Annotated in this window: 49 protein-coding genes, 1 rRNA gene and 3 riboswitches (1 of these 53 only partly in view); of the genes, 20 read left to right on the top strand and 30 right to left on the bottom strand. The window is 72.9% G+C overall.

Annotated elements, in window-relative coordinates; genetic code table 11:
* A protein-coding gene (locus tag ACZ7BZ_RS28730) for a peptide-N4-asparagine amidase (RefSeq protein ID WP_470360865.1) crosses the window boundary here: on the top strand, positions 1-1,289 show its 3' portion. The gene continues 403 nt to the left of window position 1, outside the view; only the last 1,289 of its 1,692 coding nucleotides appear in the window; its start codon lies beyond the left edge, outside the window; it ends in the stop codon at positions 1,287-1,289.
* 385 nt (positions 1,290-1,674) lie between these two features.
* Here ACZ7BZ_RS28730 and ACZ7BZ_RS28725 read toward each other — a convergent pair whose 3' ends face one another.
* Positions 1,675-2,346 carry a response regulator transcription factor gene (locus ACZ7BZ_RS28725; protein ID WP_470360864.1) on the bottom strand — a complete coding sequence of 224 codons (672 nt, stop codon included), beginning with the start codon at positions 2,344-2,346 and terminating at the stop codon, positions 1,675-1,677.
* 90 nt (positions 2,347-2,436) lie between these two features.
* On the opposite strand from ACZ7BZ_RS28725, the gene ACZ7BZ_RS28720 reads away from it, so the two are divergent.
* Positions 2,437-4,104, top strand: a complete 1,668-nt coding sequence (locus ACZ7BZ_RS28720; RefSeq protein WP_470360863.1) for a purple acid phosphatase family protein — start codon at positions 2,437-2,439, stop codon at positions 4,102-4,104.
* 74 nt (positions 4,105-4,178) lie between these two features.
* Here ACZ7BZ_RS28720 and ACZ7BZ_RS28715 read toward each other — a convergent pair whose 3' ends face one another.
* Together ACZ7BZ_RS28715 and ACZ7BZ_RS28710 are read right to left on the bottom strand one after the other, a co-directional pair.
* The gene (locus ACZ7BZ_RS28715) at positions 4,179-4,661 is read right to left on the bottom strand and encodes a hypothetical protein (protein WP_470360862.1); all 483 of its coding nucleotides are present in this window, start codon (positions 4,659-4,661) and stop codon (positions 4,179-4,181) included.
* A 99-nt stretch (positions 4,662-4,760) separates the two neighbouring features.
* Positions 4,761-5,945, bottom strand: coding sequence for a sensor histidine kinase (locus ACZ7BZ_RS28710; protein WP_470360861.1), 1,185 nt, complete (start codon positions 5,943-5,945; stop codon positions 4,761-4,763).
* 390 nt (positions 5,946-6,335) lie between these two features.
* Between ACZ7BZ_RS28710 and ACZ7BZ_RS28705 the strand changes: the two genes are divergently transcribed.
* Both ACZ7BZ_RS28705 and ACZ7BZ_RS28700 read left to right on the top strand, forming a co-directional pair.
* A complete protein-coding gene (locus ACZ7BZ_RS28705) occupies positions 6,336-6,767 on the top strand; it encodes a hypothetical protein (RefSeq protein WP_470360860.1) in 432 nt (143 codons plus the stop codon).
* Between the two features lie 175 nt (positions 6,768-6,942).
* Positions 6,943-7,689 carry a (2Fe-2S)-binding protein gene (locus ACZ7BZ_RS28700; protein WP_470360859.1) on the top strand — a complete coding sequence of 249 codons (747 nt, stop codon included), beginning with the start codon at positions 6,943-6,945 and terminating at the stop codon, positions 7,687-7,689.
* A gap of 134 nt (positions 7,690-7,823) precedes the next feature.
* Here the strand turns inward: ACZ7BZ_RS28700 and ACZ7BZ_RS28695 are convergent, their stop codons facing one another.
* The 5 genes from ACZ7BZ_RS28695 to ACZ7BZ_RS28675 form a co-directional block, all read right to left on the bottom strand.
* Positions 7,824-8,876, bottom strand: coding sequence for an ABC transporter permease (locus tag ACZ7BZ_RS28695; protein ID WP_470360858.1), 1,053 nt, complete (start codon positions 8,874-8,876; stop codon positions 7,824-7,826).
* A gap of 345 nt (positions 8,877-9,221) precedes the next feature.
* Entirely contained in the window at positions 9,222-10,805 is a 1,584-nt protein-coding gene (locus tag ACZ7BZ_RS28690) for an alpha-amylase family glycosyl hydrolase (protein ID WP_470360857.1), read from the bottom strand.
* Between the two features lie 295 nt (positions 10,806-11,100).
* Entirely contained in the window at positions 11,101-11,727 is a 627-nt protein-coding gene (locus ACZ7BZ_RS28685; protein ID WP_470360856.1) for a bifunctional 4-hydroxy-2-oxoglutarate aldolase/2-dehydro-3-deoxy-phosphogluconate aldolase, read from the bottom strand.
* Positions 11,724-13,334, bottom strand: coding sequence for an N-acyl-D-amino-acid deacylase family protein (locus tag ACZ7BZ_RS28680; protein ID WP_470360855.1), 1,611 nt, complete (start codon positions 13,332-13,334; stop codon positions 11,724-11,726). Before ACZ7BZ_RS28680 ends, ACZ7BZ_RS28685 begins: the two co-directional genes overlap by 4 nt.
* Before the next feature lie 5 nt (positions 13,335-13,339).
* Positions 13,340-14,641: an alanine racemase gene (locus tag ACZ7BZ_RS28675; RefSeq protein ID WP_470360854.1), complete on the bottom strand. Its 1,302-nt coding sequence runs from the start codon at positions 14,639-14,641 to the stop codon at positions 13,340-13,342.
* A 190-nt stretch (positions 14,642-14,831) separates the two neighbouring features.
* On the opposite strand from ACZ7BZ_RS28675, the gene ACZ7BZ_RS28670 reads away from it, so the two are divergent.
* The 4 genes from ACZ7BZ_RS28670 to ACZ7BZ_RS28655 all read left to right on the top strand — a co-directional run bounded on the left by ACZ7BZ_RS28670 (position 14,832) and on the right by ACZ7BZ_RS28655 (position 18,035).
* Positions 14,832-15,995, top strand: a complete 1,164-nt coding sequence (locus ACZ7BZ_RS28670; protein WP_470360853.1) for a sugar kinase — start codon at positions 14,832-14,834, stop codon at positions 15,993-15,995.
* Complete coding sequence (locus ACZ7BZ_RS28665; RefSeq protein ID WP_470360852.1) at positions 15,992-16,741, top strand: IclR family transcriptional regulator; 750 nt, start codon at positions 15,992-15,994, stop codon at positions 16,739-16,741. The genes ACZ7BZ_RS28670 and ACZ7BZ_RS28665 overlap by 4 nt, the downstream gene beginning before the upstream one ends.
* A gap of 44 nt (positions 16,742-16,785) precedes the next feature.
* On the top strand, positions 16,786-17,196 hold the full coding sequence (locus tag ACZ7BZ_RS28660) for a RidA family protein (protein WP_470360851.1): 411 nt from the start codon (positions 16,786-16,788) through the stop codon (positions 17,194-17,196).
* A 119-nt stretch (positions 17,197-17,315) separates the two neighbouring features.
* The gene (locus tag ACZ7BZ_RS28655) at positions 17,316-18,035 is read left to right on the top strand and encodes a DUF2470 domain-containing protein (protein WP_470360850.1); all 720 of its coding nucleotides are present in this window, start codon (positions 17,316-17,318) and stop codon (positions 18,033-18,035) included.
* 292 nt (positions 18,036-18,327) lie between these two features.
* Here the strand turns inward: ACZ7BZ_RS28655 and ACZ7BZ_RS28650 are convergent, their stop codons facing one another.
* Positions 18,328-19,332, bottom strand: a complete 1,005-nt coding sequence (locus ACZ7BZ_RS28650; RefSeq protein ID WP_470360849.1) for a M23 family metallopeptidase — start codon at positions 19,330-19,332, stop codon at positions 18,328-18,330.
* A 2-nt stretch (positions 19,333-19,334) separates the two neighbouring features.
* Positions 19,335-19,520, bottom strand: a riboswitch (cyclic di-AMP (ydaO/yuaA leader).
* Positions 19,521-19,832: 312 nt separating this feature from the next.
* Between ACZ7BZ_RS28650 and ACZ7BZ_RS28645 the strand changes: the two genes are divergently transcribed.
* Positions 19,833-21,374: an MFS transporter gene (locus tag ACZ7BZ_RS28645; protein WP_470360848.1), complete on the top strand. Its 1,542-nt coding sequence runs from the start codon at positions 19,833-19,835 to the stop codon at positions 21,372-21,374.
* 7 nt (positions 21,375-21,381) lie between these two features.
* Here ACZ7BZ_RS28645 and purB read toward each other — a convergent pair whose 3' ends face one another.
* The 4 genes from purB to ACZ7BZ_RS28625 all read right to left on the bottom strand — a co-directional run bounded on the left by purB (position 21,382) and on the right by ACZ7BZ_RS28625 (position 24,751).
* On the bottom strand, positions 21,382-22,821 hold the full coding sequence (gene purB / locus ACZ7BZ_RS28640; protein ID WP_465748349.1) for an adenylosuccinate lyase: 1,440 nt from the start codon (positions 22,819-22,821) through the stop codon (positions 21,382-21,384).
* A 208-nt stretch (positions 22,822-23,029) separates the two neighbouring features.
* Positions 23,030-23,488 carry a MarR family winged helix-turn-helix transcriptional regulator gene (locus tag ACZ7BZ_RS28635; protein ID WP_380456877.1) on the bottom strand — a complete coding sequence of 153 codons (459 nt, stop codon included), beginning with the start codon at positions 23,486-23,488 and terminating at the stop codon, positions 23,030-23,032.
* Between the two features lie 94 nt (positions 23,489-23,582).
* Entirely contained in the window at positions 23,583-23,999 is a 417-nt protein-coding gene (locus tag ACZ7BZ_RS28630; RefSeq protein WP_465748352.1) for a DUF3037 domain-containing protein, read from the bottom strand.
* Positions 23,996-24,751: a HipA family kinase gene (locus ACZ7BZ_RS28625; RefSeq protein ID WP_470360847.1), complete on the bottom strand. Its 756-nt coding sequence runs from the start codon at positions 24,749-24,751 to the stop codon at positions 23,996-23,998. Before ACZ7BZ_RS28625 ends, ACZ7BZ_RS28630 begins: the two co-directional genes overlap by 4 nt.
* 180 nt (positions 24,752-24,931) lie before the next feature.
* Between ACZ7BZ_RS28625 and ACZ7BZ_RS28620 the strand changes: the two genes are divergently transcribed.
* Entirely contained in the window at positions 24,932-26,290 is a 1,359-nt protein-coding gene (locus ACZ7BZ_RS28620; RefSeq protein ID WP_380456871.1) for an NAD(P)/FAD-dependent oxidoreductase, read from the top strand.
* 85 nt (positions 26,291-26,375) lie between these two features.
* Here the strand turns inward: ACZ7BZ_RS28620 and ACZ7BZ_RS28615 are convergent, their stop codons facing one another.
* Together ACZ7BZ_RS28615 and ACZ7BZ_RS28610 are read right to left on the bottom strand one after the other, a co-directional pair.
* Positions 26,376-27,569 carry a GDSL-type esterase/lipase family protein gene (locus ACZ7BZ_RS28615; RefSeq protein ID WP_470360846.1) on the bottom strand — a complete coding sequence of 398 codons (1,194 nt, stop codon included), beginning with the start codon at positions 27,567-27,569 and terminating at the stop codon, positions 26,376-26,378.
* Between the two features lie 156 nt (positions 27,570-27,725).
* A complete protein-coding gene (locus tag ACZ7BZ_RS28610) occupies positions 27,726-29,063 on the bottom strand; it encodes an aminotransferase class I/II-fold pyridoxal phosphate-dependent enzyme (protein WP_470360845.1) in 1,338 nt (445 codons plus the stop codon).
* 34 nt (positions 29,064-29,097) lie between these two features.
* Here ACZ7BZ_RS28610 and ACZ7BZ_RS28605 point away from each other — a divergent pair, with 34 nt between their 5' ends.
* The 6 genes from ACZ7BZ_RS28605 to ACZ7BZ_RS28580 all read left to right on the top strand — a co-directional run bounded on the left by ACZ7BZ_RS28605 (position 29,098) and on the right by ACZ7BZ_RS28580 (position 34,770).
* On the top strand, positions 29,098-29,826 hold the full coding sequence (locus ACZ7BZ_RS28605) for a pyridoxamine 5'-phosphate oxidase family protein (RefSeq protein ID WP_470360844.1): 729 nt from the start codon (positions 29,098-29,100) through the stop codon (positions 29,824-29,826).
* Positions 29,827-29,838: 12 nt separating this feature from the next.
* The gene (locus ACZ7BZ_RS28600; RefSeq protein ID WP_470360843.1) at positions 29,839-30,498 is read left to right on the top strand and encodes an FMN-binding negative transcriptional regulator; all 660 of its coding nucleotides are present in this window, start codon (positions 29,839-29,841) and stop codon (positions 30,496-30,498) included.
* A 114-nt stretch (positions 30,499-30,612) separates the two neighbouring features.
* Complete coding sequence (locus tag ACZ7BZ_RS28595; protein ID WP_470360842.1) at positions 30,613-32,025, top strand: sugar porter family MFS transporter; 1,413 nt, start codon at positions 30,613-30,615, stop codon at positions 32,023-32,025.
* 57 nt (positions 32,026-32,082) lie between these two features.
* Entirely contained in the window at positions 32,083-32,784 is a 702-nt protein-coding gene (locus ACZ7BZ_RS28590; RefSeq protein ID WP_470360841.1) for a dienelactone hydrolase family protein, read from the top strand.
* A 62-nt stretch (positions 32,785-32,846) separates the two neighbouring features.
* On the top strand, positions 32,847-34,130 hold the full coding sequence (locus tag ACZ7BZ_RS28585; protein ID WP_470360840.1) for an MFS transporter: 1,284 nt from the start codon (positions 32,847-32,849) through the stop codon (positions 34,128-34,130).
* 100 nt (positions 34,131-34,230) lie between these two features.
* Positions 34,231-34,770: an HAD domain-containing protein gene (locus tag ACZ7BZ_RS28580; RefSeq protein WP_470360839.1), complete on the top strand. Its 540-nt coding sequence runs from the start codon at positions 34,231-34,233 to the stop codon at positions 34,768-34,770.
* Here ACZ7BZ_RS28580 and ACZ7BZ_RS28575 read toward each other — a convergent pair.
* Both ACZ7BZ_RS28575 and ACZ7BZ_RS28570 read right to left on the bottom strand, forming a co-directional pair.
* Complete coding sequence (locus ACZ7BZ_RS28575) at positions 34,748-35,563, bottom strand: CPBP family intramembrane glutamic endopeptidase (protein ID WP_470360838.1); 816 nt, start codon at positions 35,561-35,563, stop codon at positions 34,748-34,750. The two genes, ACZ7BZ_RS28580 and ACZ7BZ_RS28575, sit on opposite strands and share 23 nt — an antisense overlap.
* A gap of 69 nt (positions 35,564-35,632) precedes the next feature.
* Positions 35,633-37,138 (bottom strand): glutamate-cysteine ligase family protein, encoded by a 1,506-nt coding sequence (locus ACZ7BZ_RS28570; protein ID WP_470360837.1) that lies wholly within the window; start codon positions 37,136-37,138, stop codon positions 35,633-35,635.
* 376 nt (positions 37,139-37,514) lie between these two features.
* On the opposite strand from ACZ7BZ_RS28570, the gene ACZ7BZ_RS28565 reads away from it, so the two are divergent.
* Positions 37,515-38,087 carry a hypothetical protein gene (locus tag ACZ7BZ_RS28565; protein ID WP_470360836.1) on the top strand — a complete coding sequence of 191 codons (573 nt, stop codon included), beginning with the start codon at positions 37,515-37,517 and terminating at the stop codon, positions 38,085-38,087.
* Between the two features lie 415 nt (positions 38,088-38,502).
* The gene (locus ACZ7BZ_RS28560; RefSeq protein ID WP_380456847.1) at positions 38,503-38,694 is read left to right on the top strand and encodes a DUF5999 family protein; all 192 of its coding nucleotides are present in this window, start codon (positions 38,503-38,505) and stop codon (positions 38,692-38,694) included.
* 129 nt (positions 38,695-38,823) lie between these two features.
* On the opposite strand, the gene gcvP is transcribed toward ACZ7BZ_RS28560, so the two are convergent.
* A complete protein-coding gene (gcvP, locus tag ACZ7BZ_RS28555; RefSeq protein WP_470360835.1) occupies positions 38,824-41,724 on the bottom strand; it encodes an aminomethyl-transferring glycine dehydrogenase in 2,901 nt (966 codons plus the stop codon).
* Between the two features lie 104 nt (positions 41,725-41,828).
* Positions 41,829-41,960, bottom strand: a riboswitch (glycine riboswitch).
* 1 nt (position 41,961) lies between these two features.
* A riboswitch (glycine riboswitch) is annotated at positions 41,962-42,065 on the bottom strand.
* Between the two features lie 223 nt (positions 42,066-42,288).
* Here gcvP and ACZ7BZ_RS28550 point away from each other — a divergent pair.
* Together ACZ7BZ_RS28550 and ACZ7BZ_RS28545 are read left to right on the top strand one after the other, a co-directional pair.
* Positions 42,289-43,356 (top strand): PRC and DUF2382 domain-containing protein, encoded by a 1,068-nt coding sequence (locus ACZ7BZ_RS28550; protein WP_470360834.1) that lies wholly within the window; start codon positions 42,289-42,291, stop codon positions 43,354-43,356.
* 210 nt (positions 43,357-43,566) lie between these two features.
* Positions 43,567-45,060 carry an MFS transporter gene (locus ACZ7BZ_RS28545; RefSeq protein WP_470360833.1) on the top strand — a complete coding sequence of 498 codons (1,494 nt, stop codon included), beginning with the start codon at positions 43,567-43,569 and terminating at the stop codon, positions 45,058-45,060.
* Positions 45,061-45,209: 149 nt separating this feature from the next.
* On the opposite strand, the gene ACZ7BZ_RS28540 is transcribed toward ACZ7BZ_RS28545, so the two are convergent.
* The 12 genes from ACZ7BZ_RS28540 to rrf all read right to left on the bottom strand — a co-directional run.
* A complete protein-coding gene (locus ACZ7BZ_RS28540) occupies positions 45,210-46,595 on the bottom strand; it encodes a DNA polymerase IV (protein WP_470360832.1) in 1,386 nt (461 codons plus the stop codon).
* A 72-nt stretch (positions 46,596-46,667) separates the two neighbouring features.
* Positions 46,668-47,390 carry a SanA/YdcF family protein gene (locus tag ACZ7BZ_RS28535; protein ID WP_470360831.1) on the bottom strand — a complete coding sequence of 241 codons (723 nt, stop codon included), beginning with the start codon at positions 47,388-47,390 and terminating at the stop codon, positions 46,668-46,670.
* Positions 47,391-47,491: 101 nt separating this feature from the next.
* The gene (locus ACZ7BZ_RS28530) at positions 47,492-48,136 is read right to left on the bottom strand and encodes a MerR family transcriptional regulator (protein ID WP_465748386.1); all 645 of its coding nucleotides are present in this window, start codon (positions 48,134-48,136) and stop codon (positions 47,492-47,494) included.
* 224 nt (positions 48,137-48,360) lie between these two features.
* Positions 48,361-48,837, bottom strand: coding sequence for a bifunctional nuclease family protein (locus ACZ7BZ_RS28525; protein ID WP_270141796.1), 477 nt, complete (start codon positions 48,835-48,837; stop codon positions 48,361-48,363).
* A gap of 97 nt (positions 48,838-48,934) precedes the next feature.
* Positions 48,935-49,627 (bottom strand): transcriptional regulator FtsR, encoded by a 693-nt coding sequence (ftsR, locus tag ACZ7BZ_RS28520; protein WP_465748407.1) that lies wholly within the window; start codon positions 49,625-49,627, stop codon positions 48,935-48,937.
* Between the two features lie 182 nt (positions 49,628-49,809).
* Positions 49,810-50,352: an FHA domain-containing protein gene (locus ACZ7BZ_RS28515; protein WP_465748388.1), complete on the bottom strand. Its 543-nt coding sequence runs from the start codon at positions 50,350-50,352 to the stop codon at positions 49,810-49,812.
* A gap of 562 nt (positions 50,353-50,914) precedes the next feature.
* Positions 50,915-51,862: a DUF881 domain-containing protein gene (locus ACZ7BZ_RS28510; RefSeq protein ID WP_470360917.1), complete on the bottom strand. Its 948-nt coding sequence runs from the start codon at positions 51,860-51,862 to the stop codon at positions 50,915-50,917.
* A gap of 133 nt (positions 51,863-51,995) precedes the next feature.
* On the bottom strand, positions 51,996-52,328 hold the full coding sequence (locus tag ACZ7BZ_RS28505; protein ID WP_030062488.1) for a small basic family protein: 333 nt from the start codon (positions 52,326-52,328) through the stop codon (positions 51,996-51,998).
* Positions 52,325-53,398: a DUF881 domain-containing protein gene (locus tag ACZ7BZ_RS28500; RefSeq protein WP_470360830.1), complete on the bottom strand. Its 1,074-nt coding sequence runs from the start codon at positions 53,396-53,398 to the stop codon at positions 52,325-52,327. Before ACZ7BZ_RS28500 ends, ACZ7BZ_RS28505 begins: the two co-directional genes overlap by 4 nt.
* Positions 53,399-53,572: 174 nt before the next feature.
* Positions 53,573-56,068, bottom strand: a complete 2,496-nt coding sequence (locus ACZ7BZ_RS28495) for a sugar phosphate nucleotidyltransferase (RefSeq protein WP_470360829.1) — start codon at positions 56,066-56,068, stop codon at positions 53,573-53,575.
* A 123-nt stretch (positions 56,069-56,191) separates the two neighbouring features.
* Positions 56,192-56,812 (bottom strand): CDP-alcohol phosphatidyltransferase family protein, encoded by a 621-nt coding sequence (locus tag ACZ7BZ_RS28490; protein WP_470360828.1) that lies wholly within the window; start codon positions 56,810-56,812, stop codon positions 56,192-56,194.
* Between the two features lie 98 nt (positions 56,813-56,910).
* A 5S ribosomal RNA gene (gene rrf / locus ACZ7BZ_RS28485) occupies positions 56,911-56,997 on the bottom strand; the annotation flags it as partial.

Here is a 56,997-nt window from a genome sequence, read left to right as displayed (position 1 = left end):
CCACCCCGGAACCGTCCCCGGACGGCATCAAGTGGAACGTCGAACGCGATCTCACCCGCTACGCCCCGCTGTTCGCGGCCGGGCCGCAGCCGTTCTCGCTCGACCTCGCCAATGTCACCGACGCCACCTACACCGGTGTCTACAAGCTCTCGGCGAGCCTGACCTTCTACACCGCGGACGACCGCTGGCCAGCCGCCCACGGCGCCGACCAGGTCCTCACCACCGGGCCGTTCGCGCTCACCCAGGCCGCTCCGGGCACCGCCCAGGACGTCACCTTCCCGCAGAACCTGCAGCGCCTGACCGCCGAGGTCTACGCCCGCGGCGGCGGCGCCTGCGAGGAGTTCGCGTACGCCTCCGCACCGGACGCCTTCGTCGCCGCCAACCCGTCGATCGGCGCCTGCGGCAAGGGCCCGTTCCGCGAGCTGCGGCTCACCGTGGACGGAAAGGTGGCCGGCGCGGTCTGGCCGTACCCGGTGATCTACACCGGTGGCTGGGACCCGCTGCTGTGGCGGCCCGTCCCGGGCGTCTTCGCCTTCGACCTGCCCGCCTACCGGCTCGACCTCACCCCGTACGTCGGCCTGCTGGTCGACGGGCGCCCGCACCGCGTCGGCATCACGGTCAACGCCGCCGAGGCGCAGAGCAACGACCAATGGACCGGCCAGGTCAACCTGTTCGCCGAGGTCGACCACGGAACCGACCACACCTCCGGACAGCTCGTCGAATACCGGGTCGCCCCCGAGGCCACCGTCGCGACCGAGCTCGCCGACCACGGTGGCGGCAGCGGCGACTGGACCGTCACCGCCGCCCGGCACGACCTCGCCCGCGGCTGGGTGCAGACCTCGCACGGCCGGATCACCACCGAGGTCCGCGACGACCTCGCGTTCAGCTCCGCCCAGCAGCTGCGCGACGCCGGCAACGACGTGACGCTGCACAACGACGCCGACCTCACCCGCACCACCAGCACCTGGGGCGGCGGTCCACACCGCACCACCACCGTGCACGAGGGCGAACCGCTGGACGTCACGTACAAGGTGACCCACGACGCGGCCGGGAACACCGACCAGAACACCGCGATGGACCTCGGCTACCACCGCGAGGCCACCGCCGCGACCGGCGGCCACGTCACCGAGCGCTCCACCGTGGACCACACCCTGCGCCCCACCGCCACCCGTCACGACGGCGACCGCACCGTGCGCACCGGCAGCAGCACCGAGGACTACCGCAGCACCGGGCCGGACGGGCCGTACCACCGGACGCTGAGCTTCGTCGACGGGTGGCCCGCGCCGTAGGTCCCGCCTCCCGGCCGCGATTCCCGGGCCCGCCTCCCGGTCTGGACTTGCGAGATTTGCCCGTTTTCGGGCTGTTCACCCCTGGTGCACACGCCGTGGGAGGAGCATGATGGGAGATGGACCTGCGAGGCAGCTGAAGGAAGTTCGACCGCAGGAGGCAGTGGCGACAGGTCGAGACGGATCAGGGTCTGCCGCTGGCAACTACCTCGGTCGACGATCGAACTACCGGCCGGAGGACGTGACGTCCGGAGGCCACCCCCGCCTCGTAGGTTCCGCGCGTCCACGGAGCATCCCCTCGACTCCGTGGACGCGCTCCTTCCCGACCCCGCCCCGCCCCCGCCCCCGCCCCCGCTTCAGTCCCGGCGCGGGGGGCAGAGGCGGGGCGCTACTGCGGCACCCGGTACCCCATTTCCCAGGCGTGCACCGCGATCCCGACCCGGTTCGGCACCCCCAACTTGCGCTGGATGCTGGCCACGTGGGTCTTCACCGTGCCCGGGGAGATGAACAGTTCGGCCGCGATGTCGGCGTTGGTCCGGCCCGCCGCGACGTGCCCGGCGATCTCCACCTCCCGCTCGGTCAATGCCACCACCGGAGCCGCCGGGCGCGCGGGCCGGCGCGGCGCCGTCACGTGCTTCAGCAGCCGCACCGTGACCGACGGGCTGATCAGGCTCTCGCCGTCCGCCGCCGCCCGCACCGCCTCGGCCAGCAGGAACGGGCCGGAACGCTTCAGCAGGAAGCCGGACGCGCCGTGCTGCAGCGCCGGGTAGACGTACTCGTCCAGGTCGAAGGTGGTCAGCACCACCACCCGCACCGAACCGGACAGCCGCCTGGTCACCTCCAGCCCGTCCAGCCGCGGCATCCGGATGTCCACCAGCGCGACGTCCGGCCGCAGTTCGGCCGCCAGCTCCAGCGCGGCGAGCCCGTCGACGGCCTCGCCCACCACCTCGATGTCCGGCTGTGCGTCGAGGATCCGCCGCACGCCGCGCCGTACCGCCTCCTGGTCGTCCGCGATCAACACCCGGATCACCCGCGGACACTCACCGTTCGTACTCGTCACACCGGGCAGTGTCCCGCACCCCCCGGCGGACGGGAAAGTTCACGCCGCCGATCCGGCCCGGTTCACCTCCGCGCGGTGAAGCTGGCGGCCATGAACGCTTCCAGTGGACGCACCGCCGCTGACACCCCGGCCAGCACCACCGCCGACACCCCGGCCAGCGCCTCCGCCGCCTCGTCCGCCGGCCCCTCGGCCCGTCCCTCCGTCAGCCGGCGCGGGCTCCTGGCCGGGGCGACCGGCCTGAGCCTCGGCGGCGCCGTATCCCTCTCCGGCATCGCGGCCACCCCCGCCGCCGCCTCCCCGCTGCTGTGGGAACGGCCGGAGCGCACCGGCGCCCCGCGGGTCGGCGGACTGCACCTGCAGTTCGGCTCGGACGCCTCGCGCGAGGTCACGGTCTCCTGGCACACCACCTCGTCCGTCTCCAACCCCCGGGTGATGTACGGGACTTCGCACGGCGGCTTCGGCCGGACCGTGCAGGCCGAGACCCGCACCTACCGGGACGCCAACTCCGGCACCGAGGTCCAGGTGCACCACGCCCGGATCGGCGGCCTGTGGCCGGACACGGACTACGTCTACGCCGCCGTGCACGACGGCGCCACCCCCGAGCTGGGCACCGTGCGCACCGCCCCGCGCGGCCGGGCCTCGTTCACCTTCACCAGCTTCGGCGACCAGGGCACCCCCACCCTCGGCAGGCAGACCGCCAACGGCTACGTCAACGACAACCTCGGCAGCCCCGCCGCGGGCGACACCACCGCCGGCGTCGAGCGGGTCGCCCCGCTGTTCCACCTGCTCAACGGCGACCTCTGCTACGCCAACCTCTCCACCGACCGGGTCCGCACCTGGTCCGACTGGTTCGAGAACAACACCCGCTCGGCCCGCCACCGCCCCTGGATGCCCGCGGCCGGCAACCACGAGAACGAGAAGGGCAACGGCCCCATCGGCTACGGCGCCTACCAGACCTACTTCGACCTCCCGGACTCCGACGCGGACGACGAACTGGGCGGCCTCTGGTACGCGTTCACCGCCGGCTCGGTGCGCGTCATCAGCCTCAACAACGACGACGTCGCCTACCAGGACGGCGGCAACAGCTACGTGCACGGCTACTCCGGCGGTGCCCAGCAGCGCTGGCTGGAACGGGAGTTGATCGCCGCCAACGCGGACCCGGGGATCGACTGGATCGTGGTCTGCATGCACCAGGTGGTCATCTCCACCGCCGACAAGTTCAACGGCGCCGACCTCGGCATCCGCGAGAGGTGGGTGCCCCTGTTCGACGAGTACGGCGTCGACCTGGTGGTCTGCGGCCACGAGCACCACTACGAGCGCTCCCACCCGATCCGCGGCCAGCAGTCCACCGACACCCGCACCCCGATCCCGGTCGCCACCGGCACCGAGACCATCGACACCACCAAGGGCACCGTGCACATGGTGATCGGCGGCGGCGGCACCTCCGCCCCCTCCAACCACCTCTTCTTCACCCCGCCCAAGGCCCGGGTGATCACCGGCGTCGGCCCTGTCGACGAATCCACCGGCAAGCGGCCGCCGATCTACGTGATCGAGGAGGCCCCCTGGTCCGCCTTCCGCGACGCCGACAACCCGTACGGCTTCGCCTCCTTCGACGTCCACCCGGGCGAGCGCGGCGGCGCCACCACCATCGACGTCACGTATTACTCCGTCAGCGGCCCGTACGGCGACCTCGCCCCGGTGGACCGCTTCACCCTCACCCGCCCGCGCGGTACCCGCGGCGGCGGCCGGGAGCGCTGACCCGCGCCCCGTCGGCGGGAGCGCGGATGTGCGCCCCCACCGACGGACCCGGGCGTGCGCCCCCGTCAGCGGGCTCAGACGTACGCCCACCCGTGGTGGAGGAGGAGCCCGATGGGGCCCGCCGCGAGCAGCGCGGCGAGTACCGTCCCCGCCGAGCCTCGGTTGCGCCGGGCGGTGAGCACCAACATGACGCCGGACGGGCAGGCGAAGACGAAGACCGGCAACGCGATCAGGAGGTACGGGACCGAGAACAGCACCTCGATGCCGAGCTGCAGCCAGCCGACAGTGAGGCAGGCGCGCCGGAAGCCCGGCTCACGCGGTACGACCAGGGGCAGCACGGTCATCCCGAGGAGTCCGCCGAACAGGACCCAGTACCACCCGGTCTCACCCCGCCCGAGAACGGCCCACGGCAGCCACGCGACGCCGGCCAGCGCGACGAGTACGCACCCGCTGGGCCTGACCCGCCCCCGCACGGGCTCGGCACGCCGTACACCCCGCCGGTCGGCGAACGCGGCCTCCACCGGATAGCCGGGCGGCACCGACTGCGACTCACTCATCCGCTACCCCCGATCACGATTTGAACGCATTCAATGACTTGAACGCGTTCAACTTAGCGCTCCCGCCGTTCCGGCGAAAGCCCGGGGAACGGGACGCCGCTACCGCCCCGGCAAGGTGCAGCACACCTGCCAGCCCGACCGGCCGAGCGGGCCCGAGGACAGGGTGCCGCCGTGGGCGGCGGCACGGGCCGCCAGGCCGGCCAGGCCGGTACCGCCCGCGCCGGGGCGGCGGCGCAGCCGCGGCCTGCGGGTGGCCGGCCCGCCAGCATCACCGACGGTCACCCGTACCGTCCGGCCGTCCGGCTCCAGGGCCACCCGGACCGTCACCTCGGTGGCCTGCGGGGCGTGGCGGCGGACATTGGTCAGAGCCTCCAGGACGACGGCGTACACGGTGGCCTGGGCCTCGGCGGCGAGCAGCCCGACAGCCTCCGGGGCGAGGTCGAGGGTGGCGCGCGGACCACCCTTCGTGCCGAAGCGGGCCACCAGCTCCGGCAGGTCGGCCAAGCCGCGGCGGCGGGTGGTTCCGGCCGTCTCCTGGTCCTCGCGCAGCGCGCCGACCATTTCGTCCATCGAGTCGAGCGCGCGCAGTCCGGCCTCCTCCAGCCGGCGCAACAGGGCCGCGGTCTCCTCCACTTCCTGGCCCGGGAGTTGGCCGGCCTGGGCCTCCAGCACGATGCCGGTGATCTCGTGGGCGACGGAGTCGTGCAGGCCGCGGGCGACCTCGAGCCGCTGCTCGCGCCTGGCCCGGGCGACCGCCCGCTCCCGCCGGGCGTCCAGGACCCGCAGGTAGAGGCCCGCCCCGGCCGCACCGATCACCGGCAGCAGCGAGAACAGCACGCCGATCACCGGACCGGCCGGGCCGCCGTGCGGCGTCCGGAGGGCGAACCGCAGCGGCAGCGCCACGGCCGCGAGCCCGACCAGGCCGCCGACCGGCCCGGCCCAGCGGTCCGGCAGCCGGCGGACCGCCCGGAACAGCACCCCGAGCAGCGCGAGCCATTCGAACGGCAGCCAGAACGCGGGCAGCCGGTAGGGCCCGGAGTAGCAGAGGTCGACCAGCAGCGAGACGGCGGCCACCGCGCCGGCGGCGGCGGTGAGGGCGAGCCGCCCGAGCGGCCAGGCCAGCAGCGCCACCGCTGCGGCGAGCGCGGCCGTCAGGGCGAGCAGCAGGGCCGCGCCGTGCTCCCCCCGGTGTGCGAGCGCGACGGGCGTGAGCAGCAGCAGGGCGGTGCCGACGGCGGTCAGGCGCCGGGGCCGGTCGGGGCGGGGAAGGGGGTCGGTGCGCACCCCGCCGAGCCTACGGGCCGCTCTCCCGGGGGAGGCCGGGCTCCTCCGTCGGGGGGAGGCAACTCCCCTCCCCAGCGGGAGGTTCGCCCGGTCCGCCCGGGCCAGACTCGATGACGTCGGAGCGACCGGCCGGGGGGACAGCCCACCGCCGCGCCCGTCGGAACGGCCGGCCGGGGAACGGGCCCCCGCCCATCGGAACAACCGCTCATCTGACAGCCCACCCCGCCGGAACAACCGCCCACCCAGGAGGCCGAACCGCCATGACCCGCCGCCGTCCCGCCGCTGCCGCTGCCGCTGCCGCTGCCGCACTCTGCGCTCCTGGCGGCGACGGTCGCCACCGCCACCCCGGCGACCGCCGCGGCACCGGCCACCACCGACGGCTTCGGCCCGGTGGTCCTGCACGGGAGCGCCGGGACCGTCCTCACCGCCGTCTTCGACGGCTTCACCGGCGACCCGGTCCAGCTCACGGTCGACGCCCGCGCCGGCCGCAACTCCGGCCTCGGCACCACCCGCGGCCACTTCCACGTCCGCCATGTGCACACCGACGGCCGGCTGGTCGCGGACTTCGAGGGGGACATCACCTGCCTGGCCGTCGGCGGCCGGGAGGCGATCGCCACCGGCGTGGTCACCGGGGGCGAGGCTCCGTGGTTCCCGGGCCGGCCGGTGGTCGGCCAGAAGGTCGCGCTGTCGGTCGAGGACGACGGCCGGCGCGGGGACCGGGTCGGCTGGGTCTGGGGCTTCTTCGGCGCACCGGTCTCGGACTGCCAGGGCACGGTACCGTTCCTCCGCACGACCAGTGGCGACTTCACCGTGCACGGCTGACCACCGCCCGACCAGGGCCTTCCGGGTGTCCTACCGGCCGGGGCGTCACCACCCGCCCGTTCCCCGGCTCCCTGGAGGCCCCGATGCTCCCCGCCCATCATGCCACCTCCCGCCCGACCGCATCCCGGTCGGCCAGAGCCGGCGCGGGGTTCAACGACCTTACCGGGGAGGGCCGTTGAACCCCGCGCCCGATCAGATCCGGCTGCCCCGGCCCGACTACGGCCGACTCGCCGCCGTCGGCCCGTACTTCGCCCTCGACAGCAACGCCACCGGCACCCCGCCGCCCGGCTTCCGTCCGCTCCCGGAGCTGTACGGCACTGGGCCGGACGCGCCGCTCGCGGCCCGGCTCCGGGTGGTGGCGCAGCGGCTGGGCACGGCCGAACTCCGGGTCGCCGCCTCGATCCTGCACCTCGGACTGGCCGCCCGGTTCTGGTCGGTCGGCATCGGCTCGGCCGTCCTGCTGGGGACGGTGCCGACCCTGGAGCAGGCCTGGGTGCGGATCCCGGACCAGGGGCCGATCGATCTCTGGACGCCGCCGGAGCCGGTCCGCCCCGACGCCGGGGAGCTCGTCGACCGGCTCCACGAGGCCGTCCTGATCGGCCTGCTGGAGCCCCTGGCAGCAGCAGTGCGCGCCGCCGTTCCGCTCTCGGCGCGCCTGCTGCGCGGCAACGAGGCCTCCTCGCTGGCCGGGACGCTGCGGGTGCTGGACGCCCACGTGCCGGGCAGGGCAACCGAGTTGGTCTCCGGACTGCTGGACCGTCCGCCGCTGGCGGGCTCCGGCACCCTGCTCTCCGGCCCGCGCGGGACCGCGTTCCGGCGGACCAGCTGCTGCCTCTACTACCGGACCGGACCGGGCGCGGGGCTCTGCGGGGACTGCTGCTTCACCCGGCCGCCCGCCCACCGGAATCGGAGCCGAAACTAGGACAGCGCCTCGGCCGGGCGGGCCCTGGACGCACGGGCCCGCGCCCGGCTTGTCCAGGGCCGGGCGCGGGCCGTCGATCCCCACCCGGTGCCGATGCCCTCGCACCGGGTGAAGTCCTTTCCGGCGTACGGTCCTCAGACCGCGACCGCCTCCTCCATCTCCTCCTCGGCCTCCACGGGCGTCTCCACCGCCCGGCGGCCGCGGCCCTCGTACATCGCCGCGGCGACCAGGGCCGCCCCGCCCAACAGCAGCCAGACCACCAGGGTCAGCACGTGCCCGCCGAGACCGGCGCCGCCGTCGAAGTACAGGATGCTGCGCGCACCCTCCAGGAAGCCGGCGCCGGTCCAGAAGCCGTGCAGCGCCCCGAAGAAGTCGTTCTGCAGCTCGGGTCGGTAGATGCCGCCGGAGGTGGTGAAGTTGAGCATCACGAACAGCACCATCAGGGTGAGGGTGGTCCACTTCTTCAGGAAGCTGTGCAGGCCGATGCCGATCAGCACGATGCCCGCGGAGTAGAGCCAGCCGAGCGCCCAGATCGCGGCGCGGTCGTGGTCGACGACGTGGAAGAGCGGTCCGGCGGTGGCGATCCCGATCACGCTGACCACCAGTGAGACGGCCAGGCCGACCAGGGACCGGATCCGCATGCTCAGCCCGGCTCCGGCGGCGCCGATCACCGCGACGCTGGCGTAGGAGCCGATGCTCAGCGCGACCAGCAGGAAGAACAGGCCCTGACCGGTCGGGTCGCCCTTGGCGGGGGTGGTGAGGTCGGTGACGTGCAGCGGGACGCCCTGCCGGTCGGTGACATTGGTGAACACCGCCGTGGCGGCGACCACCGAGGTGTCCGAGTTGCCCTTGGCCACGATCAGTTCGGGGTTCCTGGCATCCGGGACGAAGGCCCCGACCAGGACGCGGTCGCGCAGCAGCTGCTCGGCGGCGGGGCGGTCGGCGACGGTCCGGACGTCCAGCGCGTCGCCGGCCTTGCCCTGGATGGTCTGCGCCAGGCCCTGGGCCTGGGGGCCGGAGCCGACGACGGCGACCTTGAGGTGGTTGGGTTCCGGCTGGTGGAAGGCGCCCTGGTAGGCGAGCGCCATGCCGAGGCACATCAGCAGCGGGGTGAGCAGGTGGACGGCGAGGTGCTTGAGCGAGTGCCCCGGGGTGGGCGCTGCGGTGGGGGTCTGGGGGGTGCTCATGGCGTTCGTACCGTCCTCCGGCGTTCTCTTCCGGCTCTTCCGACCGAGGTGACACATACCACCAATCAAGGTGGTAAATGCAACCATCTATGGATGTAGCTTACAACCATCTGGTCGGAATCGGAAGCCCGGCCACCACGAGCGGCGCCCCGGCCCAGCCCGGCCCCAGCCCGGCCCCGCCCTACCGCAGGCTCAGCCCGGCCCCAGCCCGGCCCCGCCCTACCGCAGGCTCAGCCCGGCCCCAGCCCGATCCCGCCCTACCGCAGGCTCAGCCCGGCCCCAGCCCGGCCCCGCCCTACCGCAGGCTCAGCCCGGCCCCAGCCCGATCCCGCCCCGACCGCGGTCTCAGTCCAGCTCGAACACGCCGTACGAGAAGCCGTCCGCCCGCAGCTCACCGTCCACCACCCGCACGCCCTGCACCTCCAGCGGCCGCACGACGCCCCCGTCCGCCAGCCGGAGCGCCCCCGGCTCCCGCCGCGGGTTCACCGCCACCAGGTACCGCCCGGCGCGGGTGTACACCAGCGGGTACCCGGCGTGCCGCACCTCCACCCCGCCCGATGTCCCCAGCCCGGGGTGGGCGCGCCGCAGCGCGATCAGCCGCCGCACGGTGTGCAGCAACGAGGTCGGGTCGGCGCGCTGGGAGAGCACGTCCGGGCGCCGCGGGTCCGGGTCCAGCGGCAGGTAGTACAGCTCGGGGGCGGCGGTGGAGAACCCGGCCGACGGGCCCGGCGTCCACTGCATCGGGGTCCGCGAGCCCGCCCGGTTGAAACGCGGCCCCAGCACGCTGCCCTCGACGTCCGGCAGCCCGGGCAGGAAGCGCATGCCGATCTCGTCGCCGTAGTACACCGCGGGCAGGGTCGGCCAGGTGAGCAGGAAGGCGAAGGCGGCGGCGAGTTGCTCGCCGGAGCGCGGGCCGGTGGCGAGCCGGGAGAAGTCGTGGTTGGCGGTGGGCAGCACGATGTGCCCGTTGCCCTCGGTGAGTTCGGCGGCGGAGCGCCAGGCGTCCAGGAAGGTCTGCGGGGTGCCACGCCCCTCGGCCTCGAAGTAGCAGGGGCCCTGCTGCCAGAACTCCTCCACCGTCCCGCCGTCGTTGTTCCACAGCGAGCGCAGGGGAAGGCCGTGGTCGTCCCCGCCGAAGTGCAGGAAGAAGTCCGCGTGGAACCCGGCCGCGACGGCGGCGGCCGGCTCGCCCCACTCGGCGAACAGCGCGGCCTCGGGGTGGGTGCGGTCCAGCCAGTCGCGCAGTTCGGTCCAGAGCTTGGCGGTCTCCACCCGGCCGGGGTCGTCCTTGACCAACGAGTACGCCATGTCGACCCGGAAGCCGGCCACACCGAGGCCCAGCCAGTGCACCATGATGTCGCGCAGCGCCGCCCGGTTGGCACGCGGGCCCTCGGCGTCCACCGGCTGGCGCCATGGCTCCGCCGAATTGCCGCGCGCATAGCCGAAGTTGAGGGCGGGCTGACAGTCGAAGAAGTTCGGCCGGTACCAGCCCGACCGGCTCCCGGGTGAGGCGACGAAGCCGTCCACCGGGCGGTCCGACCAGATGTAGCGCTGGTCGGACGGGTCCTCGGCGGAGGCCAGGAACCAGGGGTGGCGGTCGGAGGTGTGCCCGGCGACCAGGTCCAGCAGGATCCGGATGCCCTTGCGGCGGGCGGCCTCGACCAGCGCGACCAGGTCCTCGGTGCGGCCGTAGCGCGGGGCCGGAGTGACGTAGTCGGTGATGTCGTACCCGGCGTCGCGGAACGGCGAGGCGAAGCAGGGGTTGAGCCAGACCGTGTCCACCCCCAGCCAGGAGAGGTGGTCGAGGTGCTCGGTGATGCCGGCGAAGTCGCCGATGCCGTCGCCGTCGGAGTCCGCGAAGGACTGCGGGTAGATCTGGTAGAGCACGGCGTCGGCCAGCCAGTCGGGGCCGGGGCGGGTCGAGGTCATGGGATGGATCCTCCTGCCGGGTCCGGGGGCCGCGCGGGCCGAGAGCCGAGGGGCCGGGGGTGAGCCGGGTGCCACCGATTCTCGTCCAATCCCGGCCGTCCCGACAGCCCGCCTCACACCTTCACGGAACCACCGCCGTACCCACGCGCCGCACCACCGGACCCCGCCGTGCCGCCCCGACCAGCCGCCCCGACCAGCCGCCCCGACCCGCCGCGCCACCCGACCCGCCGCGCCATCCCGACCCGCCGGAAGGGGCCCTGCCGCGCCCCCTCACGACGCCACGGCCACGCCTCCGTTACGGCACCCCCGCCGCGCACGCCCGGGTGAACACCCGCGCCCGCCGGGTGATCTCCGCCCAGTCCCCCGCCTCCACCACCGCCGGCGGCACCACGTCCGTCCCCGCGCACACCGCGAGCGCCCCCTGCGCCAGGAACTCGGCCGCGTTGCCCGCGTTGACCCCGCCGGATGCCACCAACGGCACGTCCGGGTACGGGCCGCGCAGGTCCTTGAAGTAGCCGGGGCCGAACGACCGGGCCGGGAAGATCTTGACGGCGGCCGCGCCCAGGTCGACCGCCCGGGCCACCTCGGTCGGGGTGAGCGCCCCCAGCACCACCGGCACCCCGCGGGACCGGCCGGCCGCCGCGACCTCCGGCCGGCAGCCCGGGGTGACCAGGAAGGAGGCCCCGGAGTCGATCCCCCGCTCGGCCTGCTCGGCGGTCAGCACCGTCCCGACGCCGACCCGCCAGCCGGCCGCCGAAGCCCGTACAAGATGGTCCGTCACATCCGGCGTGGTGTAGGTGAATTCGGTGAAGCGGATGCCGCCCTCCGCGAGCGCTGCGCACAGCGCGGCGGCGTCCGGGATCCGGGGCGCGCGGACCACCGCGATCACCGGGTCGTTCCACAGCTCGGACAGATCGTTCATGGGGCCAGGGTCCCTCGGTCGGTGCGGCGCAGGGCACGCCCGGGGCGGGCGCCGGTGGTGCGTCCCTGCCGGACGACGGCGGTGCCGTTGACGTACACGTACTCGATCCCCTCGGCGGGCAGCCGGGGTTGCTCGAAGGTGGCGGCGTCCCGGACCCGTTCGGGATCGAGGAGCACCAGGTCGGCGTGGTACCCGGAGGCGACCCGGCCGCGCCGGTCCAGTCCCAGCCGGGCGGCGGGCCGACCGGTCATCCGGGCGACGGCCTGCTCCAGCGTGAGCACCCCCAACTCCCGGCCGTAGTGTCCGAGGTAGCGCGGGAAGGCGCCCCAGGCGCGCGGGTGCGGCCGGGCCCCGACGAGCAGTCCGTCACTGCCGACGGTGTGGGCACGGTGGCGCATCACCGCCCGGACGTTCTCCTCGTGGCCGACGTGCTGGAGGATGGTGGTGGCCAACTCGTCCCGGAGCAGCAGGTCGAGGAACACCTGCGTCCCGCCGGTCCCCCGCTCGACGGCGAGTTCGGCGACCGTCCGGCCGACCGTCTCCGCGAGCCCCGCCGAGCGGACGCCGGAGATCTGGACGGTCGCCCAGTCGGCGACCACGCCGTGGCAGCCGTCGCTGCCCTGCTCCTCCATCGCGTACCGGATCCGCTCCCGGGCAGCCGGGTCGGCGAGCCGCGCCAGTGTCGCGCCCGGCCCGCCCTCGGTGGCCCAACTCGGCAGCAGGGCGGCCAGGGTGGTGGATCCGGGTAGGTAGGGGTAGCTGTCCAGGGTGAGGTCGACGCCGTCCGCGAGCGCCCGGTCGACCAGTTCCAGCAGCTCGCCGGCCCGGCCGCGGTTGACGTCGAAGTTCATCGTGGCGTGGGTCAGGTGCAGCGCGCAGCCGGACCGCCGGGCGATCTCCACCATCTCCGCATATCCCTCCAACGCACCTTTCCCGTAGGAGCGTTGGTGCGGTGCGTGGAAGCCACCGTAGGCCGCCACCACGGTGCACAGCTCGACCAGTTCGGCGGTGTCCGCGTACATCCCGGGGGTGTAGCTGAGGCCGCTGGACATCCCGACCGCCCCGTCCAGCAGGCTCCGCGCCAACACCTGCCGCATCCGGTCGAGTTCGGCCGGGCCGGGCGGGCGGTTGTCCCAGCCCATGGCGAGCATCCGCAGCGAGCCGTGCGGGACCAGGTAGCAGGCGTTCACGGCGACCCGGGTGCGGTCGATCCGGTCGAGATAGCCGGCGACGTCGCGCCAGTCCCAGTCGAAGTCCGCCGGATCGCCGTTCCAGCCCGTCAGTTGGCGGCGCAGCGCGGGCAGGGTGGTGTCGTCCACCGGGGCGTAGGACAGGCCGTCCTGGCCGAGCACCTCGCAGGTGACGCCCTGGGTGACCTTGGCCGGGTGCTCGGGTTCGAGCAGCAGGGCGAGGTCGGAGTGGGCGTGCATGTCGATGAAGCCGGGGGCGAGCACCAGCCCGTCGGCGTCCACCTCCGTGGCCCCGCCGAGGCCCGTACCGATCTCGGTGATCAGCCCGTCGGCGATCCGCACGTCCGCCCGGTAGCGTTCGGCGCCGGTCCCGTCGACGATCGTCGCCGCCTTGAAGACGGTTGCTCTCTCCCCCACCGCCATCAGAAGAACGTCCTGACCAGCCCGGTGACCTTCGGCTCGGCCGCGTCCGCCGAGTCCAGCACCGGAATCGCCGTCCACCTGTCGAAGGCCGTGCACGGGTGCGAGACGCCGAGCCGCAGCACCGCACCGAGCGGTGCGAGGTCGCCCGCGTCGCGGAGGAAGGCGTGCTGGTCGTTGAGTGCGGTGATCCGGGCCGCCGTGCCGGTCAACGCCGCTCCCCCGCGAACCAGTTGCGGCTCGGGCAGGCCCTCGTCGAACGGCAGGTCGCGCTTTCCCGCGTCCAGCAGCGCCAGCTGGGGCTCCGGCCGGGAGGCCACCCGGGCCCAACCGTGCAGCGCGCCGCGGAACGGGGCTTCCCCGGCGCCCCGGGCGAGCGGCGAGATGCCCCGGTAGAACCCGTCGTCGTGGGCGATGTACGCGCCCGAGCGCAGCACCACCAGCGCCTCCGGCAGCGCGGCCAACTCCTCGACCACCAGGTCGAAGTAGGCGCTGCCGCCGGCCGACACCACCGGCGGCGCGTCGTCCGGGTAGGCCGTGGCGAGCCGCCCGTGCAGCTCGCCGAGCGCCTTGAGGTAGCCGCGTACGGTGGCCAGTCCCTCGGCGGTGGCGTCGTGCGCGAGGGCTCCCTCGTACCCGCCGACCCCGGCGAGCCGCAGGGTGGGGGCGCGCAGGACGGCGGCGGCGATCTCGACGGCCGCGTCCACGCCGCGCGCGCCGGTCCGCCCGCCCGGGCCGCCGAGTTCGATCAGCACCTCGACCGGCCGTTCGGCCCCGGCGGCGCGCAGCGCCGCGTCCATCTGCCGTACGCCGTCGGCGGAGTCGGTCCAGCAGAGGAAGGCGAAGCCCGGGTCGGCGGCCAGTTCGGCGGCGAGCCAGGCCAGTCCGGCCGGGTCGAGCAGGGTGTTGGCGAGCAGGATCCGCTGGACGCCGAAGGCCCGGGCGACCCGCACCTGCGGCAGGTTGGCGAGGGTGATGCCATGGCTGCCGGCGGTGAGCTGGGCCTGCCAGAGTTCGGGCGCCATGGTGGTCTTGCCGTGCGGGGTGAGCGCGACGCCCGCCTCGGCGCACCAGCGGGCCATGGTGCGGATGTTGTGGTCGAGCGCGGCGGCGTCGAGGGTGAGCAGCGGGGTGCCGAGGGAGGAGAGGGTGGGCCCGGTGGCGAGCCAGTCGCGGACGGTGTGCCCCCAGCTCTCCGGCGGGGCGGCTTTGAACCGCCAGTCGAGGGTCTCGTCGGCCAGCGCGGCCACCGCCCCCTCGGCGATCCCCGGCCCGGCCGTCCTGCTCGCGAACGTCTGCTTCACCCTGTCCTCCATTCGTGCAAGTTGCAACATGTGCAACGAGGGTTGCACATGCTGCCAGCACGGTTCTAGCATCGGTGCCGGATCACGGTCAACGGAGTCGAACCCACGGCCAGGGGTCGAACCCACCGTCAGGAGTCGAACCCGCCCTCAGAGGTCGACACACCGCCGCCGCAGACGAGGAGCCCAGCAGATGCCGCCACAGGACACCCCGGGGCCGACCCTCCCCTGTCCTCCCCCGACGGCCGTCTGCCTGGGCGAGTCGATGGCCGTCCTGCTGCCCGACCGCCCGGGACCGCTGGAGGCCGTGGACACCTTCCGGCTGTCCGTCGGCGGCGCGGAGTCCAATGTGGCCGGGGCGTTGGCCGGCCTCGGCGTGCCGACCGCCTGGATCAGCCGGGTCGGCGACGACGGCTTCGGCCGCCGCCTGCTCGCCGAGGTCGCCGCCCGCGGCGTGGACGTCTCCGGGGTCACCGTCGACCCGCACCGCCCGACCGGCCTGTATCTGAAGGAGGTCGGCGGCGCCACCGGCCACCGGCACGACCTCGGCCCCGGCCGCAGCCGACTGCACTACCACCGGCGCGGCTCCGCGGCGGCCGCGCTCTCCCCCGCCCTGCTCACCGACCCGGCCGCCGCCCGACTGCTGGCGGGCGCCCGGCTGCTCCACCTGTCCGGCATCACCGCCGCGCTCTCCGACGACTGCCTCGCCCTGCTGCGCGCCCTGCTCGCCGACCGCCGCCCCGGGCGGCTGGTCAGCTTCGATCTCAACTGGCGCCCCGCGCTCTGGCGGGACCGCGACCCGGCGGTGCTGCCTCCGTTGCTGGACGCCGCCGACCTGCTGCTGCTCGGCGCCGACGAGGCCCAGGCCGCCTTCGGCACCGACGAGCCGGCCGCCCTGCGCCGCCGCTTCCCGTCCCCCGCCACCGTGGTGGTCAAGGACGCCGCCCGGCTGGTCACCGCGCTGGAGCGGGACGGTACGGCCGTCGCCGAGCCGGCCCTGGCCGTCGAGGTGGTGGAGGCCACCGGCGCGGGCGACGCCTTCGCCGCCGGCTACCTGGCCGGCACCCTGCACGGCCTGGACCAGCGCCGCCGGCTGAGACTCGGCCACCTGGCCGCGGCCTGCGCCCTGACCGCCCACGGCGACCAGGCCGAACTGCCGCCCACCCCGGTGGTGACCGCCCTGCTCGACGCCTCCCCCGCCGACTGGGCCGCCACCCGGGTCACCGCCGACGACATCGCCTCCCCGGCGCTGCCCGCTCCCCCGGCGCCGCCCGCTTCCCGCGTCCGGCCCGCCTCCCCCGGCCCGGGCAGAATGAGCAGCGACCCCAGCCACCCGACCGGAGCCCGAGCCCGATGAGCCAGACCGTCACCCGCGCCCTGCGCATCCTCGCCCAGCTCGGCGAGGGCGAGCGCTCCCTCGACCAGCTGGCCGAGGTCCTCGGCGTGCACAAGACCACCGTGCTGCGGCTGCTCCAGAGCCTGGAGGAGGAGCGCTTCGTCTACCGTGACGCGGCCTACCGCTACCACCTCGGCGCGGGCCTGTTCGCCCTCTCCGGCCTCGCCCTGGAGCAGCGCGGCCTCCGCCGGATCGCCGCCCCGCACCTCGCCGAGCTGAACTCCGCCACCGGCCAGACCGTGCACCTGGCGGCGTACGAGGGCGGCGAGGTGGTCTACATCGACAAGTACGACTCCCGTCACCCGGTCAGGATGTACTCCCGGATCGGCCTGCGCGCGGCCCTGCACAGCGCCGCCGTCTCCAAGGTGCTGCTGGCCGACCTCCCGCTGCCCGAGCGCCGCCGGGTGGTGGCCGGGGTCGACTTCACCCCGCACACCGAACGCACCCTCACCACGCCCGAGGCGCTGCTCGCCGAGCTGGAGAAGGTCGCCGCCCTGGGCTGGGCGCAGGACCACGCCGAGCACGAGGCCTTCATCAACTGCGTGGCCGCCCCGATCCGGGACGCCAGCGGTCGGGTCGTCGCCGCAGCGTCGATCTCCGTCCCGGACGTCGTCCTCCCGTACGAGCAGGTGCTGGACCTCCTCCCCCAGCTGCTCGCCACCGCCCGCGCCATTTCGGCCGACTGCGGCCGCCCCCAGCACAACTGACGGCCCGCCACTCACTGCCGCACCCACCGCACGTAAGGAACCCCATGGACTCCGACAAGATCGAGATCCGCACCGACGGCGCCCCGGCCCCCGCCTGGATGTTCTCCCAGGGCGTCCGCAAGGGCCCGATCCTCCAGGTCTCCGGCCAGGGCCCGCAGGACCCGGCCACCGGCGAGTACCTCCACCACGGCGACGTGAAGGCCCAGACCCGCCGCACGCTGGAGAACGTCAAGGCCATCGTCGAGGCCGGCGGCGCCACCATCGAGGACGTGGTGATGTTCCGTGTCTACCTCACCAAGCGGGCCGACTTTCCACTGATGAACGAGGTCTACGCCGAGTTCATCGACGAGAACATCAGGCCGGGCGGGGTGAAGCCCTGCCGCACCACGGTCTTCGTCGAACTGCCGCAGGAGCCGATGCTGGTGGAGATCGACGCCCAGGCCGTCGTCGGCTGACCCGCCGCCACCGCCGCCCCCGGGGCCCGGACGCCGTCACGCGTCCGGGCCCCGTCGCACTTGCCACCACCCTCCGCGAAGATTAGGTTAGCCTTACCTAACTAACAGGAGGTCCGTCCATGAGCCTGCCCACCTGCGACGCCCAGGTGCCCGAGCCCACCACCGCCGACCGGGTCCACAGCCTGCTCAGCGCGACCTCCTCGCTCACCGTCCGCGCCCTCGGCGAGCACCACGACCTGGACACCCCGGTCTCCGTCCACGGCTCCCGGCTGCGCCTGCGCGCCCCACTGGACGCCCCGCTCACCGCGGCCGCCGCCGGCGCCACCGACGGCCTGGCCGTCGTGCTCGACGTCACCGACGTCTCCCCCGTCGCCGTCCGCGCCCGGATCCGCGCCCGGCTCACCCTGGCCGGCCGACTGCACCTGGCCCACCTCGCCGACGACGGCCTCAGCGTCCACCTGCGCGTCGACGTCGCCCACGCCGTCCTCGCCACCCCGTACGGCACCAGCGCACTCACCGCCGCCGACCTCACCCTCGCCGCCCCCGACCCGCTGGCCCGGTACGAGGCCGCCCTGCTCACCCACCTGGCCGACGACCACGCCGACGCCCTCGATCTGCTCACCCGCCTGCTCGACCCGGCCCTGCTCACCCACCGGCCGGACGTCCGCCCGCTCGCCCTGGACCGCCACGGCCTGGTGCTGCGCCTGGACCACTCGCACGGCCACCGCGACGTCCGTCTGGTCTTCCCCGAACCCGCCGACGACACCGAGGACTTCGGCCACCGGATGCACCAGCTGCTCGGTGCCGCCGAGCACGGCCTGCCCGTCCACCGGAACTGACCCGCCGAAACCGAACGGCTCGCGGAATCGGAGCTCATCCCGGGAATCACGGGAGTTGACGCCCTGTTCGACACCTCGCGCACGCACCGCGAGGCCCCGGGAAACGGCGGTGGCCGGCCCGGCCGCACGAGAGCTGTCTCGTACGGCCGGACCGGCCGTGGGCGTGTCCCGCGCCCAGGTCCACTGGTGCGGCGATCACCCGGTCGAGCGGTCACCCGACATGACCATCCCGGGCGGTCGATTCGCCCCGCATCAGCGGTGGTTCACAGTCCTGCGGCAGGGAGCAGGCGGGTCAGAGCGCGACGCCGTGCGCCCGCAGGTAGGCGACCGGGTCGATGTCCGAGCCGTACTCCGGACCGGTGCGGATCTCGAAGTGCAGGTGCGGGCCGGTCACATTGCCGGTCGCGCCGGAGAGGCCGAGCTGCTGGCCGGTGGTGACGGTCTGACCGATCGACACGCCGATCGAGGACAGGTGCGCGTACTGGGCGTACTTGCCGTCGGCGAGCTTGATCTCGACCTCGTTGCCGTAGGCGCCGCCGTTGCCGGCCTTCACCACGACACCGTTGGCGACGGCGCGCAGCGGGGTGCCGGTGGAGGCGACGAAGTCCTGGCCGGTGTGGTGGCCGGAGGCCCACATCGAGCCGGCCACGCCGTAGGCCTCGCCCAGCACCGGGTTGGCCAGCGGGGCGACGTAGCCGGAGGTGGCGGCGACCGGGGCGGCCGTGACGGCCTGGGCCGGGGCGGCGGTCTGCACCTGGGTCTGCAGCTGGGCACCCGGCTTGGCGGCCTCGGTCCGGACCTGCGGCTGGGTGTCCGCGGCGGCGGAGGCGTCCTGGGTGGCCGGAGCGGTCGGCTTGGCGGGCTTCTCCGGAGCGGCGGGCTTCGCAGCGTCAGCGGCCTGACCGGCGTGGCCGGCCTGACCGGCGAGGGCCAGCTGCTGGCCCGGGAAGATCAGGTTCGGGTTGGCGCCGACGACCGAGCGGTTCTGCTCGTACAGCGCGTGCCAGCCGCCGTCGACGTGCTTGGCGTCGGCGATCTTCGAGAGGGTGTCGCCGCTGACGACGCGGTAGCTCTCCTGACCGGTGGCCGAGGCGCCGGCCACCGAAGCGCCGGTGGCGGAGGCGGCCGGAGCGGCCTCGTGCGAGGCCGCCGAAGCGGTGGCGGCGGCCGGGGCGGTGTGCGCCTGGGCGCTCATCGCGGTCACGAGCGGCAGGACGAACGAGGCGCCGGTGACGGCGGTGGCGATGCCGATGCGGGCGGCACGGGGCAGGGCGATACGACGAGCCTGTGCAGGCATGGAATTTTCCTCTCCGACGCCTGCGAGGTGAGCTGTCGGGTTCGGGCTGGAGTTGCCCGGCCGCTCATGCGCGGCTTCACCCCAAGCCGGTCCTGGTCGTCCGCGCGCTGAAAAGGCGCGAACTCCGGTCCGGCGACTTACCTGTGGGTCCCCCGCTCCTGCCGTACAGAGTTCGGTTCGAGCCACCGGGCAGCGGCAGGACTCGGCGTTCCACCCGGTGGATCCGTCCGGACTGGCCGGGCGGTCGCTGAACTAAAACTCATCCGTTCAGGTGAAGCAATGTCGATCTCTTGAATCCGCAACCACCCCCGCCGCCATGGTCACCCTCCGAATGATCCAGCACACCGTGCGTGCACAATCCATTCACCCGGCGCCACTGATCCACCACCCTGCGCCGACCACCCCACCGCGACGCGACCATTCGCTCACGCACCGCCACCGACCGACACACCACCCGGTGACCCTTGTCACGTACACCCCGTCGGACCAGGATCTGCCCCGTGACCACCTCTCAAGCAGGCACTCTGCGCCTGGGCACCGGGCAGGGTCGCTGGGTTCTCCTGGCAACGGTGCTCGGCTCCAGCATGGCGATGCTCGACGGCACCGTGGTGAACGTCGCCCTGCCCCGGATCGGCGCCGACCTCGGCGCCTCCCTCGCCTCGCTGCAATGGACCCTGAACGCCTATCTGCTCACCCTGGCGGGCCTGATCCTGCTCGGCGGCGCCCTCGGCGACCGCTACGGCCGGCGCCGGGTCTTCCTGATCGGCGTGGTCTGGTTCGCCGCCGCGTCCGCGGCCTGTGCCGCCGCCCCGACCATCCACGTGCTGATCGCCGGCCGCGCCGTCCAGGGCATCGGCGGGGCGCTGCTCACCCCGGGCTCGCTCGCCATGCTCCAGGCCGTCTTCCACCCGGAAGACCGCTCGGCGGCGGTGGGCCTGTGGTCCGGCCTGGGCGGGGTGTCGGCCGCCGTCGGCCCCTTCCTCGGCGGCTGGCTGGTGGACGGCCCCGGCTGGCGCTGGATCTTCCTGCTGAACCTGCCGCTGGCCGCCGCCGTCATCGCGGTGACCTCCCGTTACGTCCCGGAGAGCCGGGACGAGTCGGCGACGGGCCGCTTCGACGTACCCGGCGCGCTGCTCGCCGCGCTCGCCCTCGGCGCGATCACCTACGCGCTCACCGCCGCCGGGGAGGGCCTGTCCCCCGCCGTCTGGGTCACCGGGGCGACCGGCCTGCTGCTGGGCGCCGCCTTCGTGGCCGTCGAGCGGCGCACCCCCGATCCGATGCTGCCGCTCGGGCTGTTCTCCTCCCGGCTGTTCACCGCCGTGAACCTGGTCACCCTCTGCGTCTACGCGGCGTTCAGCGGCGTGTTCTTCCTGCTGGTGGTGCAGCTGCAGATCGTCTCGGGCTTCTCCCCGCTGGTCTCCGGCTTCGCGCTGGTGCCGATCACCGTGCTGATGCTGACCCTGTCCGCGCGGGCCGGCCGCCTCGGCAAGCGGATCGGCCCGCGCATCCCGCTCACCGTCGGCCCGCTGCTGTGCGCGGCCGGGGTGCTGCTGATGCTGCGCACCGGCCCGGACTCCTCCTACTGGGCGGACGTGCTGCCCGCGGTGGCGGTGATGGGATCCGGGATGACCCTGCTGGTCGCGCCGCTGACCGCGACCGTGCTGGCCGCGGTCGAGGTGCGGCACGCCGGCATCGCCAGCGGCGTCAACAACGCCGCCGCCCGCGCGGCCGGGCTGCTCGCGGTGGCCGCGCTGCCCGCGCTGGCCGGGCTGAGCGGCGACGCCTACCGGGTGCCGTCCTCGGTGGACTCCGCCTTCCACACCGCGATGCTGATCTGCGCGGGCCTGCTGACCGCCGGCGGGCTGATCGCCTTCACCACCATCCGGGGCAATGTGCTCGCGCCGGAGGAGGCGCACCCGCTGGCCGAGCCGAACTGCGACTGGCCGTGCGCCACCACCACCCCGCCGCTCGACCCGGGCCGCCCCCGGACGCCCGAGGGCCCCGCCACCGGAACGGCGGCGGGGCCCTCGACAGAGATCTGACGCTACGTCAGAGGATGTCGCCCGGCGCGTACTTGGCCGCCGCCGGGTAGGCCGCCGCGACGGCCTCCACCTGGCGGACGACCTCGGCGACCTGCGCCGCGGCCGCACCGGTGAAGGACAGCCGGTCGGCCAGCAGCGCGTCCAGCGCGGCCCGGTCCAGCGGGATCCGCTCATCGGCGGCGAGGCGGTCCAGCAGCTCGTTCTCCCGGGCGCCCGCGCGCATCGCCAGCGCGGAGGCGACGGCGTGCTCCTTGATGACCTCGTGACCGGTCTCCCGGCCGACGCCCGCGCGCACCGCGCCCATCAGCACCTTGGTGGTGGCCAGGAACGGCAGGTAGCGGTCCAGCTCGGCCTCTACCACGGCGGGGAAGGCGCCGAACTCGTCCAGGACGGTGAGGAAGGTCTCCAGCAGGCCGTCGAAGGCGAAGAACGCGTCCGGCAGCGCGACCCGGCGCACCACGGAGCAGGAGACGTCGCCCTCGTTCCACTGGTCGCCGGCCAGCTCGCCGGTCATCGAGGCGTAGCCGCGCAGGATGACGGCCAGGCCGTTGACGCGCTCGCAGGAGCGGGTGTTCATCTTGTGCGGCATCGCGGAGGAGCCGACCTGGCCCTCCTTGAAGCCCTCCGTCACCAGCTCGTGGCCGGCCATCAGACGGATGGTCTTGGCCAGGCTGGACGGCGCGGCGGCCAACTGGACGAGGGCGGTGAGCACCTCGAAGTCCAGCGAGCGCGGGTAGACCTGGCCGACGCTGGTGAGCACGTTCTCGAAGCCGAGGTGGCCGGCGACCCGGCGCTCCAGCTCGGCCAGCTTCTCGGTGTCGCCGCCGAGCAGGTCCAACATGTCCTGGGCGGTGCCGACCGGGCCCTTGATCCCGCGCAGCGGGTAGCGGGCGATCAGCTCCTCCAGCCGCCGGAAGGCGACCAGCAGCTCGTCGGCGATCGACGCGAAACGCTTGCCCAGGGTGGTGGCCTGCGCGGCCACGTTGTGCGAGCGGCCGGCCATGACCAGCTCGGAGTGCTGCGCGGCCAGGTCGGCCAGGCGCACGAGCACGGCGACCGTACGGTCCCGGACGTGCTCCAGCGACTGGCGGATCTGCAGCTGCTCGACGTTCTCGGTCAGGTCCCGGGAGGTCATCCCCTTGTGGATCTGCTCGTGCCCGGCGAGCTCGCTGAACTCCTCGATCCGGGCCTTCACATCGTGGCGGGTGATCCGCTCACGGGCGGCGATCGAGCCGAGGTCGACCTGGTCGATCACCCGCTCGTAGTCGGCGACGGCGTTCGCCGGCACCTCGACACCGAGGTCCTGCTGGGCCTTCAGGACGGCGAGCCACAGGTGGCGCTCGAGGACCACCTTGTGCTCGGGGGACCACAGCTGGGCCAGGGTCGCCGAGGCGTACCGGGAGGCCAGGACATTGGGGATCTGGGGCTTCGCGCTCACGCTTCGCAAGCCTAACAGCCGAGGTCACGCCGAACGTCGGCGGATGGGGTCGCCCGACTCCCGCCCGCCGATCCCCACAGCCGCCGATCCGCCGCAGCCCCACCGATGCGCCCACGGCCCGCCGATGCACCCACGAGCGCAACCACCGATGCGCCCACGGCCCGCCATGCGCTCACGGCCCGCCGATGCGCCCGTGAGCGCACCGGCCGGGCGGCCGCTACTGCTGCGCGACGCCCGTCCGGCCGGCCAGCACCGGGAGGACCTGCCCGCAGATCGAGTGCAGGGCGATCCGCTGCTCGTCGGTCATCGCCTCGAAGGCCTGGTGGGTGCGGGCCATCTCGCCGCGGATGCGGTTGAGGATCTCCCGGCCCTCGTCCGTGATCACCACGATCTTCACCCGCCGGTCGCCGGCGGCAGCCTCCCGGTTGGCGAGGCCCAGCGTCTCCAGCCGGTCCACGATCCCGGTCACGTTCGACGCGTCGCAGCCCAGGCGCCCGGCCAGTGCCCGCATCGGCACCGGTTCCTGCACCGAGCCCAGCGCCTTGGCCTGGGAGGAGGACAGCCCGTGCCGGGCCGCGGCCGCCGCGAAGTCCTGGAAGTACGCGGCGCCGACGGCGGCCAACGCCTCCATCAGCTCGGCGTTGGTCGGTACGGTCGTCGTCGAGGTCGAACCCATGGGGTCAGCGTACGGCCGAGTGCTTCAGTAACTCAAGCTTTGACCACGGCAACCGTCGGCGAGTCGCCTCACACGTCCGTCGATCGGGGGAAGGTCAGAGCACCAGCTGATCGAACAGCCGCCGCAGCTCCGCCTCCGGGTCCGCGGTCAACCCGGTGTGCACCGGCCCCGGCTGGACGATCGCGCTGCGCGGCGCGGTCAGCCAGCGGAACCGCTGCCCGGGGCTGTCCGAAGCGGCCGGACCGGCGGCCGGGCCACCCAGGCAGACCGCCTCGATCCCCTGCAGCGCCCGCCGCACCCCCTGCACGTCCGCCACCGGGTCCAGCGCCAGCAGCCGGGCCTGGTCCAGGTGGGTGCGCGCGGCCAGGTGCGCGTTCTGCCGGCAGTACAGCAGCACCCCGACGTTCACGCACTCACCCCGCTCCACCCGCGGCACCGCCCGGATCACGGCGTACTCGTAGTCGTGCAGCTCCACGACGGCCGGCAGCGCGGCCGACAGCGGCTCGGTCATGCGGGCACCTCCGGCAGCCAGTCACGCGGACCGGCCAGTCGCTCGGTCAGCTGGGAGCGGTACGCGGCGCGCACGTCCTCGGGCGAGTCGAAGCCGAACTCGTCCATCAGCCACACCTCGGGGATCTGCGCCACCGCCGCCTCGACCGCCGCCTCCGCGAGCGGCGCGAGCTCCTTGTCCGCCGCCGCCAGATCCGGCCGGGCCCGCAGCAGCGCATGGTCGGACGCGTCGTACGGGCGGCGCACCCAGGCGGCGGCGCCGGCCCAGTTGTGGTGGAAGATCAGGCTCGCGCCGTGGTCGATCAGCCGCAGCCCGCCGGTGGCCACCAGCAGGTTGGGGTTGCGCCAGGACCGGTCGACGTTGCCGATCAGCGCGTCGAACCAGAGCACCTGCCCGGCCAGTTCGGGGTCCACGTCGAAGCAGAGCGGGTCGAAGTTGAGCGCGCCGCTGACGAAGGCCATCCCGAGGTTGGTCCCGCCGCTGGCCCGCATCTGGTCCTGCACCTGGTGGTCCGGCTCGCTGCGCGCGAGCACCGGATCCAGGTCGACGGTCACCAGCTCCGGCACCGGCAGCCCGAGCCGCCGGCCCAGTTCCCCGGCCAGCACCTCCGCCACCAGGGCCTTGCGGCCCTGCGCCGCGCCGACCCATTTCAGCGCGTACAGCCGCCGGTCGTCGGCCTCGACCAGGCCCGGCATCGAGCCGCCTTCTCGCAGTGGCGTCACATACCGGACCGCCGTCACCTCGGGGAGCACGCCCGACAGCCTATCGGTGCCCGTCCCCCTCCGTACGTCCCCGCCCCACGACCCACCCGTCCCCCTTTCCCCGCCTCCCCCCTCCGCCCCACCCCGGTGGCAGCCCCCGCTGCTCCGTGCGAGTGTGGCGGACAGTAATGGGGGCCTTCCGGTACGACCTGTACGGCAAAGGGATGAGCGATGGAACGACCTCGGATCCTGATCGTGGGCGGCGGCTTCGCAGGCCTGGAGTGCGCCCGCCGCCTCGAACGCAAGCTCTCGCCGTCGGAGGCCGAGATCACGCTGGTCACACCGTTCAGCTACCAGCTCTACCTCCCCCTCCTCCCGCACGTCGCCGCCGGCGTCCTCACCCCCCAGTCCGTCGCGGTCTCGCTGCGCCGGAGCCTGCGCCGCACCCACATCGTCCCGGGCGGCGCCATCGGTGTGGACCCGGCCTCCCGGGTGTGTGTCGTCCGCAAGATCACCGACGAGGTGGTCGCGCAGAAGTACGACGTCCTGGTGCTCGCCCCCGGCAGCGTCACCCGCACCTTCGACATCCCCGGGCTCACCGACTACGCCCGCGGCATGAAGACGCTTGCCGAGGCGGCCTACGTCCGCGACCACGTGATCGCCCAACTCGACCTCGCCTCGGCCACCTTGGACCAGCGCGAGCGCGAGTCCCGGCTGCAGTTCGTGGTCGTGGGCGGCGGCTACGCGGGCACCGAGACGGCCGCCTGCCTGCAGCGCCTGACCACCGCCGCCGCCCGCCGCTACCCCCGGCTGGACGCCCGCCAGATCAAGTGGCACCTGATCGACATCGCCCCCAAGCTGATGCCCGAGCTCGGCGACGCACTCGGCACGGCCGCCCTGGAGGTGCTGCGCGACCGCGGCATCGACGTGTCGCTGGGCGTCTCGGTGGCCGAAGTCGGCGCCGAGTCGGTCAAGTTCACCGACGGCCGGGTGCTCCCCTGCCGCACCCTGATCTGGACCGCCGGCGTGGCCGCGAGCCCGTTGATCGGCACCCTGGACGCGGAGACGGTCCGCGGCCGGCTGGTGGTGACGGCCGAGATGCGGGTGCCGCAGTTCGAGGGCGTGTTCGCGCTCGGTGACGCGGCCGCCGTCCCCGACCTGGCCAAGGGCGACGGCGCGGTCTGCCCGCCGACCGCCCAGCACTCGGCCCGCCAGGGCCGCGCGGTGGCCGACAACGTGATCGCCTCGCTCCGCAACCAGCCCCTGGAGCCCTACTACCACAAGGACTTGGGCCTGGTGGTCGACCTCGGCGGCAAGGACGCGGTGTCCAAGCCGGTCGGCGTCGAACTGCGCGGCGTGCCGGCCCAGTTGGTGGCCCGCGGCTACCACCTGATGGCGATGCGCACCAATGTGGCGAAGTTCCGGGTGGGCGCGAACTGGCTGCTCAACGCGACCGCCGGGGACGACTTCGTCCGCACCGGCTTCCTGGCCCGCCAGCCCGCCCGACTGCAGGACTTCGAGTACACCGACGCCTATCTGACGAAAGATCAGGTGCGGGCCCACGCCCAGTCCCTGCTCGCCAAGGGCTGACCCGAGGGCCGACCCCCAGCCCGAAGCCCGCCCCGAACCGCCCCGCCGCCCCTCGCCCGGGCGGAGGGGCGGCGGCACGTCCGTCTCACTCCGCCGTCAGGTACATCCCGCTCGCGTCCCGCCCGGCCGTGTTGTTGCACGCGAAGTTGCCCGTCGGCCGCGCCCACAGCTGGCTCAGGCACGCACCGAGCGCCTGCTGCCCGTAGTAGTTGGGGTGCATCGACTCCTGCAGCACGCCCTGGGTGGTGTTGAGCCCGCCGTCCAGGAAGCGCGCCCACTCACTGGTGGTCGCGGACGGGCCGGAGCCCGCGGTCGGCTGCTGCGCGGAGGTGGAGCACACCTCGCGGCCCTGCAGCATGTTGGAGAGGTCCAGGAACTGCGCCCCCTTGGACGCCGCGACTCCGGCCAGCGCCTTGGAGATCTCCGGCACCATCGAGTCGCGCGCCCAGTCCGCGTCGCCGTCCCAGAACGGGCAGCCGCCGGTGTCCGAGCGGCTCCAGCCGCTCTCCGGGTAGCGCATCTCGGCGCTGCGCGGGATCGGCGAGGGGTACGACTGCAGCACCAGCCGGTAGTCGGACGACGCGTAGCCCGCGTTGGCCATGGCGGCCCGGATCTCGTCGATCGCCTTGCCGACCCCGGCCATCGCGGCAGGCATCTTCGAGTCGATCGCCGACTGCTGCGAGTTGTGGCAGTAGGAGTACCAGACCAGGTAGTCCTGGACGCAGTTGGAGATCACGCTGGAGAAGCCGAGGTCGTTGCCGCCGATCGACAGCGTGATCAGCTTGACGTTGTTCTGGGCAGCCACGGTGGCGAGTTGGTCTGCCTGCGGGGCCTCGCCCTTGAGGGACTGCCCGCCGTTGGAGGCGCGGAAGATGTTGCCGGTGACGGCACCCGAGCAGGCCAGGTTGATCTGCTTCTGCGCGACGCCCTGGGCGCCGAGCACCTCGGCGACGTCGGAGCGGTCGCACCCGCTCGCCGCCGTCGGGCCGTAGACCACCGAGGGGTCGTACGAACTGCCGTTCCAGGCCCGGTCGGTGCCGCTCCGGCTCCCGCTGGAGTCGGCCGAGTTGCCCTTCCAGCGGCCTGCCTCGCCGGAGATGTAGCTGTCGCCGAGGGTGACGCTGGCGGTCGGCCCGCTGGGTGCGGTGGCCGGGGCCGCCGAGGCGGGGGCGGCGAGGGCCAGTCCGGCCAGGGTCAGCGGCAGGGCGGCGGCTGCGGTGAGCAGCCGTCGGCCGAGTCGAGGGGTGCTGCGGGTGATGCTCGAACCGTTTTCGGGCACGGCGGAACTCCTGCGGCTCGGTCTCCCCGCGGTATGGGGACGGGAAGACGCGTAGGTGAGGGAAGGCCGCCGGCCGGTGGCGCAAGGAAGATGACATGGCCGTGCCGGTCACCGCTAGGTACGTGCAGCAGGTTTCCCGCTTTGTTACCGACGGGTTCAGACCAGCCTGGTGTCGGCACCGCCCGTTCCCAGGACCGCCGCCAGGTCGTCGGCCAGTTCCGTTGCGCCCGCCGGGTCGAGGCACGCGACGGTGAACCGCAGCCCGGGCGGCGACTGGATCCGGAACCGCGCCCCGGGCGCCGCCACCCAGCCGCGCTGCACCAGCGCCGCCAGCGCCGAGGTCTCGTCCGGCACCGGCACCCAGACGTTCAGCCCGCTCGCCCCGTGCGCCTCGATGCCGCGCGCCGCCAGCTCCGTCAGCAGCGTCTCCCGGCGCTCCCGGTAGGCGGCGGCCACGCTCGCGGCCGGCGCCGCGTCGGCCCGCCAGAGTTCGGCGACGGTGCGCTGCAGCAGGTGGCTGACCCAGCCCGCGCCGAGCCGCAGCCGCCCGGCGACCCGGCCGACCGTCTCCTCGTCGCCGACCATCACCGCCACCCGCAGGTCCGGCCCGTAGGCCTTGGCCGCCGAGCGCACCACCGCCCAGTGCCGTGAGCCGGCCCCGACCAGGGGCCGGTACGGCTGGTCGACCATGCCGTGCCCGTGGTCGTCCTCGATCAGCAGCACTCCGGGGTGCTCGGCCAGCACCGCCCGCAGCTCCGCCGCCCGGGCCTCGCCGACCGCCGCGCCGGTCGGGTTCTGCGCGCGGCTGGTCGCCACGACCGCGCGGGCGCCCTGGGCCAGCGCCGCGGCCAGCGAGTCCGGCAGCAGTCCCTCGTCGTCCAGACGGACCGGCAGGGGCCGCAGGCCCATCGCGGGCAGCAGGTCGAGCAGGCTGCCCCAGCCCGGGTCCTCGACGGCCACCGGGTCGCCGGGGCGCAGCCAGGCCCCGAGGGTGCGCTCGACGGCGTCCAGCGCGCCGGAGGCGACGGCGATCGGGCCGCCGGGCAGTCCGTCGGCCTCGAAGGAGGCGCGGGCGAGTCGGAGCAGGCCGGGGTCGGTGCGCGGGTGCCCGTAGAGCACGGGTTCGGCCCGGGCGGCCTCGGCGGCGGCCGTCAGGGCCGGGACGAGGTCGGGCAGCAGCGCCGGGTCGGGGTTGCCGCTGGACAGATCGCGGGCCCGGGCGGGGACGGGGATGCGGATCTGGTCGCGCGGGGTGAGCGCGGGCCTGGGGAGGATCCGGCTGCCCTTTCGCCCGGCCGTCTCGATCACGCCGCGGTCGCGCAGCAGCCGGTAGGCGGCGGCCACCGTGTTGGGGTTGACGCCGAGTTCCGTCGCGAGTTCGCGCAGCGGGGGCAGCGCGGCTCCGGGTGCGAGCCGCCCGCTGCTCACGCCCTGTTCGATGTGGGCCGCGATTTCGCTGGCGCGTCGCCCTTTCAGCGGATAGTCTCCTAGCACAAAGCTGATTATGCACTAGTACATAGAGGTTGTCATGTCGACCACACCGGAAGCCCACCCGGAAGCCCATCCGGACGCCCACCGGGACGCCCCCTCCGGATCCCGGCCCGAGGCGGCCGCCAGCTACGCCCGCACCCCCCGCACCACCCCCACCCGCTACAAGGACCGCGCCACCTGGGAGCGGGAGGCGATCCACGCCATCCTCGACGGGACCTACCTCTGCCATCTCGGCTTCGTCGCCGACGGCGCCCCGGTCGTCCTGCCGACGATCTACGCCCGGGTCGGCAGCCGGCTCTACCTGCACGGCTCCACCGGCAGCCGCCCGCTGCGCGCCGCCACCGACGAGCAGGGCCTGAAGGTCTGCGTCACCGTCACCCACGTCGACGCCCTGGTGCTGACCAAGTCCGCCTTCAACCACTCGGTGAACTTCCGCTCGGTGGTCGCCCACGGCACCGCGTACCAGGTCACCGACCCCGAGGAACTGGACGTCGCGCTGGCCGCCCTGGTCGACCAGGTCGTCCCCGGCCGCTCCGGCGAGGTCCGCCCGGCCAACCCCAAGGAGCTCGCCGCCACCGCCGTGATCCGGCTGGAGCTGGACGAGGTCTCGGCCAAGACCCGCGAGGACGGCGCCAACGACGACCCGGCCGACGCCGACCTGCCGCACTGGTCCGGCATCGTCCCGGTCAGCACCGTGTTCGGCACCCCCGAGCCGTACGACCCGACGATCCCGCTGCCCGCGCACATGCGCGCGTTCCCCCGCTGAGGAGGGCCCCAGATGCTGATCAGGTCCTGGGACCGCGGCGACGAGCAGGAGTGGCAGGCCTGGCTGGCCGAGGGCCGCGACTTCGGCCTGCTCGCCGCCAACGGCCGCCCCGGCGACGGCCCGGTGCTCGTCCCGACGCACTTCCTGCTGGACGCCGGGCGCGGCGAGATCCTGCTCCACCTCGCCGCACCCAACCCGCTGCTGGCCGCCGTCCGGTCCGACCCGAACGTCACCCTGGCGGTCACCGACGACTACGCCTTCGCCCCCGGCCACTGGCGCGGTGAGCCCGGCACGCCCACCAGCTACTACGCCTCGGTCCACTTCCACTGCACCGCCGAGCTGGTCGAGTCCGCCGCGGGCAAGGCGGAGATCCTCAACCGCCAGCTGGCACACTTCCAGCCGGAGACCCCGCAGGTCCGGGTGGTCCCCGGCGAGGGCGAGTTCGCCCGGCTGCTGCCCGGTCTGCGCGGGCTGCGGCTGACGGTCCGCGAGGTGCGCGCCAAGTTCAAGTACGACGACAAGAAGCCGGCCGCGGCGCAGCACGCGATCGCCGACCGACTCGCCGCCCGGGCGGACGCCCCCGCCCTGCGCCGCGACCAGGACGCCGCCGCCCGCGCCCAGCTGCTGCGGCGCCACGAGCGGCGCACGAGCACCATCCGCACCACCGACTGACCCTGTTTCACCCGATCGGCCCTGAACTCGGGCAGGTCGGCCGCCGCGCTGCTCGAATGTGAGACGAGTCCTGCCCAGCCGTCAGAGCGGGCCCGTCCACCCCGGGGAGCGCACGTGTCCACAGTCCACCAGCAACGGGCGTCCGGCGAGGCCCACCTCGGGCACGTGATCTTCATTTCGGCGGCCGCCGCGATGGGCGGCTTCCTGTTCGGCTACGACAGCGCCGTGATCAACGGCGCGGTCACGGGCATCCAGAAGCACTTCGCGGTGGGCCACGGCACCACCGCCTTCGTGGTGGCCATCGCGCTACTGGGCTCGGCCGTCGGCGCGGTGATCGCCGGCCGGCTGGCCGACCACTTCGGCCGGGTGCGCACGATGCTGCTGGCCGCCGTGCTGTTCGCGGCCAGCGGCATCGGCTCGATGTTCCCGCCGAACATCGAGGCGCTCGCCTCCTGGCGCGTGGTCGGCGGCATCGCTATCGGCATCGCCTCGGTGATCGCCCCCACCTACATCGCCGAGGTCGCCCCGACCGCCTATCGGGGCCGGCTGGCGTCCTTCCAGCAGATGGCGATCGTGCTCGGCATCACCGTCTCCCAACTCGCCAACTGGGCGCTCAACCAGGCCGCCGGCGGCGAGTCAACCGGCCACCTGGGCGGTATCCAGGCCTGGCAGTGGATGCTCGGCGTCGAGGCCATCCCGGCCCTGGTGTACGGCCTGATGGCGCTGGCCATCCCGGAGTCGCCCCGCTACCTGATCGCCGACCACCGCGAGGCCCAGGCCCGCAAGGTGCTGGCCGAGGTCGAGGGCGAGGACGTCGACCTGGACGCCCGGGTCGCCGAGATCCGCGCGGTGCTGGCGTCCACCCACAAGCCCCGGCTCAGGGACCTGCTCGGCGGCCGCTTCGGCCTGCTGCCGATCGTCTGGGTCGGCATCGGCGCCTCGGTGTTCCAGCAGTTCGTCGGCATCAACGTGATCTTCTACTACTCCTCCCTCCTGTGGCAGTCGGTCGGCATCAACGAGTCCAACTCGCTGCTGATCAGCCTCTCCACCTCGATCATCAACGTGATCGGCACGGTGATCGCGATGGTCCTGGTGGACCGGATCGGCCGCAAGCCGCTGGCCCTGGCCGGCTCCGTCGGCATGGCCCTCGCCCTGTCCACCGCCGCCTGGGCGTTCTCCTACCGGCACGGCACCGGCGACACCGCCACCCTGGACAACACCCACGCCACCGTCGCCCTGGTCGCCGCGCACGTGTTCGTGCTCTGCTTCGCCTTCTCCTGGGGCGTGGTGGTCTGGGTGCTGCTCGGCGAGATGTTCCCCAACCGGATCCGCGCGCTGGCCCTGTCGGTCGCCGCCTCGGCCCAGTGGATCGCCAACTGGGCGATCACCGTCAGCTTCCCGGACCTCGCCGACTGGAACCTCTCCGCGACGTACGTCATCTACGCGGCCTTCGCGCTGCTCTCGATCCCGTTCGTGGCCTTCTGCATCAAGGAGACCAAGGGCCGCGCCCTGGAAGAGATGGGCTGACCGTCCACGCCCTCCCGTCCCCTCGCCGCACGCGGCCCGACCCACCGAGAGGAAGCCATGCCTGACCAGGGCGGCTCCCGGCAGAACGTCACCTTCCCGAGCAACGGCCGCACCGCGCACGGGTACCTGGCCCGTCCTCCGCAGGGGGTCGGGCCGGGCCTGGTGGTGGTGCAGGAGTGGTGGGGGCTCACTTCGCACGTCGCGGACATGGCCGACCGCTTCGCCACCGAGGGGTTCACCGTCCTCGCCCCCGACCTGTTCGGCGGCGCCACCACCCACGACCGCGCCGAGGCGGCCCGGCTCAAGCGCGAACTGCCGGTCGAGCGGGCCGTCGAGGACCTCTCCGGCGCCGTCGACTTCCTGCTCTCGCTGGACGACGTGGTCGGCGACGCGGTCGGCGTGGTCGGCTTCTGCATGGGCGGCGGCTTCGCCCTGGTGCTGGCTGCCCGGGCCGGCGACCGGGTGGCCGCCGCGGTCCCGTTCTACGGCCTCCCGCCGGACCCGGACTTCGACTACCGCGGCCTGACCGCCCACGTCCTGGGCCACTTCGGCGAACTCGACGGCTCCATCCCGATGGCCGCCGTGGACGAGGCCGCGATCCGGATCGGCGAGGCCACCGACATCCGCCCCGAGATCCACTTCTACCCGGCCGGGCACGCCTTCATGAACGACGAGAACCCGCTCGGCACCCACGACCCCCTGCAGGCCCGGATCGCCTGGCGGCGCACCCTCACTTTCCTCTGGGGCCACCTCGGCTGACGCACCGGACAGGGGCCGAAACCGGATGGACACCTGTACGGACTCCGGCCATAGTCACCCGGGTGCCCACCCCACCCCCGCCGCGCCCCCGCCGCCTGTCCTGGGCGAGCCGCAACTTCCGGATCCAGACCGCCGCCACCGTGATCAGCGGCCTCGGCAACGCCGGCGCCCCCGTCGCCACCGCCTTCGCCGTTCTCGGCAACGGCGGCGGCGCCGCTGAGATCGGCTACGTCACCGCCGCCCGGCTGGTCCCCACCGTGCTGCTGGTGGTGGTCGGAGGCACCCTCGCCGACCGGCTGCCGCGCCACCACGTCATGGTCGCCGCCAACCTGTTCAGCGGCGTCTCCCAGGCCGTCCTGGCCGCCCTGGTCCTGGCCGGGAACGTCCGGCTGTGGCAGTTGCTGGTGCTCTCCGCCGCCGGCGGCGCCGGCTACGCGCTCTACTCCCCCGCCGCCGGGGGCATGATCATGCAGGCCGTCCCCCGGGACCACGCCGCCCGGGCCTTCTCGGTCTTCCGGATGGGCCAGAACGCCGCCCAGATCGGCGGCGCCGCCCTCGGCGGGGCGCTCACCGCCGCGGCCGGCCCCGGCTGGGTGCTCGGCCTGGACGCCCTCTGCTTCCTGGCCGCCGCCGGCCTGCGGTTCCTCCTGGAGGCCGAGTCCGCCCCCGCGCCCACGGGCGGCGGCATGCTGCGCGACCTGCGGGAGGGCTGGCAGGAGTTCGCCTCCCGCCGCTGGCTCTGGGTGATCGTGCTGCAGTTCGCCGTGGTGGTGGCCTGCATCAACACGGTCGAGTCGGTGTACGGGCCGACGGTGGCCGAGCAACGCCTGGGCGGCGCGGGCGCCTGGGGCCTGGCGATGTCCGCCTACGGCGTCGGCCTGGTGGTCACCGGTCTGCTGATGGCCCGCTGGCGCCCCCGCCGGATCCTGCTGGTCGGCAACTGGGGCGTGTTCCTGTTCGGCGCGCCCGCCCTGGCCCTGGCCGCCGGCGCACCGCTGCCGGCACTGGTCGCCGCGATGTTCCTGTCCGGCGTCGGGGTGACCGTCTTCGGCGTCAACTGGATGGTCGTGCTCCAGCAGGAGATCCCGGAGGAGATGTTCTCCCGGGTCTCCGCGTACGACGAGCTCGGCTCCTACTCGCTGGCCCCGGTCGGCACCGCGCTGGCCGGCCCGGTGGCCGCCGCGCTCGGCCTGTCCGGCGCGCTCTGGGCCTGCGCCGCGCTGTGCCTGCTGCTCAGCGCCGCCGTGCTGATCGACCCGCAGGTCCGCCGGCTGTCCCGCCGCGCTCCCCGTCGGAGCACCCCGGACGCACCGGTGCCCGCGAGCGAGCCCGCGCCCGCGCCGTGAGCGCCCTGTGCGCCCCGCGTGCGCCCGCCTAAGAGCAACCAGGGGTACGGGTGGTTCGTCCGACCAGGTAGGAAACACCATCCACTTGGGGGGCCCACCGGTGCCGAAGCCACTGCTGTTCCTGGACGTCGACGGGGTGCTGAACCCGGTCTGTCCGCATCCGGACGCCGGGTTCGACTCCCACACCCTGCTGGGCTACGCCGTCCTGCTCGCCGCCAAGCACGGCGCCTGGCTGCGCGAACTGGCCGGCACCTACGAACTGGTCTGGGCCACCACCTGGGAGGAGCACGCCAACGACCACATCGCCCCGGCGATCGGCCTGGACCCGCTCCCCTTCGTCCGCTTCACCGGCTACGTCCCCCAGCCCGGCGACCCGCGCGTCCCGCTCATGGAGCTGTTCTCCGCCCGCAAGTGGGCGCCGCTGCTGCGCTACGCCGAGGGACGGCCGTTCGCCTGGGTGGACGACGTCATCCCGTCCCGACTGGTCCGCCGCTCGCTCTGGCGCCGCGACCGCCTGCTGCTGCCGATCGACCCCGGTCAGGGTCTGGAGCGCCGGCACGTCGACCGGCTGCTCATCCGCCCGCCGCGCGCCCACGCGCTGCCGGCCGGCGGACCGCTCAGGGGGTCGGCAGCCAGCTGACGTGCCCGGCGAGCAGCGCGTACCCGACGAAGGCCACCGTGTCGATCAGCGCGTGCGCCGCCACCAGCGGCATCACCCGCCCCCAGCGCCGGTACAGCAGGCAGAACACCGCCCCCATCACCATGTTGCCGACCAGCCCGCCGACTCCCTGGTACAGGTGGTACGAGCCGCGCAGCACCGAGCTGGCCGCCACCACCGCGGGCCAGGACCACCCGCGCTGCGCCAGCCGGCGCAGCAGGTAGCCGAGGACGACGACCTCCTCCAGGATCGCGTTCTGCCAGGCCGACAGCACCAGCACCGGCACCCGCCACCAGACGTCCGGCAGTCCCGAGGGCGCCACCGTCAGGTTGTACCCGGCGGCCTGCGAGGCCAGGTACAACACCAGCCCGGAGCCGCCGATCGCCGCCGCGACGCCCGCGCCCCGGCCGAGGTCGCGCAGTTTCTGGCGCAGGTCGAAGCCCAGCACCCGCAGCGAGGCGCCCTCGCGCACCAGCAGGTAGCCGACCAGCACCACCGGCATCAGCCCGCGCGCGATGGAGTAGAGCTGCCACACCAGGTCCAGCCAGGGCCGCCCGGGCGCGCGCGAGCCGTTCAGCGTGGCGACCTGCTGCCCGAGGTGGATCGGTTCGGTGAGCGAGCCCGCGAAGCTGATCACCGCGCTGATCCCGCTGGCCCCGAGCGACAGTCCGAGGACGATCAGCAGTTCAACGCCGAGCAGGCGCGGGGTGGGCGGCGCGCTCTCCGGCGCGGTCGAGCGGGTCGTCACGGGCGCTCCATCGAACGGATGCTCCATCGAACGGGTGATGGCTCCGGCGGTCGGCCGACGACCGGAGCGATCATCCTGACACAGCCTCCGGAGCGCTCAGCCGACCGGCCAGGTGTGCACCGGCTCGCCGCCGCGCATGTGCTCGGCGTAGCGCCTGGTCATCGCGGCGAGCGCGGCCGGGCGGTCCATCCCGTACCGCTCGCGCAGCCGGTGGAAGGTGGCGCTCTGCCAGGCCGCGCCGTTGGTGCGGCGCAGACAGCGCTGCTCGATGATCCCCAGGTAGCGGTCCCGGTCGGCGGGTTCGACGCCCCACTCGTCCAGGCCCTGGTAGGCCATCGGCAGCAGCTCGTTGAGGACCAGGTCGACCGCCGACACCGTCTGCAATCCGCCGCCGCGGCCGGCCCGGCCGGAGCGCGGCCACTGGAACACCGCGTCGATGCCGTACCGGGCGCCCTGCCGGAAGTTCTCGTCCGCCCGCTCGAACGGCAGCCGGGTCCAGATCGGCCGGGGCTGCTCGGCGAGCACCCGCACCAGCCCGTAGTAGAAGGCGGCGTTGGCCAGGGTGTCGGCCACCGTCGGCCCGGCCGGCAGCGCCCGGTTCTCCACCCGCAGGTGCGCGACCCCGCCGGAGACGTCGTACACCGGCCGGTTCCAGCGGTAGATGGTCCCGTTGTGCAGCCGCATCTCGGCGAGCCGGGGCGCGCCTCCGGAGGCCAGTACCTTCAGCGGATCCTCGTCGTCGCAGATCGGCAGCAGTGCCGGGAAGTAGCGTAGGTTCTCCTCGAACAGGTCGTACGCCGAGTCCACCCAGCGCTCGCCGAACCAGGTGATCGGACGCACGCCCTGGGCCTTGAGCTCCGCCGAACGGGTGTCACAGGCCTGTTGGAAGAGCACCGGACGGGTCTCCCGCCACAGCTCCCGCCCGAACAGGAACGGGGAGTTGGCACCGAGCGCGAGCTGTGGCCCGCAGATCGCCTGGGCCGCGTTCCACACCGAGGAGAACCGCTCCGGGGTCACCTGGAGGTGCAGTTGAAGCGAGGTCGCGGCGGCCTCGGCGACCATGGTGATCGACTCCAGCTGGAGGTGCTCGACGCCCTCGATGTCCAGCGCGATGTCCTCCCCCCGGGCGGCCAGGATCTGGTCGCTGAGCAGGCTGTACCGCTGGTTGTGACTCATCGCGTCCAGCCCGGTGTGGTCGTTCTCCAGGGTCGGCAGGATGCCCACCATGACGATCCGGGCGCCGGCCTCCGCCGCCTGCCGGTCGGCGTAGCGCAGTCCGGTGTCGATCTCCTCGCGCAGCTCCTCGAAGACGTGCCCGCTGAGCTGGTGCGGCACGATGTTGACCTCGATGTTGAACTGGCCCAGCTCGGTCTGGAAGTCGCTGGAGCCGATCGCGCTCAGCACCTGGGCGTTGCGCATCACCGGCAGGCCCTGTTCGTCGGCCAGGTTGAGCTCGATCTCCAGCCCCATCACCGCCCGCGGCCGGTCGAAGCGGTCCTCGCGCAGCATCCGCCCGAGCGCGTCGAGGCAGGCTTGGAGCTTGAGCCGGTACTGCTGCCGATCCGCGAGATCCGCCCGAGTCGCCACGACCTTCTCGCCCACGGTCCCCTCCTCCTGAGACACCCGGCCGGTCGACCGTGCCAGCATCATGCCCACCTCGAAGATCGATACCCGAACGCGCCGACTGGCTTGCAATGCAAGGGATCTGACGGTAATTCAGGCCATCTGCAGACTTGCTCGGCGCCACCGCCTGTGATAAACAGATCACCCTGCGCATTTGTTCGATGAAGTCGCTGAGTTCGCACTGCGCTCCGGCCGGTCCGCTCCCCGCCCCGAGGCCCTCGTCGACGGCGGCGACCGCGCCGGCACCGCGATCCTGCACAACCGGACAAGGCCGGCCCCCGTCACCGTAGACGCACCGCGCCGCGCCGGTATGCCGCACTCGCACGCCGATCTCACCTGGAGAGGCGGACCCGCCATGACCCTGCAGACCCCCCAGCCCCCACCGAGCGCCCTACGCGCGGTGCTGGGCGCGCTCGACTCGGAGACCGCGCTGCGCCAGCCCGCCGCCGCAGCGCTGCGTCACCCGACCGGTCCACTGCTCCCCGCGCACCCGCTCGCGGTGCACGTCCTCGACGGTCCGCACCCGGAACTGCCCAACGCCCGTCGGACGGGCTGGCGCTTCCTGATCAAGGACGGCCCGGAGGTGGCGGCCGCCGCCGAGGTGGTGCAGAGCGCCGAGGGCCACACCTTCTCCCACTTCACCGCCGGCCCGTACCTCTCCTCCACCGTCCGGGCGCTGCGCGAGGCCTGGCAACTCGCCCAGGGCTCCCGCTCCCGCAGCCAGCCTCGGCTGCTGACCTTCCCGGGCCAGTACGCCACCGCGCTCTGGCTGCACAGCCCCGACGCCGGCCCGTCCACCGACCTGCTGATCCCGCTGGCCCCGGCCCCGCTCGGCGTCACCGCGCACCGCGCCTACCCGGCCGCCGAACTGCTCCCGCTGCTCGCCCGCGCACCGCTGGCCCGGCCGCTGCTGCTCGGCTCCGCCTGAGCCCGCGCCACCCGCCGGACCGGCCGCCGGGCACCGTGCCCGGCGGCCCTTCGCCGTGCGCTCCGACGGCCGTCGACGGCATCACCCGAACGGCTACCACCCGAGTGGGCCACCCGCCATGGCCCCGTCGGGCCATGCGCTGACTGACCCACCGGTGTGCGGATTCCCCCTGGCCCCACCTGAACGGGTGATCTCTGCCCCGGAGTTGTGGCGCGTGTCACCAAATTGCTGCGCGCGCGAGCCCGGATGCCGACACTGGGAACTAGCGTGGAAGGACCACCTGTCCTACCCACTTGAGCATCGGTCAAACCTGGCTGATGCGCGGACAGGATCCGACCACCAGGCGGCTCCGGACGGCTCGACCTCCGGTGACCGCACCACGGGGAGGATCGCAGAGCGAAGCGAGGGTACGCGTATGTGCCAGCACCGTCCTGAGTGCCCGATGGCCGAGTCCGAGGACCGCGAGGCGGCCGTACCGGTGGCCTGCCACCCGGAGCAGGGCTGGAGCCTGCTCTGCAACGGCGTCGTCCTGTTCGAGGACACCGGAGAGCTGCTGCCCGACGGCCGGGTGATCGGCCCGCGCCGGCCCGTCGCCCACGCGGCCTGAGCCGACCCGGCCCGACGACCGTACGGCCGGAACCGTACGGCCCGGGCCCCATCGGGCGGGGGAGACACCGAGGAGCAAAGGGCAGGGCCCTGGCAGAAACGTTCTGCCAGGGCCCTGCCGCGTTCCGACTCAGACGCCGTACTCGTCCAGCGGCGGGCAGGAGCAGACCAGGTTGCGGTCGCCGTACGCGCCGTCGATCCGGCTCACCGGCGGCCAGTACTTGTCCGCCGGGTTCACGCCCGCCGGGAAGACCGCCTCCTGCCGCGAGTAGCCGTGCGCCCAGTCGCCGGCCAGCGTGGCGGCGGTGTGCGGGGCGTTGCGCAGCGGGTTGTCGTCGGCGGCCCACTCGCCCGAGCCGACCTTGTCGATCTCGCCGCGGATCTCGATCATCGCGTCGCAGAAGCGGTCGATCTCGTGCAGGTCCTCGGACTCGGTCGGCTCGATCATCAGCGTGCCGGCCACCGGGAAGGACATCGTCGGCGCATGGAAGCCGTAGTCGATCAGGCGCTTGGCGATGTCGTCCACCGTCACGCCCGTCTCCTTGGTCAGCGGACGCAGGTCGATGATGCACTCGTGCGCGACCAGCCCGCCCGGACCGGTGTAGAGCACCGGGAAGTGCGGGGCCAGGCGCTTGGCGATGTAGTTGGCGTTCAGCACCGCGACCTGGGTCGCGTGCTTGAGCCCCTCGCCGCCCATCAGCCGGACGTACGCCCAGGAGATCGGCAGGATCGCCGCCGAGCCCCACGGCGCGGCCGAGATCGGGCCGACGCCGGTGGCCGGGCCTGCCTCCGCCTGCAGCGGGTGGTTCGGCAGGTACGGCGCCAGGTGGGCGCGCACCGCGACCGGGCCGACGCCCGGGCCGCCGCCGCCGTGCGGGATGCAGAAGGTCTTGTGCAGGTTCAGGTGCGAGACGTCCGCGCCGAACTTGCCCGGCTTGGCGAGGCCGACCAGGGCGTTCAGGTTGGCGCCGTCCACGTACACCTGGCCGCCGGCCTCGTGCACCAGGGCGCAGATGTCGGTGATCTGGGTCTCGTACACGCCGTGGGTCGACGGGTAGGTGACCATCAGCACCGACAGGTTGTCGCGGTGCTGCTCGATCTTGGCCTTCAGGTCCTCGACGTCCACGTCGCCGTCGACCAGGGTCTTCACCACGACGACGCGCATGCCGGCCATCACCGCGGAGGCGGCGTTGGTGCCGTGCGCCGAGGACGGGATCAGGCAGACGTCGCGCTGGGTGTCGCCGTTGGCGTGGTGGTAGGCGCGGACGGCCAGCAGGCCGGCCAGCTCGCCCTGGGAGCCGGCGTTCGGCTGGATCGAGACGGCGTCGTAGCCGGTGACCTCGACCAGCTGCTGCTCCAGCTGGCGGATCAGGGTCAGGTAGCCCGCGGCCTGGTCGACCGGCGCGAAGGGGTGCAGCTGACCGAACTCCGGCCAGGTCACCGCCTCCATCTCGGTGGTGGCGTTGAGCTTCATGGTGCAGGAGCCCAGCGGGATCATGCCGCGGTCCAGCGCGTAGTCCCGGTCCGACAGGCGGCGCAGGTAGCGCAGCATGGCGGTCTCCGAGCGGTGGCTGTGGAAGACCGGGTGGGTCAGGTACTCGTCCGCGCGCAGCAGCGCGGCGGGCAGCGCGTCGGCGGCCTCCGCGACCTCGACCGCGGGGACGCCGAACGCGGCCCAGACGCCGGCCAGGTGCTCGCGGGTGGTGGTCTCGTCGGTGGAGACCGAGATCCGGTCCTCGCCGTCCTGGAACACGTTGATGCCGTTGGCGCGGGCGGCCGCGGCGATCCCGGCGGCGCGGCCCGGGACGACGGCGGTGACGGTGTCGAAGAACTCGCCGTGCAGCAGCTCGACGCCTCCGGCCCGCAGACCCTCGGCGAGGGCGGCGGCGTAGCGGTGGGTGCGCCGGGCGATGTCGGCCAGGCCGTCCGGGCCGTGGTAGACGGCGTACATCGAGGCCATCACGGCGAGCAGCACCTGGGCGGTGCAGATGTTGCTGGTGGCCTTCTCGCGGCGGATGTGCTGCTCGCGGGTCTGCAGCGCCAGGCGGTAGGCGCGGTTGCCGTCGGCGTCGACGGAGACGCCGACCAGGCGGCCGGGCAGCGAGCGGGCGTACTCGGCGCGCACCGAGAGGTAGCCGGCGTGCGGACCGCCGAAGCCCATCGGCACGCCGAAGCGCTGCGAGGTGCCGCAGGCGATGTCGGCGCCCAGCGCGCCCGGGGACTTGAGCAGGGTCAGCGCCAGCAGGTCGGCGGCGACGGCGACGATCGCGCCCAACCCGTGGGCCCGCTCGATCACCGGGGTGAGGTCGCGGACCACGCCGGTGGCGCCCGGGTACTGCAGCAGCACGCCGAAGACGCCGCGCTCGGCGATCTCGGCCGGGATGCCCCCGGACAGGTCGGCGACGACGACCTCGACACCGGTCGGCACGGCGCGGGTGTTGATCACCGCGACGGTCTGCGGCAGGGTCTCGGCGTCGACCAGGAAGACGCCGCCCTTGACCTTGGTGACGCGGCGGGCCAGCGCCATCGCCTCGGCGGCCGCGGTGCCCTCGTCCAGCAGCGAGGAACCGGAGGTGGGCAGGCCGGTCAGGTCGGAGACCAGGGTCTGGAAGTTGAGCAGCGCCTCCAGGCGGCCCTGCGAGATCTCCGGCTGGTACGGGGTGTAGGCCGTGTACCAGGCCGGGTTCTCCATGACGTTGCGCAGGATCACCGGCGGGGTGAAGGTGCCGTAGTAGCCCAGGCCGATCATCGGCTGGAGCACCTGGTTGCGGCCGGCCAGCTCGCGCAGCTCGGCGAGGACCTGCGCCTCACTGCGGCCCGCGGGCAGGTCCAGGGCGGTGATGGAACGGATCGCCTCGGGAACGGCGGTGGCGGCGAGCTCGTCCAGCGAGCCGTAGCCGACGGACGCCAGCATCTTCTCCTGCGCGGCGGCGTCAGGGCCGATGTGGCGGTTCTCGAAGGGGCTGGCCAGCTCAAGCTCGGTGAGGGTCGAGGCGCTGGTGGGGCGTCCCGCGTTCGGCTGGGCGTTCATGGTGGTCGAGGCCTCCTGGTCACGGACCGGCGGGGGTACGCACGCCGACCGGCCGACGCCGCTGCGGACAGCGGACCGGCCTGGGCGGACGGACCCGAAAGGCCTCCCCCTCTGTCATCGGGACCTGAGAGCTTCGCCCGCACGTCGCGCTGTGGCGCTCCGTCGGCTTGCACCGTCGGTGAGGGTGGTGATCGCCGGCTCCCGCGCCGACGCTCCTGCCCTGCTTTCCAGAGTGACCTATCCCGCACGGTACGGATGCCTGAGAGATTCCGGGGAGGAGTTGCTCCTTCGGCGCCTCGACCAGCGGTTTTCGCTGTCGGGGACTCTCCCGAGCGGGCTCGGCGGTCGCGGCCCAGGGTACCAGCGGGCGGCCCTGCGATCACGGGTGCGTCGGGTCACTCCGGGTCTACGCGCGTCCCCCGTACGGAGCAGCCCGGACCCGTCCGGCCGCACCCCGGTCGCGCACGTCCGGTTCATGGCTTTTGGTGTGAAGTGGCGGACGGGACGGGTGCTCCGGCCGCCTTACCTGCGGGAGTTCCGCAGGCGCAGCGCTTGGAGGAAAGAGTGCAGACCGACATCGACCCCCGAGACCTCATCGGCCACAAGGCGGTCGACCGCAACGGAGACAAGATCGGCACGATCGACGAGGTGTACCTGGACGACGCCACCGGCCGGCCGGAGTGGGCGGCCGTCCGCACCGGCATCTTCGGCCGGGACGCCTTCGTCCCGCTCACCACGAGCGAGTTCTCCGGCGAGGAACTCCGGGTGCCCTACGACAAGTCGCTGGTCAAGGACTCGCCGGACTTCGGCGTGGGCCAGCACCTCTCGCCCGCCCAGGAGCTCCAGCTCTACCGCTACTACGGGCTCGACACCCCGGTGGACGGCCGCCCGGCCAAGGGTGAGCCCGCCCGGGCGGCCCAGCCCGACCTCGACTTCGGCACCACCTCGGCCGCCGCGGCCGCCAAGCCGCTCGCCTTCCACTCCCCCGAACCCGGCCCGACCATGACCACCGTCGCCACCACGACGGCCACCAGCACCGACACCACCACGGAGGCCCACGTGCGGACCCTCAGCACCCCCGCACCGGTCGCCAACGGCACGGTGACCGCGCCGGCCGCCACCCCGGCGGTCGAGCCGAAGCACCGACCGGCCCCGTCCGCAGTCGGTCCGACCGGCACCGCCGCCGCCTCTGCCCCCAACGGCCCGGTCGAGATCACCTGCCGCGAGGAGCGCCTGGACATCACCACCGAGTGGCACGTCCTGGGCACCGCGAAGCTGCGCAAATACGTGACCAGCGAGAAGGTCGAGCGCCGCGTCCCGGTGGTCCGCGAACGGGTCCGGGTGGAGCGGATGCCGGTCGGCGACGCCGAGCGCGCCTCGCTCACCGACAAGGAGATCGCCGAGGCGGTAGAGGAGGTCACTCTCCGTGAGGAGCGGCCGGTGGTCCGCAAGTACCTCGCCCCGATCGAGCGGGTCCGCCTGGTGGTGGAGCGCTACACCGCGGAGGAGGTCGTCCAGGACGAGCTCCGCCGCGAGAACGTCGAAGTCCACGACGACACCACCGCGGCCGCCGAGCCGGGCTCCCCGGCCATCGACGGCGCCCGCCCGGCCGCGCTGCGCCCCCTGGTCTGACCGGCCCGGCACCAGCAAGGGCCCCGGACTCCGGTCCGGGGCCCTTCGCCGTGCCCGCCCCCGAGCCCGCCCGACCGGCCGTCAACACCCGGTCCGCCGAAGGCAAAGTCTTCCTCTTTGCCAAACCTTAACCACTCGATATTTGACACTCTGAAGTATCTCCCGGCACAGTTACTTCAGTTCATTCACTATGTACGGGAGGAAGCAACCGTGAGTGAGGCACCACAGCCCACCACCGCGGCCGAGAAGCAGAGCAACGCCCGGGTCCTGCCGGCCCTCATCCTGGCGATGCTGTCGTTCAGCGTGGTGCAGACCGCGGTCGTACCGATCCTGCCGTCGCTGGCCAAGGAACTGGACGTCTCCGGCTCCAACATCACCTGGCTGATGACCGCCAACCTGCTGTCCGCGGCCGTGCTGACTCCCCTGCTGGGCCGCTTCGGCGACCTCCGGGGCCGCAAGCCCATGCTGCTGATCTCGCTGGCCGGCCTGGTCGCCGGTTCGGCGCTGGCGGTCAGCACCCACTCCTTCACCTGGCTGATCGTCGCCCGCGTCCTCCAGGGCGCCGGCGGTGGCGTGATGCCGCTGGCGATCAGCATCGTCCGTGACGAGCTGCCCAAGCAGAAGGTGACCGGCGGCGTCGCCGCCATCAGCGCCTCCATGGGCGTCGGCTCCGGCCTCGGCCTGGTCGCGACCGGCCTGCTGCTGGAGCACTGGAACTACAAGTCGATCTTCTGGATGGGCCTGGCCTTCGGCCTGCTCGCGGTCGCCCTGGTCGCCTTCCGCGTCCCGTCCGACCCGGTCGTCGACAAGGAGGGCGGCGCCGACCCGCTCGGTGCCCTCACCCTGGCCGGCTGGCTCTCCGCGCTGCTGGTCGCGGTCAGCCAGGGCAACCACTGGGGCTGGACGTCCACCAAGACCCTCGGCCTGTTCGCCGTCGCCGCCGTGGTCGCCCTGATCTGGGGCGTCATCGAGACCAAGGTCGCCCACCCGCTGGTGGACCTGAAGATGATGGGCCGCCCGGCCGTCGCCTTCACCAACCTGGCCGGTCTGCTCATCGGCTTCGGCATGTACGGCTCGTTCATGGTCATCAGCAACTTCGCCCAGACCCCGGAGAAGCTGGCCCACTACGGCTTCACCGCGACCGTCCTGCACGCCGGCGTGATGCTGCTGCCGTCCGCGATCGGCTCGATGGTGGCCGCCCCGGTCGGCGCCGTCCTGATCGCCCGCCGCGGCCCGCGCCTGCCGCTGGTCCTCGGCGGCGTCCTCGGCGCGATCGCGATGGCCTACCTGGCCCTGCGCCACAGCGCCGAAGGCGACATCTACACCGCCTCCGCCATCTTCGGCCTCGGCATCGGCCTCGCCTTCGCCGCGATGCCCGCCTTCATCAACGGCGCCGTCCCGGTCGAGCAGAGCGGCATCGCCAACGGCATGAACTCCGTGCTCCGCACCGTCGGCGGCGCGATCGGCACCGCCGTGATGACCGCCATCCTGACCGGCGACACCATGAAGTTCCCGATCAAGCTGCCGGTGCAGATCCCCACCCTGGACGCCTACAAGCACGCGTTCTGGACCACGGCCGTCATCTGCATCATCGCCGGCGTCGTCCCCTTCCTGATCCGTACCGTCAAGCCGGCCGTCTCTGCCGTCGCCGGCGGCTCGGCCCGGCAGGACTCCAGCCCCGAGCTGGCCAAGACCGACGCCTGACGAGGCGTCCGGCCCGCGCGCTCAGGGACAGGACGCGCGGGCCCGGCCTCCGCTCGGTCGTGAGGGCATCACGACCGTCCGGGGACCGGCACGGTATGCGGCCCCACCCGGTACTCCTACCGGGTGGGGCCGTTCCGCGTTCTCCCGCTTCACTCCCCGTCGCCGGCGGGCTCCTCGGCCTGCCGCAGCGGCAGCGGCCGGGCCGGCTCCAGCTCCGGATCGTCCACCGAGAAGGTCCGCACCCGCCCCGGCCCGCTCCACGGCGTCTCGAACCGCACGGTCACCCGCCCGACCCCGCTGCCCTGCACCCAGCCCGGCCCCCACTCGGCGTGCCGGACGTCCTGTCCGGGCATCCAGCGCCGCACCACGGGCTCCTCCGGCTCCTCCTCGGCCACCGCCGCCTCGGCGACCTCGGCGTGCTCCGCCGCCTCCTCCCGCAGCGCCTGGGCGAACAGGTCCTCCTGGGTGTAGTCGGCCAGCTGGGCCACGCCCACCCCGAGCAGCCGGACCCCGCCGGTGATGTCCACCTGCTCCGCCAGGCGCCGCGCCGTCGCGGTGATCACCGCCTGGTCGTCGGTGGGCCCGCCCAGGGTCTCCGAGCGGGTCAGGGTCGAGAAGTCGAAGCGCCGCACCTTGAGCACCACCGTCCGCCCCGAACGCCCTGCCGCCCGCAGCCGCCGCACGCACCGGCTGGCCAGCGCCTCCACCTCCCGCAGCACCCGGTCCCGGTCGGCCAGGTCCACCTCGTAGGTGTCCTCAACCGAGACCGACTTTGCGTCCTGGTCGGCCACCACCGGTCGCTCGTCCAGTCCTATGGACATCTGGAAGACCCCGGCGCCGTGCGCCCGCCCGAGCAGTTGGACCAGCTCCGCCTCCCCCGCCTCCGCCAGGTCGGCCACCGTGCTCAGCCCGGCCCGCCGCAGCACCTGCTCGGTGGCCGGCCCGATCCCGGGCAGCGCCCGGACCGGCATCGGCCCGAGCACGGCCCGCTCCTGCCCGGGCTCGAACAGCACCAGCCCGTCCGGCTTGGCCTGCTCGGAGGCGATCTTCGCCATCAGCTTGGAGCCCGCCGCCCCGACCGAGCCGGTCAACCCGGTGAGCCGCTGGATGTCCGCCCGCAAGTCCTCCGCCAGGGCCAGCACCAGTTGCTCCCCGGTCTCGTGGTCCGCCTCCGTCAGCGCCGGACCGTACGGACCGGCCTCCAGGTCGACGAAGGCCTCGTCCAGGCTCAGCGGCTGCACCAGCGGCGACAGTTCGCGCAGCAGCCCCATCACGATCTCGCTGTTCTGCCGGTACGCCTCGAACCGCCCGGCCAGGAACGCCGCGTTGGGGCACAGCCGCCGCGCCTGCGCCATCGGCATCGCCGAGTGCACCCCGAACCTGCGCGCCTCGTACGAGGCGGTGGAGACCACCCCCCGCCCGCCGAGCCCGCCGACGACCACCGGTTTGCCGCGCAGGCTCGGCTTGGCCGCCTGCTCCACCGCCGCGAAGAAGGCGTCCATGTCGAGGTGGATGATGCTCGGCAGAGATCGCACCCGCCGATCATCGCGCACGGGTCCGACAGTGCGTACGAACCCGGCCGACGCCCCGCGGCCGACCGCTCGCCGCTACCGCTTCGCGGCCTGGGCCAGCGCCTTCGGGATGCCGTCCTCCTTGGGCCCGAGGAACACCGGGTCCGGCCGCAGCCACACGTTCACCGCCGCCTTGCCAGCCCCGGCGACCTCCCGCAGCCCGCCGTACAGCCAGGTGTTGTCGTGCAGCTCCGACACACCGACCGCGTACGAGCGGATGCCCGCCGCCTCGCACAGCGCCAGCGCCCGCCGGACGTGGAAGTCCTGGCTGACCAGCACCGCGCGGTCCACCCCGAAGATCCGGTGCGCCCGGGTGCAGGAGTTCCAGGTGTCGAAGCCGGCGTAGTCCCGCACCACCCGGTCCGCCGGGATCCCGTGCTCGGTCAGGTACCGGTACATGGCGTCCGGCTCGTCGTACTCGGTCCGCCCGTTGTCCCCGGTCACCAGGACGGCCTTCACCTTGCCCTCCCGGTACAGGTCCAGCGCCGCCACCAGCCGGTGCTCCAGGTACGGCGACGGCTTGCCCTGGTCCAGCCCGGCGCCGAAGACCACGGCGACCGGCGCCGAGGGCGCGCTCTCCACCGTGCCCACCCGGTCCCCCGCCGCGATCCACAGCCAGGCACTGGGCGCCAGCGCCAGCGAGCACAGCAGCGTCGCCGCCTGGAAGACCCTGCGCTGCGTCCGGCGCTCCCGCAGCCGCGCCCGGAGCCCCCCGGCCCGACGCCGCACCAGCCCCGATATCCCGGTGCCGCCCTCCACGTGCCCCTCCCTCGATCGCTTTCACCAGGCAACACGACGAGGCCGTGAGCCGGAACGGTTCCCCGTCCGGGCCCACGGCCCCGTCGAAAACGATCGCCCGGTCAGACCGCCCGGTTGCGCCGCTGCGCCAGCTCGTCCGCCGGATCGTTGCCGACCAGCGTCTCGCCGGTGTCGGTCCGCTCCGCGTGCAGCCGACCGAGGGTCAGCTCCAGCTCGTGCCAGACCGCTCCCACCGCGATGCCGAACACCCCCTGACCACCCTTCAGCAGATCGACCACCTGCTGCGGCGTGGTGCACTCGTACACTGTCGCACCGTCACACATCAGCGTCAGCCCGGCCAGGTCGGCCTGTTCGGCGGACTGCAGATGGGCGACGGCCACCCGGATGTTCTGCAGGGAGACACCCGCGTCGAGCAGCCGCTTGACGATCTTCAGCAGCAGGACGTCGAGGAAGCTGTAGAGCCGCTGACTGGTCGCCGGGTACGCGGTGCGGACGCTGGGCTCCAGCAGTCCGGTGCGGGCCCAGTAGTCCAACTGGCGGTAGGTGATGCCGGCCGCCGCGCAGGCCGTCGGGCCGCGGAAGCCGATCAGTTCGGACGTCGGGGCCAGCCGCTCGATCGCGGGCTGACCCGGCTGTACGGCCGGGAACCTGCCCGTCCTGGGCAGGTCCGACACGGTGCGGGCGGTGCGCGGAAGGTGCACGGCGCACAGGCCTCCCACGGCCGCGTCATCGCCGGTGCTGCTCATGCCTACCTCCGTCCACTCGTGCTGCGGGCAACCCGACTGCGGGCATCGGCCACCCGGACAGCCACTCCTGACGGTAGGCAGTCCCCTATGACCCGTCAACGATCGCCACGCCGGGCCCGACAGACCACATCACTCAGGAGAGTGGTTTTTCGTGCCCCTAGTGTGGGTAGATGGACGGTTTTTGGCAAAACGGCGCGCGCAACGGCTGACGAGCCCCGTCCGCGCTACTGCGGGCCGCCGCCCCCGAAGTCCTCGGGCGACACCTGGTCGAGGAACTCGCGGAACTTCTCGACCTCGTCCTCCTGCTCGTCCGGGATCGCGATGCCCGCCTCGGCGAGCACCTCCTCGCTCCCGTAGATCGGCGTACCGGTGCGCAGGGCGAGCGCTATCGCGTCGGACGGCCGGGCACTCACCTCGACCCCACCGTCGAACACCAGCTCGGCGTAGAACACGCCCTCCCGCAGGTCGGTGATCCGGACCTCGGTGAGCTGCTGGCCGAGCGCTTCCAGGACGTCCTTGAACAGGTCGTGCGTCAGCGGGCGCACCGGAGTCATGCCCTGCTGGGCGAAGGCGATCGCGGTCGCCTCGCCGGGGCCGATCCAGATCGGCAGGTATCGATCTCCCCCGACCTCCCGAAGCAGCACGATCGGCTGGTTGGAAGGCATCTCCACTCGGACACCCACGACGTCGAGCTCATTCACACAGGCAACCCTATGGCTACGACCCCGGATATGAAAGCGCAGGGCCGACGCCGCTGGTCAACGCGGTGCACCGGTCGTGCGGAGCACGCCGCGGGGGCTATCCCCGAGAGCGCAGACCGGCCTGGACCATGGCCGCGTGCAGCCGCACCGACAGCGTCGCCAGCTCCCTCGCGGTGGCCTCGGCGTGCGCCCGGGTCTGCGGGTTCCGGTGCCGTCGCAGCGGCGCCACCACCTGCTCCACCAGCGCGATCTCGCGGTCCGCCGCCGCCTTCATCGCCCTCAGGTGCCGCGGCTCCAGCCCGTACCGGCCGAGCTCGGCGACCAGCCGGGCCACCTGCAGCGCCTCCCCGTCGTACCCGCCGTCCGGGCCCGGCACGACCAACCCGTACGCCTCCCACTCCGCCAGTTCCGGTTCCCCGGCCTCGGCGGCGGCGAGCAGCTCGGCCCGCCCCAGCCGGACCCCGGAGGGGACGTCGGCCGAGGCCACCAACTCCCGGTCGGCCTCCTCCATCGGCCCGGGCCGGGCCTCGGCGGCCGGCAGGGCGGGCGGGGCCTCCCCGCGCTCGATCGCGTCCAGGTGCTCGCGGATCACCCGCAGCGGCAGGTAGTGGTCGCGCTGCATCCGCAGCACGTAGGCCAGCCGCTCCACGTCGGACGGGCTGAACTTGCGGTACCCCGACGGAGTGCGCTGCGGCTCGACCAGCCCTTCCGCCTCCAGGAAGCGGATCTTGGAGATGGTCACCTCGGGGAAGTCGTCGCGCAGGAAGGCCAGCACCGCGCCGATGCTCAGCAGTTCGTCACCGCCGCGCCGTCGCCCGGCGGGCCGGTCCGGCCGGACCGGCTGCCTGGGGCCCGCGACCACCCCGCGGCCGCCCCGGTCCGCCTGCGGACCGGACGACGACGCAGGGTTGGCCGCCCCGAGAGAAGAGGAAGGGGTATTCGTATTCACTCGGGCTCCCGCCGACGTTGGTTTCAGTACCCCCGGTTGTGGCCGGCGAAGAACACCAGCCGGTACTTCCCGATCTGCACCTCGTCGCCGTTGTTCAGCGGCACCTCGTCGATCCGCTCCCGGTTGACGTAGGTGCCGTTCAGGCTGCCCACGTCCGCGACGCTGAAGCCGGCCGGGGTGCGGCGGAACTCCACGTGACGGCGGGAGACGGTGACGTCGTCCAGGAAGATGTCACCCTGCGGGTGACGCCCCGCCGTGGTGACGTCCGAGTCCAGCAGGAACCGGCTGCCCGAGTTCGGGCCGCGCTGGACGATCAGCAGCGCCGAGCCCGGCGGCAGCGCGTCGATCGCCGACAGCACCTCGGCCGACAGCGCCGGCGTGGTGCCGGTGCCGGTCGTGGCGGAGGGGTCGTAGGACTCCAGGCCGGAGATCGAGATCGTCGAGGTGGTCTCCACCGCCCCCTCCGGCAGCACCCCGCCGCGCAGCGCGGTGCCGCAGTTGGAGCAGAAGCGGGCCGCGGCCGGGTTCTGGTTGCCGCACCTGGGGCACGGAGTGGGGCCAGCCATGTTCACAGCCTCCTGGCGCGGCACACCCGACGGGTTGTGCCCGGCGTACGGGTCCGGGGCAAACCCTCCACCAGAGGTTGAGGGTCCTGACGGGAAACCTATGCGCGGGTCGCCGGAAGGGTCAACCGACGCGCCGTAGCCCGCCGGATTCCCCGCGTACTGTGCGGCACCGTCCCGGTAGAGCTGCTGTTCGGCGTACGGCGCGGCCTCGGGGGCGGGGCGCATGCCCGGCACGGCGGGCTCGTCCTCCGGTCGGCGGTGCCGCGCGGTGGGCGCCTCGACGGCGGCCGCGTCGCGACCCTTGTTGCGACCGAACAACTTCGAGAAGAAACTCACGGGCGAATCCCCTTGCGTGTGACAGACCCGCCCGCGGGGCAGGGTGAGAACCTCGGACAGGCTGCGGGCCCGGTTGCGGCTCGGGCCTGCTGGAGTGGTACTCCGACGGTTGGTGCTTCGGTTGGTGCTACGGAGCGTACTGGTGCGAACCAGTCTCTCCCACGCGACGACGGCGCCCCGCACCGGGTGGCGCCCGCCCGTGACGGGCCGTTCGACGAGCGCCCCGTCACTTCGAAGCCGGCTTGGCGTACTGCGGCGCCTTCAGGTCGACGAGGGCGTCGACGACCACCTTCTGCTGCTGGGTGATCGTCGCCCGCGCCTGGTGGCTCTCCAGGGTGCGGACGACGCCCCCCGGGATGTTCAGCGCCGGCGTCAGGTCCTGCGGGTTCCCCACGACGGTGAACCGATAGGGCTGCGAGACCTTCTTCCCGTCGATCTGCACCCCACCACCCGACAGGTCGGTGAAGTAGGTGTTGACCACCACGCGCACATCGTTGATCTGAATCGCCTCCGCCCCCGCCGCTCGAAGTTCCTGCAGGGTGTCCAGCAGCATATCTGCCTTCACCTGCCCTTGGGGATCATCGACCGTGAGTACGATGCCCGGACCTGTGGCTTTGACCGTACCGGCCAGCACACCCAGTTCCGTCATCTTCTTCCTGGTCTGCTCCTGGGCCTCCTTGGCCTGGTTGGAGCTGTTCTCCAACTTGCCCAGGGACTGCTCGAGCTCGGCCTTCTCCTGCTGGAGACGCTGCTGACGGCTGTCCAGTTCGTCGAGGATCCGGACCAGGTCCTCCTGCCGCGCCCCGCGCAGCTGGTTGTGGTGGTCGTTGGTCGAGCGCACCTGGATCGCCAGCCCCAGCCCGAGCGAGAACAGCAGCAGCGCCACCACCAGCTGCCCGCGCGACAGCCGCGGCGGCCAGAGCGCCGCCTTCAGCCGCCGCCGACCGGCGCTCCGGTCCGCACCGGGCGCCTCCTGCGCTGCCGGCTCCTCGGCGGGCGTCTCCCCGGCAGCCTCCGGACCGACCGGTTCCGCCGACTCACCAGCCTCGACCTCGGCCGCCACAGGGTCCGGCTCGGTCTCGGCGGCGGCGTCCTTCTTCAGCCGTACCGACGGCGCGGGCTCCGGCTCCGCCGCCCCTGCCTCAAGCTCAACGTCAGCGTCAGGCTTCTCCACCTCCGCCGCAGCCCCAGCCGTCGCCTCCGGCTCCTCGGACGCCGTCGCCACCGGCTCCGCAGCGGTCTTCTCGACCGCCGGCGACGCCTCCGCCGTCTTCTCCTCTTCCTTCTCCGCCGCCCCGCGGCCCGGCTCAGGCACGGAAGACATGACGCCGGATCGCCGCCGCGTTGGAGAAGATGCGGATGCCGAGGACGACGACCACACCCGTGGACAGCTGCGAGCCGACGCCCAGCTGGTCACCCAGGAAGACGATCAGAGCCGCGACCACCACGTTCGACAGGAACGAGACGATGAAGACCTTGTCGTTGAAGATCCCGTCCAGCATCGCCCGGACGCCGCCGAACACCGCGTCCAGCGCCGCCACCACCGCGATCGGCAGGTAGGGCACGACGGCGTCGGGCACCTCGGGTTGGACGAAGAGTCCGACGACCACCCCGATCACGAGACCCAGTACGGCAATCACGGTCTAGCTGCTCCTGTCCCTGTGGTGGTCTTGGTGGATCCGCCGGACGGTCGCCGCTTCGCGGGCTGACCCGTACTGGTCGCGGATGGTGAAACGGACGCCGTCGGGCTCCCCGGGGTTCCCGGGCCGCCCGACGGGCTGCCGTCCGCTGGGGCCGTCGAGCTCGCCGACGGGCTCGCCGTGGGCGAGGGCTCGGGCGTGACGGGCTGGGCGGTCCTCAGCGTCACGCCCACCGCCGCCGGCAGCGTCAGGCTCTTCTGTGCGGAGAGCGTGGACTTGATGCCGTACTTCTCCTCCAGCAACCGCAGGTACTGCCCGGCCATGTCCCGCTCGAAGGCGCTCAGCAGCTTCGGCCCGTCCCCGATCGCCTGGATGTTGTACGGCGGGACCAGCGGCCGGTTGTCGACCAGCACCGCCTCACCGGCGGCCCGGATCGCCGACAGGGCGGTCAGCCGCTGCCCGTTGATCGAGACGGCCTCCGCGCCGGATCCCCACAGGCCGTTCACCACGAGTTGCAGGTCCCGGTCGCGCAGCCGGCCGCTGTTGGAGAAGCCCTGTCCGGCCCGCGGGTCGACGTTGCCCCCGCTGCCCGTCCCCGCGGCGTCCTCCAGGACCAGCTTCACTCCGGGCCCGGTGACCTCGCCCAGACCCACCTCACCGGTCAGTCCGGCCGATCCGCTGTCCCCGGAGGCCAGCGCCTGCTGCTGGGTGTCGTCGACCTTGCGCCGCAGGTCCTGGACCTCCTTCTGCAGGTGGTCCGCCGAGCCGTTGCTGTCGTTGATCCGGTGGATCAGCGCGTCCCGCTCCTTGGCCAGCGTCGGCTCCGCCTTGTGCGCGTTCACCGCGCCGATGGTCACCACCGCACCGACCATTGCCAGTCCGGCGCCCAGCGTCAGCAGCCCCCGCAGTGTCCGGGGTATCCGGCTGTCGTGCTCACCGCCCCGGGCCGCGGCCGCCTCGGCGTACCCCTCGTCCAGGCTGTGGTCCATCACGTTGGTCAGCAGGGACATCGAGGCGTCCGGGCGGTTGTACCGCCCGTTCGGGGCACTCGGCGTCGGCGTCGCTGGCATGCGGACCATCGTCCCATGTCCGCGGAGGGGCCTGCGCACGGCCCCTGAGCTGCACACACGCCGGACACATCCACGGAAAGTGACGGACCCCTCCGAATGATGTGAAAACGGACAGCGGGGCGTGCGGACCGAACCGCACGCCCCGCCCTTCGGGGAACCCGTCCGCTCAGACGGTCACCGCCCCGCGCCCTCGACCACCGCCGCCCACTCGTCCAGCAGCGCGTCGGTCGCCTCGTCGTCCGGACCCTCGGCCCACAGGTGGGTGACCGCCTCGGCCGGGTCCGGCAGCACCAGCGTCCAACGCCCGTCCGCCTCGACCACCCGGACCCCGTCCGTGGTGTCCAGCCGGCGGCTGCCGGCCGCCTCCACCACCGAGCGCATGACCATGCCCTTCGCCGCCCACGGCGTCGCGATGTCCCGGCGCCGGATGTGCGCCTGCGGGATCCGCGCGTCGATCTGGCTCAGCGTGAGCTGGGTCCGGGCCACCAGGCCGACCAGCCGGACGAAGGCCGCGGCACCGTCCAGCACCCCGCTGAACTCGGGCACCACGAAGCCGCCGCGCCCGTCCCCGCCGAACACCGTGCCCTCGGCCGAGGCCGCCTTCGCCAGGTCGTCCGGTGTCGTCGTGGTCCAGATGACCTGGGTGCCGTGGTAGGCCGCGACCTGCTCGGCGATCCGGGTCGTGGTCACCGGCAACGCCACCTGGCCACTGCGCCGTTCCGCCGCGACCAGGTCCAGCAGCACCAGCAGCGCCCGATCGTCGTCGATCACCCGGCCCAGCTCGTCCACGAACGCGACCCGCTCGCCCACCGGGTCGAACCGGACGCCGAAGGCCGCCCGCGAGGACGCCACCAGCTCACCGAGCCTGGCCAGCCCGGCCCGCCGGGTCTCCGCGTCCTCGGTCGGCCGCGCCTCGTCCAGCCCGCTGGAGACGGTGAGCGCCTCCACCCCGAGCCGACCGAGGATGCTGGGCAGCACCAGCCCGGCACTGCCGTGCGCGGTGTCCACCACCACCTTCAGCCCGGCCTCCCGGACCCCGGTGGTGTCCACCGTCCGCAGCAGGTTGCCCGCATAGGAGTCGAACACGCTGGACGGGAAGGTCAGGTCCCCGATCTCGCCCGGGAACGCCCTCCGGTACTCCTGACGTGCGTAGACCCGGTCGAGCTTGCGCTGGCCCGCCTGAGAGAGGTCAGCCCCGCGCTCGTCGAAGAAGAGGATGTCCAGCGAGTCCGGCACGCCGGGGGTGGTCCGCAGGAAGATCCCGCCCGCGCTCCCCCGCGCCGTGTGCTGCCGGGCCACCGGCATCGGTACGTTCTCCAGGTCGCGGACGTCGATCGCCGAGGTCTGCAGACCCGAAATCATCGCCCGTTTGAGCGCACGAGCACCACGCGAGTGGTCACGCGCAATGGTGACGGTGGCGCCCTTCTTCAAGGTCGTCGCGTACGCACCCGCCAGCCGCACGGCCAGCTCCGGGGTGATCTCGACGTTCAGGATGCCCGAGACGCCCCGGACTCCGAACAGGTGCTCCTGGCCACGCGACTCCCAGATCACCGAGGTGTTGACGACGGCGCCGGCCTCGATCGTCTTGAACGGGTAGACCCGGACGTTCGCCCCGATGATCGACTCCTCGCCGACCAGGCACTCGTCCCCGATCACCGCGCCGTCCTCGATCCGCGCGGCCCGCATCACATCGGTGTTCTTGCCGACCACGCAGCCGCGCAGATTGCTCTGCGGTCCGACGTAGACGTTGTCGTGCACCACCGCCTTGTGCAGGAACGCACCGCGCTTGACCACGACGTTGCTGCCGAGCACCGTGTGCTCACGGATCTCCACGCCGGCCTCGACCTTGGCGTAGTCCCCGATGTACAGCGGCCCGCGCAGCACGGCCTCCGGGTCCACCTCCGCCCCTTCGGCCACCCAGACCCCCGGCGAGATCTCGAAGCCGTCGATCTCGACGTCGACCTTGCCCTCCAGCACGTCCGCCTGGGCCTTGCCATAACTCTCGTGGGTGCCCACGTCCTCCCAGTAGCCCTCGGCGACATAGCCGTAGACCCGCTTGCCCTCCTTCAGCAGTTGCGGGAACACATCACTCGACCAGTCGACGGACTCACCGGCCGCGACGTAGTCGAAGACCTCCGGTTCCATCACGTAGATACCGGTGTTCACCGTGTCGGAGAAGACCTGGCCCCAGGTCGGCTTCTCCAGGAAGCGCTCGACTCGCCCGTCGTCGTCGGTGATCGTGATTCCGAACTCCAGGGGATTCGGCACCCTGGTGAGACAGACCGTGACCAGTGCGTTCTTACTGCGGTGAAAGTCGATCAATTCGGAGAGGTTGAAGTCGGTCAGCGCGTCACCGGAGATCACCAGAAAGGAATCGTCCTTGAGCGCGTCCTCGGCGTTCTTGACACTCCCCGCAGTGCCTAGTGGCGTCTCCTCGTGGGCATACGTGAGGTGCATGCCCAGTTCCTCCCCGTCACCGAAGTAGTTCTTGACGAGTGATGCCAGGAACTGGACGGTGACGACGGTGTCGGAGAGGCCGTGCCGCTTCAGCAACCGAAGCACGTGCTCCATGATCGGCATATTGGCGACCGGAAGCAGCGGCTTCGGCATGCTGGAGGTCATCGGGCGGAGTCGGGTGCCCTCGCCCCCTGCCATTACTACGGCTTTCATTACGGGTGCGTCCTCCTTCGCGGTGGTGGACCTGCAGGTCCATCAAACCGTTCCAGAGGTTCTCTACCCGGAAGGTCTCGTCCGACGCACCGGGGCGACGTGGGACTTCTCTCAGATCACGTCTCAGACTGTGGACGCGGAGCCCGCGGAGCCGGCCTTGATGATCTGCCGCACCTGAACCGCGTAAAGAATCGCCGACCACCAGTACAGGGACGTCCCCCACCAGATGAAGGCCCAGCTCACCACCTCGGCCGGCCGTGCGACCCAGCTGTCGATACCGCCGAGCAGCAGAAGCGGAAACGCGTACATCAGATTGAAGGTCGCGGCCTTGCCGAGGAAACTCGTCTGCAGCGGCCCGTAGCCGTGTCGGTTAAGAATCGGCAACAGTGCCGCGATAAAGACTTCCCGGGCCAGCAGAATCGCCGTCACCCACCACGGCAGGAACTCACGCCACGTCAATCCGACGAGCGTGGACAGCACATAGAGCCGGTCGGCCAACGGGTCCAGCAGCTGCCCCACCCGACTGATCTGCCCCCACCGCCTGGCGAGCTTTCCGTCCAGGTAGTCGGTGACCCCGCTGAGCGCCAGGATCAGCAGCGCCCAACCGTCGTTCTTGGGACCGCCGAACGCGGGCCACAGGATGAGCCAGAGAAAGAGCGGAACGCCGACCAGCCGGCCCATGCTCAGCAGGTTGGGGATGGTGAGGACGCGATCGGTCTGGACCCGCGTCTCCTGGACCTCCACCCGGGGGCCTCCTGTCCTGTGTCACGACAATGCACGTTGACTTTACAACAGAAAAGCCCCCGTCCGGTTCACCCGGCGGGGGCTTCTCTCGAAGAATTGTTCGGCGGCGTCCTACTCTCCCACAGGGTCCCCCCTGCAGTACCATCGGCGCTGTGAGGCTTAGCTTCCGGGTTCGGAATGTAACC

This window comes from Kitasatospora sp. NPDC036934, assembly GCF_055608425.1.
Note: the sequence above shows the minus strand (reverse complement) of the source record. Positions and strands in the feature narration are given on the sequence as shown.

Excerpts from the sequence above, each read along its gene's own strand:
- ACZ7BZ_RS28635 (WP_380456877.1), bottom strand. The coding sequence starts at position 23,488 with ATGGGTTCGACCTCGACGACGACCGTACCGACCAACGCCGAGCTGATG.
- ACZ7BZ_RS28515 (WP_465748388.1), bottom strand. The coding sequence starts at position 50,352 with ATGGCTGGCCCCACTCCGTGCCCCAGGTGCGGCAACCAGAACCCGGCC.
- ACZ7BZ_RS28630 (WP_465748352.1), bottom strand. The coding sequence starts at position 23,999 with ATGACCGAGCCGCTGTCGGCCGCGCTGCCGGCCGTCGTGGAGCTGCAC.
- ACZ7BZ_RS28590 (WP_470360841.1), top strand. The coding sequence starts at position 32,083 with ATGCCTGACCAGGGCGGCTCCCGGCAGAACGTCACCTTCCCGAGCAAC.
- ACZ7BZ_RS28655 (WP_470360850.1), top strand. The coding sequence starts at position 17,316 with ATGAGCCTGCCCACCTGCGACGCCCAGGTGCCCGAGCCCACCACCGCC.
- ACZ7BZ_RS28690 (WP_470360857.1), bottom strand. The coding sequence starts at position 10,805 with ATGACCTCGACCCGCCCCGGCCCCGACTGGCTGGCCGACGCCGTGCTC.
- ACZ7BZ_RS28530 (WP_465748386.1), bottom strand. The coding sequence starts at position 48,136 with ATGAGCAGCACCGGCGATGACGCGGCCGTGGGAGGCCTGTGCGCCGTG.
- ACZ7BZ_RS28605 (WP_470360844.1), top strand. The coding sequence starts at position 29,098 with ATGTCGACCACACCGGAAGCCCACCCGGAAGCCCATCCGGACGCCCAC.
- ACZ7BZ_RS28660 (WP_470360851.1), top strand. The coding sequence starts at position 16,786 with ATGGACTCCGACAAGATCGAGATCCGCACCGACGGCGCCCCGGCCCCC.
- gcvP (WP_470360835.1), bottom strand. The coding sequence starts at position 41,724 with ATGAACGCCCAGCCGAACGCGGGACGCCCCACCAGCGCCTCGACCCTC.
- ACZ7BZ_RS28650 (WP_470360849.1), bottom strand. The coding sequence starts at position 19,332 with ATGCCTGCACAGGCTCGTCGTATCGCCCTGCCCCGTGCCGCCCGCATC.
- ACZ7BZ_RS28620 (WP_380456871.1), top strand. The coding sequence starts at position 24,932 with ATGGAACGACCTCGGATCCTGATCGTGGGCGGCGGCTTCGCAGGCCTG.
- ACZ7BZ_RS28495 (WP_470360829.1), bottom strand. The coding sequence starts at position 56,068 with ATGAAAGCCGTAGTAATGGCAGGGGGCGAGGGCACCCGACTCCGCCCG.
- ACZ7BZ_RS28575 (WP_470360838.1), bottom strand. The coding sequence starts at position 35,563 with ATGGAGCATCCGTTCGATGGAGCGCCCGTGACGACCCGCTCGACCGCG.
- ACZ7BZ_RS28720 (WP_470360863.1), top strand. The coding sequence starts at position 2,437 with ATGAACGCTTCCAGTGGACGCACCGCCGCTGACACCCCGGCCAGCACC.
- ACZ7BZ_RS28600 (WP_470360843.1), top strand. The coding sequence starts at position 29,839 with ATGCTGATCAGGTCCTGGGACCGCGGCGACGAGCAGGAGTGGCAGGCC.
- ACZ7BZ_RS28565 (WP_470360836.1), top strand. The coding sequence starts at position 37,515 with ATGACCCTGCAGACCCCCCAGCCCCCACCGAGCGCCCTACGCGCGGTG.
- ACZ7BZ_RS28500 (WP_470360830.1), bottom strand. The coding sequence starts at position 53,398 with ATGCCAGCGACGCCGACGCCGAGTGCCCCGAACGGGCGGTACAACCGC.
- ACZ7BZ_RS28695 (WP_470360858.1), bottom strand. The coding sequence starts at position 8,876 with ATGAGCACCCCCCAGACCCCCACCGCAGCGCCCACCCCGGGGCACTCG.
- ACZ7BZ_RS28670 (WP_470360853.1), top strand. The coding sequence starts at position 14,832 with ATGCCGCCACAGGACACCCCGGGGCCGACCCTCCCCTGTCCTCCCCCG.
- ACZ7BZ_RS28685 (WP_470360856.1), bottom strand. The coding sequence starts at position 11,727 with ATGAACGATCTGTCCGAGCTGTGGAACGACCCGGTGATCGCGGTGGTC.
- ACZ7BZ_RS28665 (WP_470360852.1), top strand. The coding sequence starts at position 15,992 with ATGAGCCAGACCGTCACCCGCGCCCTGCGCATCCTCGCCCAGCTCGGC.
- ACZ7BZ_RS28560 (WP_380456847.1), top strand. The coding sequence starts at position 38,503 with ATGTGCCAGCACCGTCCTGAGTGCCCGATGGCCGAGTCCGAGGACCGC.
- ACZ7BZ_RS28715 (WP_470360862.1), bottom strand. The coding sequence starts at position 4,661 with ATGAGTGAGTCGCAGTCGGTGCCGCCCGGCTATCCGGTGGAGGCCGCG.